Below are 55,691 nucleotides of genomic sequence, written 5' to 3'. Positions count from 1 at the left end.
CCGGCATCGAGCTGCTTGCGCAGTGCCAGCATCTGCGTGCTGGACTGGGTGACATCCAGATAGATCGGGTCCAACCGCTGAATGGTCGCCAGCGCCGCATCCTGGCCAGCAGCGACCAGCGCACCAGCGGTGACGCTGGAGGTACCGATGCGGCCCTCGATCGGTGCGGTCACCCGGGTGTAGTCGAGGTTGATGCGCGCGGCCTGCAATGCGGCGCGCGCGGCGATCACATTGGCCTGCGCCTGCTTCAGCGCCGAGGTGGCATCGTCGGCGTCCTGTTTGCTGGCCGCGTCCATGCCCAGCAGCGTGCGGGTGCGCTCGGCTTTCGGCTGCGCCGACAGCACGGTGGCCTCGGCCTGCGCCAGCTGGCCACGCGCGGTATCGAAGGCGGCCTGGTACGGTGCCGGATCGACCTGGTACAGCAGCTGTCCAGCCTTGACCTGCTGGCCTTCGGTGAACAACCGCTGGCGGATCAGCCCACCGATCTGCGGCCGCACCTCGGACACCTCGAACGGCACCGCCCGGCCGGGCAGGGTCTGCTGCAGTGCCAGCGGCTGCGCGCTGGCGGTGATGACGCCCACTTCGGGGGTGGCCGGGGCTTCGGTCCTGCCCGCCGAGCAGGCGGCCAGGGCCAGCAGCAGGGGCAGCAACAGCGGACGGGAAGAACGGGACAGCGGGCGCACGAATGACATGGGGGCGTGGGGGGCCTTGCGTTGACCCGTGCACGCTGCCGTGAAACTGTGCAGAGAATATGGAGATTGTGCGACCGGCTCAGCCGGCGCTTGCTTTCGGCGCCACATGCGCCGCTAATGGCCCCCGCGATGGCGAAGATTCGACTCAAATTCGGCCTGACCGCGAAGACCTTCCTCGCGATCTTCACCGCCTGCCTGCTGGTGCTGGCAGTGAACGGCATTGCCAGCCGCGTGGCGTTCCAGACCGGCTTCCTGGACTACCTCAACGACCAGGGCGATCTGCGCATGCAGCGGCTGATGCCACACCTGCAGCGTGAGTACAGCGCGCACGGCGGCTGGGAGCATCTGCGCGGTGACAGTGACCGCTGGGCGCGACTGCTGCGCCCGGACCTGTCCCATGGCCACGAGGGGCCGGTGCCGCCGCTGTCCGACCAGACCGGCGTTCCCTCGCGGCTGGGCCTGTTCGATGCGCAGCACCGCTTCGTGGCCGGCAACCCCGATGCCACCAGCGATGACGAGCCGCATCCGGTGCAGCTGGACGGGCAGACCGTCGGTTGGCTGGGCATGGTGCCGTTCCAGACCGTCATCGCCACCAACGACCTGAACTTCTACAACACCCAGGTGCGCGCGTGGTGGGTGATCGGCATCTCGCTGCTGCTGGTGACGGTGTTGCTGGCCTGGCTGGTGTCGCGCGCGCTGCGCCAGCGCCTGGCCAAGCTGGCCGCGGCCACCCACCGGCTCGCCGCCGGCGACTATGCCACCCGCATCGAACGCACCAGCGATGACGAGCTGGATGCACTGGTCAATGACTTCAACCGGATGGCGCAGGCGCTGGACGACACCGAGCGAAACCGCCGCGCCTTCATCGCCGACATCTCGCATGAGCTGCGCACGCCGCTGGCGGTGGTGCGCGCCGAGTTGGAGGCAATCGAGGACGGCATCCGCCCGCTGGACCGCGCCAACCTCGGTGCACTGCAGGGCGAGATACGCCAGCTGGGCAAACTCATCGACGATCTGCACGACCTGTCGATGACCCAGTCCGGTGGCCTGGCCTACCGCTTCGCACCGCTGGACCTGGCGGCGCTGCTGCGCAGCGAGCTCACTGGCATGCGCGTGCGCTTCGCCACGGCGGGGCTGGCATTGGAAGAAAACCTGCCCACTACTCCGCTGCAGGTTTCCGGTGACGAGCGGCGCCTGCAGCAGGTGCTGGCCAACCTGCTGGAGAATGCGCTGCGCTATACCCATACCGGCGGCCGTGTACGCGTGCAGGCAGCGCGTGTATCTGCCGGGGTGCAGCTGATCGTGGAAGACACCGCACCGGGCGTGCCGGCCGACAAATGCGCATTGCTGTTCGAGCGCTTCTACCGGGTGGAGAGCTCGCGCAACCGGGCCAGCGGTGGCAGCGGGCTGGGTCTGGCCATCAGCCACAACATCATCCTCGCCCACCACGGCCACATCCACGCCGAGCCTTCGGTGCTGGGCGGCCTGCGCGTGGTCATCACCCTGCCGGAGCCTGCATGAGCACGTCCCCCGCCACGTCCGCGAAGATCCTGATCGTCGAGGACGAGCCACGCCTGGCCTCGGTACTGCGCGACTACCTGGCCGCCGCCGGCATGGCCAGCGAATGGGTGGACGATGGTGGTCTGGTGATCGACGCGTTCGCGCGCTACCAGCCCGATCTGGTGCTGCTGGACCTGATGCTGCCGCAGCGCGATGGCGTCGACCTGTGCCGCGAACTGCGTGCCAGCAGTGACGTGCCGGTGATCATGGTCACCGCGCGGGTGGAAGAGATCGATCGCCTGCTCGGTCTGGAGATCGGTGCCGACGACTACATCTGCAAGCCGTTCAGTCCGCGCGAGGTGGTCGCGCGGGTGGTCGCAGTGCTGCGCCGCTACCGCCCGGACCCATCGGCGCGTGCCAACGACGGCCTGCACATCGACGAGCCGGCCGCGCGCGCTACCTGGAACGGCAGGGGCCTGGATCTGACGCCGGTGGAATACCGCCTGCTGCGCACCCTGCTGGCTACGCCAGGCCGGATCTGGGCGCGCGATGAACTGCTCGACCGGCTGTACCTGGACCATCGCGTGGTGGTCGACCGCACCGTCGACAGCCATGTGCGGAACCTGCGCCGCAAGCTGGCCGACGCCGGCATGGAAGGCGAGCCGATCCGTTCGGTCTACGGCATGGGTTACAGCTACGAGCCCTGAGCTCCCTGTAGAGCCGAGCCCATGCTCGGCTGCGCAGGGAGCCAAGCATGGGCTCGGCTCTACAACGCACCACGCAGGTATCATCGTCGCGAACGCCCTGATTTCCGGAGACATCGATGAACCCGCTGCGCCCCTTCCGCGACAAGATGCCCGTCCTCGGCGAGCGCGTGTACATCGATCCGGCCTGCACCCTCATCGGTGATGTGGAACTGGCCGACGACGTGTCGGTGTGGCCGGGCACGATCATCCGCGGTGACGTCAACCATGTGCGCATCGGCGCACGCACCAACCTGCAGGACGGCACCATCATTCACGTCAGCCACCACAGCCCGTACAACAAGGCCGGCTACCCGACCCTGATCGGCGAAGGCGTGACCGTTGGTCATGGCTGCATCATCCATGCCTGCACCATCGGCGATTACAGCCTGATCGGCATGGGTGCCTGCATCCTCGACGGCGCGCGGGTCGAGCGCCATGGCTTCGTCGGCGCCGGTGCGGTGGTCGGCCCGGGCAAGGTGGTCGGCGAAGGCGAGCTGTGGGTGGGCAACCCGGCCCGCCCGGCGCGCACGCTGAGCGACAAGGAGGTCGAGTCGCTGCACTACTCGGCCGACCACTACGTGCGGCTGAAGGACGAGTACCTGGGCTGAACGGCCAACGCCGCCATGCGGCTCTGCTAAAGTCTGGGCCCGACCAGGACCTGTCGAGACCCCCATGCCTGTGGCTGCCTGCCGGAGAGGACTCCGCCGCCCACAACCAAGGCCATCGCACTGATGGCCGCGCCGATGCTCGATACCTACCGCGAGGTGGTGACGCCGGAGGGTGTGCTGCTGCAGTTGCCGGCCGCCGGCCCGCTGCCGCGGGCGATGGCCTGGCTGGTGGATCTCGGTGTGCGCATCGCGGTGCTGGTGCTGATGTCGATCCCGCTGGCACTGCTGGACAAGTTCGGCTCCGGCCTCTACCTGGTGCTGATGTTCCTGGTCTACTGGGCCTACCCGATCATCTGCGAGGCACTGTGGGGCCGTACCCTCGGCAAGCGCGCACTGGGCCTGCGCGTGCTGTCGCGCGATGGCGCACCGGTGGGCTGGATGGCGTCGGTCACCCGTAACCTGCTGCGTACCGTGGACATGCTGCCGTTCGGCTATGCATTGGGCCTGATCAGCAGCCTGTTCGACCCGCATGGCCGCCGCCTGGGTGACCTGGTGGCCGGCACGGTGGTGGTGCACGCGCCTGCGCTGTACCTGCCGCCGCCACCCACCATCGACAGCGTGCTGGCCCCGCCGCAGCCGCTGCGCCCGGATGAACAGGCGGCGCTGATGGCCTTTGCCGAGCGCGCGCCCCGCTTGTCGGCGGCGCGCCAGCAGGAGCTGGCCGGCATTGCCGAGCCCCTCACCGGCACCCACGGCCAGGTCGCCGTGCTGCGCCTGTATGCCATGGCCAACTGGCTGCTGGGGCGGCGATGAAGCAGGAACAGTTCGTCGCCCGGTACCAGCAGGAATGGCAGGACCTGGAGCACTGGCTGCTGCTGCGCGCCGGTGCTTCGCGCCGCACGCGGCGCAAGGCCAGCGGGCTGGCACTGGACGACACCGCCGTTCCACAGCGCTACCGCCGCCTGTGCCAGCAGCTGGCGCTGGCCCGTGAGCGCGGCTACAGCCCACAGCTGGTGCAGCGCCTGCAGCAGCTGATGCAGCAGGGCCACAGTGTGCTGTACCGCACGCGGCCAACGCGCTGGCGCGCGACACTGGAATTCCTGGTGGCCGACTTCCCGCTGCTGGTGCGCAGCCAGGCACGCAGCATGTGGGTGGCACTGCTGATGTTCGCGTTGCCAGCAGTGGCCTGCTTCGTGCTGGTGCAGGTCTATCCGGATCTGATCCACATGCTGATGGACAACCGCCAGATCGCCGAGATGGAGCGCATGTACGACCCCGCGGCCGAGCGCCTGGGACGCGACAGCGGCACCGACTGGATGATGTTCGGCCACTACGTCATGAACAACATCAGCATCGCCCTGCGCACCTTCGCCAGCGGCCTGCTGGCCGGGCTGGGCACGCTGCTGGTACTGCTGTTCAACGGCGTGACCATCGGTGCGGTGGCCGGCCACCTGCAGCACATCGGCCACGGTAGCCCGTTCTGGCGCTTCGTGGTCGGCCATGGCGCTTTCGAGCTGACTGCGATCGTGATCGCCGGCGGTGCCGGCCTGCAGCTGGGCATGAAGCTGCTGGCCCCCGGCCGGCGCAGCCGCCTGGATGCACTGGTCGACGGTGGCCGCATCGGCGCGCGGCTGTGCCTCGGGGTCGCCTTCATGCTGTTGGTCGCCGCCTTCATCGAAGCCTTCTGGTCATCAATCGCCGAAGTACCCGCATGGGGCAAGTTCAGCGTGGCCGGCGTGCTCTGGGCCGGCGTGCTGTTGTGGCTGTGGCGCGGCGGACGCGGAGGCGGCGATGCGCATTGACCGTCTGGACGTGGTGCTGCGCGCGCGCAGCGGCTGGGAAGCGATGGAGCTGGGCAGTGCCCTCACCCGCCGCCATGCGCGCGCAGTGTGGGGCAGCTGGCTGCTGGCCAGCGCTCCGCTGTTCGTGATCTTCAATGCACTGGGCTGGTGGCTGGATGCCTTCGGCTGGGCGTGGCTGGCGATGTGGTGGTGCAAGCCACTGTTCGAGCGTGCGCCGCTGTACGTGCTGTCGCGCGGCATCTTCGGCGAACCGGTCGGCACGCTGGCGGCGCTGCGCGCGCAGGGTCACTGGGGCAACAGCGGCTTCTGGGGCTACCTGGGCTGGCGCCGCTTCAGCGTGCTGCGCAGCCTGTGCCTGCCGGTGAACCTGCTGGAAGGCAACACGCCTGGCCAGCGCGGTCCACGCCGACGCGCGGTGGCGGCCGGCGCCGCAGGTGCGGCAATGGTGCTGACACTGACCTGCATGGCGTTCGAAGCGGTGCTGGTGTCAGGCGGGATCGGTGCGGTGTTCATGTTCATGCCGCTGGAGCTGATGTCCGAATCCTGGCGCGCCGCATGGGACATGATCGGCCAGGACACACCCGCATGGGCGCGGGCGGGCTTCAACCTGGCGTGCTGGCTGGCCTCGGTGCTGATCGGACCGTTCTACGTCGGCGCCGGCTTCGGCCTGTACTTGAACCGGCGTACGCAGATGGAAGCGTGGGACGTGGAGATCGCCCTGCGCCGCCTGCGCGATCGCCTGCTGCCGGCGGCGTCGACGCTGGCGCTGCTGCTGTGCCTTGCCCTGCCGCTGGCCTCCGCGCCGGTTCATGCGCAGGCGCAGACGGTCGCTGAGCAGGCCGACGATGCCGACGATGCTGAGGTGGACGAGGACAGCGCGGAAGAACCGGCCACTGCAGCCAACGACCCGGCCAATACCCCGGCCATGATCTTCGGCGGTACGCCGGTGGACACCGCCGGTTTCCGTCAGGCAGTGAACCGCGCCTATGAAGACCCGCTGCAGCGCCCGACCCGCCAGGTCACGCGCTGGAAGCCGATCGAGCGGGCCGAGGAAAAGAAGAAGGAAGACAAGCAGCTGCAGCGTGACACCAACAGCAAAGGTGAACGCAAAGCGCGCAAGGATGGCATCGCCTGGCTGGCGCGGCTGGCCGAATGGGGCCTGTGGGGCCTGCTCGGCATCCTGCTGCTGGTGTTGTTGCTGACCGCGCGGCTGTGGCTGCCGTGGCTGCGGGGCAGTGGCCGGCGCAAGGCCGAGGCAGCACCGCAGGTGCTGGAGGAGCAGGTGGAACTGCCGGTGGTGCTGCCGCCGGACGTGGCCACCCAGGCCGGCCTGCTGTGGGACCAGGGCCGGCCGCGGCAGGCACTGGCCCTGCTGTACCGCGCCAGCGTGCGCACGGTGGGCGAGCGCAGCGGTATCGCGCTTCCACCCGGTGCCACCGAAGCGCAATGCCTGCGCGCTTCGCGGCGCATGCCCGAGGCCAGTGACCGCGACCTGTTCGCACGCGTCGTGCGCATGTGGCAGTACGCCGCCTACGGTGGCCGCCTGCCCAGTCGTGCCGATTTCGATGCATTGGCCGATACCCTGCGCCAGCAGTTCGGGTGGCAGGCATGAGTCCGCGCCTGTTCTGGTCGCTGCTGCTCGGTGCACTGGTGCTGTTCGGCGTACCGCTGACCATCCTCTACCTGCGCACGCACGAGCGGGTGACCGAGACGATCCGGCTGCCGCCACAGGGCGAGGCCGCCTACAACCCGCTGTATGTACTTGGCCAGGCCCTGCGCGCCGATGGCATCCAGGTGCACTCACGGCCGCGTCTGGAAGTGCGGCAGATGACGCCGGGGCGCCATGACACGGTGGTGCTGCTGCAGGACAGCAGCGAACTGCCGGTGCCGGCGGTGAAACAGCTGCTGGACTGGGTGGACCAGGGCGGCCACTTGCTGGTGCGTACACCGCCACCGGCCGAGGACGATGCCAGCAGCACGCAGGGCCCCCTGCTGGACCAGTTGGGCGTGGACAGCCTGTTCCAGCGCAGCGACTGCCAGGCCTTCCATGTCGACGACGATCCGGGCCACGTCGAATTCTGTGGTGGCCGCCGCTTCACCCTGGGGTTTGCGGCCAGTGCGCAGGCCGAACGCCGCTGGGGCACGGATCGCGACCTGGTGTTCGCGCGCCTGCGCCATGGCCAGGGCAGAGTGAGCGTGCTGGCCGACATGGAGTTCATGCGCGGCGAAGTGGACTCACCGGCGGCGCGCCTGGCCTCTGCCGCAGGCAAGGCCAGCGACGGCCTGCACGATCCTGCCCATCGCGACCTGACCCGCTACCTGCTCGATCCGAACTACGGCAAGGGTGCGGTCTGGCTGGTCTATGCCAGCCGCCCGCCGTCGCTATGGTCGCGCATGTTCTATCAGGGCTGGCCGCTATGGGCACCGCTGCTGCTGGCCCTGCTGGGTTGGCTGTGGAGCCGCTCGCAGCGCTTCGGCAGCCGGCTGCCGTCACCGGTGCTGGAACGCCGTTCGCTGCTGGAGCACGTGCGCGCCAGTGGCGAACTGCTGCTGCGCTTCGGTCACGGCATACGCCTGTACGAGGCCGTGCTCGCCCTGTTCCTGCACCGCCTGCGCCTGCGCGCACCGATTGCCGCCGCACTGGAGGGTGCGCCACGCGATCAGGCCATCGCCGAGCTGCTGAAATGGCCGCAGGCCCGCGTCGCCAGCGCGCTCACGCCCCCTCCGCCACACGATTCCTCCGCCCTGCGCGAGCGCATCCGCTTGCTGCTCCAGATGAGATCCCTGCTATGACCGAAGTCCCCGAGCTGCCGGCGGCCGCCAACGCCCGCCTGATTGAACGCGTCGATGCCATCCGCGATGCCATCGGCCACGCCTTCATCGGCCAGGCCGAAGTGCTGGACCAGATCCTGGTGGCCCTGCTGGCCGGTGGTCACGTACTGATCGAGGGCGTGCCCGGGCTGGGCAAGACCCTGCTGGTGCGCGCACTCGCACAGGCCCTGGAGCTGGACTATGGCCGCGTACAGTTCACCCCCGACCTGATGCCCAGCGACGTCAGTGGCCACGCGGTGTACGACCCGAAAAGCGAGAGCTTCAAGATCCGCCGCGGCCCGGTGTTCACCAACCTGCTGCTGGCCGACGAAATCAATCGTGCACCGGCCAAGACCCAGTCGGCACTGCTGGAAGTGATGCAGGAAGGCCAGGTGACCATCGAAGGCAAGGCCTTCACCCTGGCGCCGCCCTTCATGGCGCTGGCCACGCAGAACCCGCTGGAGCAGGAAGGTACCTACCCGCTGCCGGAAGCACAGCTGGACCGCTTCCTGCTGAAGGTGCTGATCGACTACCCGCAGCTGGAGGACGAGAAGCGCATGGTGACCGCGATCACCAGTGGTCGTGCCGCCAGCGATTTCGACCTGAGCCAGGTGCCACGCGTGCTCGGTGCCGGCGAACTGCTGGAGTTGCAGCGTGCCACTGCGGCGATCACCGTCGATGACGAAGTGATCGACTACGCTGTACGGATTGTGGCCGCTACCCGGCAGTGGCCGGGCATCGCGGTCGGTGCTGGCCCGCGCGGCAGCATCGCGCTGGTACGTGCCTCGCGCGCGCAGGCGGTGCTGGCCGGCCGCGACTTTGTCACGCCGGACGACGTGCGCGACATCGCGCGCCCCGCGCTGCGCCACCGCATTGCACTGGCCCCGGAACTGCAGATCGAAGGCCAGGACGCCGACGACGTGCTGGGCGCGCTGCTGGCCAAGGTGGAAGCGCCGCGCCGATGAGTCCGGCCCCGCTGCTGCTGGCGCTGCTGCTGACCTGGGCTGCCCTGGGCGGCCTGGTGCTGGGCGGGTTGCTGCCGCGCTGGAGCTGGGCGCTGGCGGCGCTGGCGATTGCCGTGCCGGCGTTGATGGATCTGTGGCGGCAGTCGCGGCGTCCGTCACCGCAGGTGCAGCGAGAACTGCCCGAAGCGCTGGCACTGGGCGTGCGCCGCGAGGCTGCACTGCGGTTGCAGGCAGACGCGTCGATGACGGTGCAGGTGTTCGACCTGGTGCCCGGCGGTTGGCCGCTGGAATCGCTGCCACAGCGCGTGCACCTGCAGGCGGGCACAGCTGCCACCCTGCACTACCTTCTGCAGCCGCTGCAGCGCGGGCATTTCCGCTTCGAAGGCGTGCACCTGCGCATACGCTCGCCGTGGCGCCTGTGGTGGCAGCAACGCACGCTGCCCCCCGCGCTGGACGTGCGTGTCTATCCGAACTTCGTGCCGCTCACCCGCTTTGCGTTGTTCAGTGCCGACCAGGCCTCGCGGCTGGTCGGTGCGCACGTGAAGCGCCGCCGGGGTGAAGGCACCGACTTCCACCAGATGCGCGAGTACCGCATCGGCGACAGCCTGCGCCAGCTCGACTGGAAGGCCACCGCGCGTGCGCGCAAGCTGATCTCGCGCGAGTACCAGGACGAGAAGAACCAGCAGCTGCTGCTGATGCTCGACAGTGGCCGGCGCATGCTGGCCAGCGAAGGCGGGCTTTCGCACTTCGACCATGCCTTGAACGCTTCGCTGGTGGTGGCCTACCTGGCGCTGCGCCAGGGCGATGCCGCCGGCCTGTTCGCTGCCGGCGGCGAACGCCGCTGGGTGGCGCCGCAGCGCGGCATGGGCACCGTCGAGCACCTGCTGCGCGCCAGCTACGACCTGCAGCCGCGCGCGGTGGCCACCGATTATCTGGCCGCCGCCACCGAGGTATCGCTGCGCCAGCGCCGGCGTGCGCTGGTGATGCTGGTCAGCAACGTGCGCGACGAGGACATCGAGGACCTGCTGGCCGCGGTGCGCCTGCTGCAGCGGCGCCACCTGGTATGCGTGGCCAGCCTGCGCGAGCGCGAGCTGGACGGCGTGCTGGAGGGCGAAGTGCAGACGCTGGAGGATGCCACCCAGGCCGGTGCAGCGGCGCTGTACCTGCAGCAGCGCGCGAAGGCGCACGACGCGCTGCGCAGCGAAAAGGTCATGGTGCTCGACGTGACCGCCGATGCCCTGCCGGGCGCACTGGTGGAGCGCTACCTGGCGGTGAAGCGCGAAGGGCTGCTCTGATACCAGTGATCGCTCTGGTGGGTGCCAACCTTGGTTGGCACGAAACCCACAGCGCCGACCAAGGTCGGCATCCACCAACACCGGTTGCCGGCCAGCGGCCGGCATTACCCCTGCAACAACCGCCGCTGCAACCGCTCCACCGCACGCTGCAGCAGCACCCGGTTGCGGGCCAGCTTCATCCACTGCGGCAGGCGCGAAAACATGGATCCATTGGTGACGCCCGCGCGCTCGCGCAGAGGCGCGGCAGCGTAATCGTGCAGTGCCTGCAGATGGGCCTCGTTGTAGGCCCACAGCACGCCAGCCGCGGTCTTTTCGATCAACCGCAGCGGCAGGCCGAAGTGCGGGTCGATCGCCTCATTGCCACGCCACCGCGACAGCGTGACCTCCACCTCGCTGCTGCGTCCGCACTGACTGCAGTCCGCCGCCAGCGTCCGCAACGGCGACGTTGCACGCGCGCGGTGCAGCTCGACGCGGACCCATTTGTGCCCACAGTATCCGCAGGGACGATAGCCGCTGTAGCGCACCGGTCCGACCCAGTCGCCCGCAACACAGCAACCGCAGCCGCATCCACTGTCGAGGGCTGCGCTACAGCCCAGGCAGCGGAAACGTCGCGATTCCGACGTCCCCACCACCCAGCCGGGCGTATCGCAGCGATGGCAGCGCACCGCGATCCGGTCCGAATAGCGCCACAGGGCGTGGCCGTCATCCAGATGCCGACCCGGCAGTGGCGCAGGCCGCATGTCGCGATTGCGCCGCACCGCCATCAGACGTAGATCCGCGTCGGCGCCTCATCGACGATCGCGTGCGGCACGAAGCGCGCACTGTCACGGGTGATCGCGCTGTCGTCCTCACGGATGCCGATGCCGCAGGCGTGGTCACCGATCACCCAGCTGCCGATCAGCGGGTAGCCGCCTTCGAAGCGGGTGAGCGGATGCGCGCGCTGGATGATCGCCGGGCCGTCGTAGGGACCGTCACTGCGCTGGGTGCTGCCATCGGCCAGGTGCATCTCGATGTTGGCACCTTCGCGCGAGAACAGCGGCTTGCGCACCCACCCCGACGCCAGCGTGCTGCCGTCGTCGAAATGCGCTTCCAGCAGGTTCGGGTGACCGACGTTGCGCTGCCACAGCAGCGGCAGGATGCCCTTGTTGCTCAGCACCGCCTTCCAGGCCGGCTCCAGCAGCTGCACGCCCGAACCGGGCAGCGCGCGGCCGAATTCCTCGGCCATCAGGTCTTCCAGCGGGTACAGCTTGAACAGCGTGCCGATCACCGAATCATCCAGCGCGGTGAAGCGTCCGTCGTCGGACAGACCAATGTCCTCGATGGCGATGGCCTGGCCATGCAGGCCGGCCTGCGAGGCGCAGTCGCGCAGGTAGTCGACCGTGCCGCGGTCTTCTTCGGAACTGCCCACCGCGCTGAAATACAGCGGCGGTGGCAGCTGCGTGGCCAGTTCGCCGAAACGCTCGACCAACGCCTCGTGGATGGCGTTGAACTGGTCGGCATGCTGCGGCAGGCGACCGGCGTTGCGCTGGTCTTCCAGCCACTGCCACTGGAAGAAACTGGCCTCGAACAGCGAGGTCGGCGTGTCGTAGTTCAGTTCGTACAGCTTGGCCGGGCCGGTGCCGTCATAGGCCAGGTCCAGGCGGCCGTAGAGGTGTGGCTGGCGCTGGCGCCAGCTGTCGGCGATCCAGTCGCGGTAGTGCGACGGAATCGCCAGCTGGTCCATCAAGCGTTCGCTGGCGATGACATCGCCAACCAGGTCCAGCGCCATCTGGTGCAGCTCGGCGCTGGGGTCTTCGATGTCCTGTTCGATCTGGCGCAGGGTGAAGGCGTAGTACGCGCTTTCATCCCAGTATGGCTGGCCGTCGATGGTGTGGAAGCGGAAACCCGCCTCTTCCGCGCGTGCCCGCCACTGGGCACGCTCGGCAATACGGATACGTTGCATGGGTCGATCAGCCGCCGTAGCTGCCGCTGGTGCTGCGGCGCGCGCTGGTGTTGCCGAAGCCACCACGGCTGGCAGTGACCGCACGGTTCGGCTCGCTGGTGACCGGGGCCAGGCCGGCCTTGCCGGCGCCGATGCCGCTGGCGGTGTTCAGGCCGCCGCTGCCGCCCGGAGCCGGGCGCGCCCAGCCGGCGCTCTTGTCCTGGTAGGCCGGCGACGCCGCCGGCGCCTGCGGGGCCAGGCCACCGCGGTTGCTCAGCATCTGCGACATGAAGAAGCCCATCATCATCGGGCCGATGAACGAGGTACCGGCCGAGGTGTGCTGCTGCACGCACTGTTCCGGCTTGTAGTCCTTCTCGCAGGCTTCCTTGCTGGCGTACTTCGGCGCGGCATCGGCGGCCTGCTTCTGCGCTTCGGCAAAGGCATTGCGGCACGACGACGGATCGCCGGTGGCCTCGGTGCAGGCCTCCACCGAGGTGTACAGGCCTTCCTGCACCTTCACCTCCGGCTCCTTCTGGCAGGCGGTGAACAGCAGCGGCGCGGCGCTCATCAGCAGCAGCGCGGTGGTGCGGGAACGTTTCATGGCCTCATGCCCTGTCGACGGATCAATGCCCCAATGATGCCAAATCCGGACCAGCAACCGGAATCGGCAAAGTCCGAAAGATGAACGGACTTTCATTTTCGTCATTCCCCATAATCCACGCATGGCGTGGATCTACCGTGTCGACCAAGGTCGACACCTACCAGGAGCAGAGCGCCGGCCCCGACAGATCGCAGGAAACTGTCGAAGGCGGGGTGGGTCCGGTTGCGGGGGCGTGATCCAGTGGTTGCAGCAGCAACCGAAAAAATTGGCCATGATCATGCGACCCCCACGTCGTACGGCCCGCCCGTTCCGCCAGCCATGCCCGAATACCGTTCCCGCACCTCCACCGCCGGCCGCAACATGGCCGGCGCCCGCGCCCTGTGGCGTGCCACCGGCATGAAGGATGGCGACTTCCACAAGCCGATCATCGCCATCGCCAACTCCTTCACCCAGTTCGTGCCTGGCCACGTGCACCTGAAGGACCTCGGCCAGCTGGTGGCACGCGAGATCGAACAGGTCGGCGGCGTTGCCAAGGAATTCAACACCATCGCCGTGGACGACGGCATCGCGATGGGCCACGACGGCATGCTGTACTCGCTGCCCAGCCGCGAGATCATCGCCGACGCCGTGGAGTACATGGTCAACGCGCACTGTGCCGACGCACTGGTGTGCATCAGCAACTGCGACAAGATCACCCCCGGCATGCTGATGGCCGCGCTGCGCCTCAACATCCCGGTGGTGTTCGTCTCCGGCGGGCCGATGGAAGCAGGCAAGACCAAGCTGTCCGAGCACAAGCTGGATCTGGTTGATGCGATGGTGGTGGCCGCCGATGACAGCGCCTCCGACGAGAAGGTCGCGGCGTTCGAGCGCAGCGCCTGCCCCACCTGCGGTTCCTGCTCGGGCATGTTCACCGCCAACTCGATGAACTGCCTGACCGAAGCGCTGGGCCTGTCGCTGCCCGGTAACGGCACCACGCTGGCCACCCATGCCGACCGCGAAGCGCTGTTCCGCCGCGCCGGCCGCCTGATCGTCGAACTCTGCCACCGCTGGTATGGCGGCGAAGACCCCAGCGCGCTGCCGCGCGGCATCGCCACCCAGGCCGCATTTGCCAATGCGATGACCCTGGACATCGCCATGGGCGGCTCCACCAACACCATCCTGCACCTGCTGGCCGCGGCGCAGGAAGCGGAGGTCGACTTCGACCTGACCCACATCGACGCGCTGTCGCGGCGCGTACCGCAGCTCTGCAAGGTGGCACCGAACACGCCGAAGTACCACATCGAGGACGTGCACCGCGCCGGTGGTGTGTTCGGCATCCTGGGTGAACTGGACCGTGCCGGCCTGCTCGATACCACGGTGCCGACCGTGCACAGCGCCAGCCTGGCCGACGCACTGGAACGCTGGGACGTGGTGCGCAGTGACAACGACACCCTGCATACCTTCTTCAAGGCCGGCCCAGCCGGCATTCCCACCCAGGAGGCCTTCAGCCAGGCCACGCGCTGGCCGACGCTGGACGTGGACCGCGCCGAAGGCTGCATCCGCTCGCTGCAGCATGCGTACTCACTGGAAGGCGGCCTCGCCGTGTTGCGCGGCAATCTGGCCGTGGATGGCTGCGTGGTGAAGACCGCCGGCGTGGACGAGTCGATCCACGTGTTCGAAGGCCCCGCGCGCGTCTACGAAAGCCAGGACGCCGCCGTCGCCGGCATCCTCGCCGACGAGGTGCAGCCGGGCGAGGTGGTGGTGATCCGCTACGAAGGTCCGAAGGGCGGCCCCGGCATGCAGGAAATGCTCTATCCGACCAGCTACCTGAAGTCGAAGGGACTGGGCAAGCAGTGCGCGCTGCTCACCGACGGCCGCTTCTCCGGCGGCACCTCGGGCCTGTCGATCGGCCACGTCTCACCGGAAGCGGCCAGTGGCGGTGTCATCGGCCTGGTGGAAGATGGCGACCGCATCCGCATCGACATCCCCGCCCGCCGCATCGATCTGCTGCTGGACGAGGCCACGCTGGCCCAACGCCGCGCCGACGCTGATGCACGCGGCTGGAAACCGCGTGCGCCGCGCCCGCGCAAGGTCACCAGCGCGTTGAAGGCCTACGCCCTGCTCGCCACCAGCGCCGACAAGGGCGCGGTGCGCAACACCGCCCTGCTCGGCGATTGATGCCGATCCGGTAGCGCCGGCCGCTGGCCGGCATCTGGAAAAGGGGACGGAGGGGATTAAGTCGTTTGAGGCACAAACGACTTAATCCCCTCCGTCCCCTTTTCTCAGCCGATCACGCGCTTGAACGGGGGCAGCGCGTCGATGATGCGCTTGCCGTAGCGGCGGGTCAGCAGCCGCGAATCGAGGATCACCACGCGGCCGGTGTCGGTGGAGGTGCGGATCAGGCGGCCGGCGAACTGGGTCAGCGTGCGCAGCGCATGCGGAATGGCGATCAGGTTGAAGGCATTCAACCCGCGCCCTTCGAACCACTCGCTGAGGGTGGCGGTCTGCGGGTCGGTCGGCACTGCGAACGGCACCTGGGTGATCACCACCGTGGTGCAGGCTTCGCCGGGCAGGTCGAGGCCTTCGCCGAACGAGTTCAGCCCGAACAGCACCGAGCCCTCACCTGCGGCCACGCGGCGCAGATGCTCGTCGATCAGCCGGGTCTTGGACATCTCGCCCTGCACCAGCACCTGCTTGCGGCGCGCGGCCGACATCAGCCCAGCCACCTTCTCCATCTTCCAGCGCGAGGTGAACAGCACCATCGAGCCTTTGGCCCAGTCCAGCTCGGTGTCGAGGTAGCGCGCCACTTCGCGCGGGTGGCCTTCGCGGTCGTCCGGGGTGACCGGGAACTTCGGCACGATCAGCTCGGCCTGGTTGGGCAGGTCGAACGGCGACGACAGCGAGACCATCTCGGCCTCTTCGGGGATGCCGTTGTCGATCGCCAGCGACTGGAAGTCGCCACCGCCGGTCAGCGTCGCCGAGGTCATCACCACCGAGTCCACTTCATCCCACAGCAGCTTGCGCAGCACGTGCGCGGCCGATACCGGCGAGCCGTGCAGCACCAGGTCGCCATCGCGGGTAGCGGTGACCCAGCGCGCCATCGGCGGCGCGCCGTCCTTGTCCTCACGGCGCCAGGCCTGCCACAGGTTGTACTGCTGCTCGATCATTTCCAGCGCCATGCCCAGGTTGCGCTGCAGGCGCTCGCGCGCGGCATCGTCCGGCTTGCCCTTGGCCACCTGCGCGGTGGCGGCGTGCGCCCAGTTGTAGAGGCTGCGGGTATCGTCGGCGAGGGCCTCGATCGGCTCGCGCCAGGCCTCGGGCAGGCGCCCGTTGGCCGCGCGCCACATCGGCTCTTCGTCCGCCGGTGCCGGCATCCACACCCGCTCGATGTGATCGCGGAACGCGCGCAGCTGCTTGGCCACGTTGCTGGCGACTTCGATCGCTTCGTTCGGCAACAGGTTGCCGAGGCGATCCTTGTCGACCGCGCGGTAGGCACCGGCGATCAGGATCTGCAGGCGGCCGGTGCGCTTGGCCATCTCGTCCAGTGCCAGGCTGGCCGCGCCCTGGTCGATCGCCACGTTGCCGATGTGATGGCCTTCGTCCAGCACCAGCAGCATGTCCGACGGCGGCGCGATCAACGGTTGGCCATTGTCGCTGTCGCCGATCGACAGCGCCGACAGCAGCAGCGCGTGGTTGGTGACCACGATCTGTGCGTCGCGCACCGTGTTGCGTGAGCGCAGCACCGCGCACTGCGCCGAATAGGCACAACGGCGCCCGGCGCAGCCCGAAGCCGGCGTGGTGATGCGGCTGCGCAGGCCGGGGCTGATGGTCTCCGGTGCGTTGTCGATGTCGCCGTCCCAGCTGCCGCCGGTGAAGGCGTCGGTCAGGCGCTTGGCGATGTCCATCTCGATCGGCGCCAGCGGCCGGTCGAACAGTGGCGCGTCATCCTCGAACATGCCGCCCTGCGAGCCCTCGCCCTGCGCCTCGGCGGCATTGCGCGTGCACAGGTAGCGGGTACGGCCCTTGGCCAGCGCCACGGTCGCTTCCAGGCCGGTGGCTTTGAGAAAATTCGGGATATCGCGCTCGACCAGCTGCGACTGCAGGGCCACGGTGCCGGTGCTGATCACCAGCTTCTTCTTGGTGGCCAGCGCGATCGGTACACCTGCGGTGAGGTAGCCCAGGCTCTTGCCGACACCGGTGGGCGCCTCAACCACGCCGACGCCGCCGCTTTTCGACAGCGCGCGCGACACCACACCGATCATCTGGCTCTGCGAGCGGCGGGTGGAGAAGCCGGGTGTATTGGCCTGCAGCGTCGTGTACGCCTTGCGGATCGCGTCCTTCAAGGCGTCATCAAGCGTGCGCGGAGCGGCGACGGTTTCGGTCACGCCGGGAATTACCGTGGCTGGATCAGGCCGGTCATTGTCGCATGGCCGGCCACGTTCACTGCTGCTGGCACCCTGAACGGGCCAGCGACGACGCCCGCTGGCGGTCCCGGTCCAGTGGCCGGACCATCCCAGGGGCAGATACGCCGGGCATGGCCCGGCGCTGCCGCTCAGGTGGCCGGGATCGTACGGCTACGCAGCAGGCGCACCAGTGCCCAGACCAGCAGCACCACGCCGATGGCCTCGACCATTGCCAGGGCGAAATGCAGCACGCCGAGGATGGTGCCCATGCCTGAGATGGCGCTGAAGTTGCCACTGCTGACCAGCCACATCGGCAGGACACCCGCCGCCAGGCCGCCCAGGCTGGACAGCAGCAACAGCACCAGGCCGACCAGGGCGCCGGTGCGGGTGGCATCGCGCGGTGCGCCGACCACCCAGACCAGCCCGATGCACAGCGCGATCAGCACCGGCAGGCGCACGCCGACCATGCTCAGCACGGTCACCATCAACGTTGTGCTGTCCATCGATCAGTCCTCGCCGGCCAGCACCGCCGCGCCCTGGCGCAGCGACTGGTAGATCTCGTCGGTCTGAGGACGCACGCCATGCCACTGCAGGAAGCTCTCGGCCGCCTGTTCGACCAGCATGCCCAGGCCATCCACGGTATTGCGGCAGTTCGCCGCGCGCGCCCAGGCCAGGAAAGCGATGGCGGCCTCGCCGTAGTTCAGGTCGACCGCGGTGGTCATTGAATTGACCAGCGACAACGGCAGCTTGAACTCAACGGCGCGGTCGCGGCCGGCCGAGGTGGCATTGACGATCAGCTCGAAGTCGCCCAGGTCACGCAGGTCTTCCCAGTAGCGGCTGATCGCGCGGCCCGGTTCGCCCATCGCGTCGATCAGTTCATCGGCGCGTTCCGGCGTGCGGTTGACCACCACCAGTTCGGTGATGCCGGCATCAAGGAAGGCCGGGGCAACGCTGCGCGCGGAGCCACCGGCACCGATCAGCAGCATGCGGCGGCCGCGCAGGTCCAGGCCATGGCGGTCGGTCAGGTCACGCACCAGGCCGATGCCATCGGTGGTATCGCCATGCCAGCGTTCGCCCTTGCGCAGCAGCGTGTTGACCGAGCCGGCACGGCGCGCACGTGCGGTCAGGGTGGTGCACACCGAGAACGCGGCTTCCTTGTGCGGCGAGGTGATGTTGGCGCCGACACCGCCGTCGGCGGCGAAGGCTTCCAGGCCGGCCAGGAACGCATCCGGGGCCAGGTCGATCGCACGGTAGTCGATGCTGATGCCTTCCTGGCGACCGAACGTCGCGTGGATCTGCGGCGACTTCGAGTGAGCAACGGGGTGTCCGAAGACGGCGTAACGGTCGGTCATGGAATCCTCAAGCTGGCTAGACTGATGCTCTTTCGTGCACGGACCCGGATGATGCGCATCACCCCGCCCCTGCTGGTGCTTGCCGCCAGTCTACTCTCTGCCCCCGTGGCGATGGCGTTGAACGAGTACGGCATCGAAGGCATGGGCGTGGTCTCGACCCGTGCCGACGAGGGCCGCGCCACGATCAGCGCCGATGGCCAGCGCATCGTTTTCGCCCGCCGCGGCGAAGATGATTGGGGCCTGTGGGAGGCGCGCGTGGTCGACGGCCGATGGCAGCAGGCGCAGGCACTGCCGGTAGGCGTGGCCGGGGAAGCCCGCGATCCCTACTTCAGCCGTGACGGCCGCTGGCTGCTGTTCGCGGCCGGCCGCGAGGGCAAGCTGGCGCTGTACCGGGCCGCAGTGGAAGCCGATGGTCGGCTGGGCCCGGCGCAGCCGATGGCGGGGGACGGCGGTCGCCGGGAAGAGCGCGGGCCGGCCCTGAGCACGGATGGCCAGCGGCTGTTGTTTGCGCGCCAGCAGGGCCGCGGCGCCGGCTGGGACCTGTTCGTGGCGCCGCTGGACGCGCAGGGCGTGCGTGGCCCGGCCACCGCACTGACCGCGTTGAACAGCGCCGACGATGAGACCGACGGCGACTGGCTGGGCAACGACGGCGCGGTGGTGTTCAGCCGCGGCAGCGGCGCGAGCGCACAGGTGTGGAGCAGCGGTTGTGCGTGGACTGGCGCGTCGCTGCAGCCATTGGGGCTGTCGTTCAACCAGACCGGCGGCTGGACCGGCGCGCCGGTGATCGACAACGCCAAGCCGGGCGAGATGATGGTCGCCAGCAGCGCAGCAAAGGCGCCGCGTGCCGGTGGCGTGGACGTGTACCGGTTGGCCGTGCCGAAGGTGGCGGCGGCGGCCGGGTGCGTGCCGGGCGCGCGGTAACGGCAGGTGCCAACCAAGGTTGGCGACTACCAGGGCGATGGATGCGCCGGATGCGTGCGGTAGATCCACGCCATGCGTGGATGATCGTTGGTAGATGCCAACCTTGGTTGGCATGCAGGAAAGTGCCAACCTTGGCTGGCACCCACCCGTCAGCGCGACAATACCTTGGCGCGCAACTGCTCGTACTCCACTTCGCTCAACTGGCCGTTGTCCTTGCGCTGGTTCAGCGCGGCCAGTTCGGCCTGCACGCTGTCCGGCAGGGCCTGCTCACGGGCCACGTGGCGGGCGGCGGAGAGCTGCTCCGGCGGGCGCTTGCCAGCCCGCCAGGCGGCGATGAAGACACCGACGATGATGGCGCCGAACACCAGCGTGCCGGTGCCCCAGATCAGCCATTGCATCCATCCCAGTTCGGGTCCCATCGCGCAGTCCTCCGTCTATCGTGGCGCTATTGTCAGCGCTCGCGCAGCCATCGCGCCACCTGCGGCGCGAAATAGGTCAGCACGCCATCGGCACCGGCCCGCTTGAAGCCCAGCAGCGACTCCAGCACGCAGGCGCGCTCGTCCAGCCAGCCATTGGCGAAGGCGGCCTTCATCATCGCGTACTCGCCACTCACCTGATACGCGAAGGTCGGCACGCCGAATTTTTCCTTCACCCGGCGCACCAGGTCCAGGTAAGGCATGCCCGGCTTGACCATCACCATGTCGGCGCCCTCTTCCAGGTCCAGCGCGATCTCGCGCAGGGCCTCGTCGCCGTTGGCCGGGTCCATCTGGTAGGTCTTCTTGTCGGCCTTGCCGAGGCTGGCGGCGCTGCCCACCGCATCACGGAATGGGCCGTAGAACGCCGAGGCGTACTTGGCCGAGTACGCCATGATACGCACGTTTATGTGGTTGTCGGCATCCAGCGCACGGCGGATCGCGCCGATGCGGCCGTCCATCATGTCCGACGGCGAGACGATGTCGACACCGGCCTCGGCATGCGACACCGACTGCTTGACCAGTGCGTCGACGGTGATGTCGTTCAGCACATAGCCCTTGTCGTCGATGATGCCGTCCTGGCCGTGGGTGGTGTACGGGTCCAGCGCCACGTCGGTCATCACCCCCAGTTCCGGGAAGCGCGACTTCAGCGCGCGGATCGCACGCTGCGCCAGGCCGTCCTCGGCCCACGCCGCCGATGCATCCAGCGACTTCAGCGACGGGTCGATCACCGGGAACAGGTCGATTACCGGAATGCCCAGCTCCAGCGCCTCTTCGGCCACCTTCAGCAGTTCTTCGATCGACAGCCGCTCCACGCCCGGCATCGACGGTACTGCGGTGCGGCCAGCCAGTTCGTGCACGAACACCGGGTAGATCAGATCGTCGGTGGTCAGCGTGTTCTCGCGCATCAGGCGACGCGAGAACTCGTCGTGGCGCATGCGGCGCGGGCGGTAAAGCGGATGAGACATGGCAGGCTCCGAGGAGTGGCTATTGCAACAGGTAACCCTGCGGCAGCAGGGGTTCGGGCAAGGGGCGTTCGCCGAGCGCGTCGAGCTGGTCGATCTCGATCGTGCGCACCAGCGCGTCCAGCGGCAGGTCGTTCGGCTCCAGGCCGAACGGGTCTTCCATTTCTTCGCCCAGCTGGTCCAGGCCGAAGAAGGCATAGGCCAGCACCGCCGACAGCACCGGCGTGCCCCAACCCAGCGAACTGGCCAGGCCGAACGGCAGCAGCACGCAGAACATCCACGCGCAGCGGTGCAGCAGCAGGGTGTAGGCGAACGGCAGCGGCGTGGTGAGGATGCGCTCACAGCCGGCCTGGATCGACGACATCGCGTGCAGGCGCTCTTCCAGCTGGGTGTAGAGGATCGGGTCGAGCTCACCGGCGCGCAGCGCCTGGGCCAGCTCGGCGGCGATCATCGAGAGCAGCGCGTCGGGCACGTTCTCGCGCTGGCCCAGCTGTTCGCGCTGGCGCTTGTCCAGCCACGGCAGGGCCATCAGCGCCACGATGCGCCCGCGCAGGCGCCCGGCCAGCGCGTGGGCGAACGCGGTGGTGAGGTAGGCGATGCGGCGACGGCGGCCGGTGTCATCGGCCAGCAGCAGGTTCACCTGGCGGGCCAGCGAACGCGATTCGTAGACCAGCTGGCCCCACAGCTTGCGGCCTTCCCACCAGCGCTCGTAGCAGGCGCTGTTGCGGAAGCTGAGGAAGATCGACAGCACCAGGCCGAGCAGGGTGAACGGCGTGACCGACACGCGTTCAATGCCGGTCGGCGGCGCCAGTTCCACCACCGCAGCCACGGCGATGGACAGGATCAGGATGGCCAGCACCTTGGGTGCGATCGCTTTGACGATCGAACCGCGCAGGATGTACAGCAGTTGCCAGCCGTGGGGACGGGGTCGGATGATCATGGGGCAGCCGCGCCGGGCGCGGATTCACAGGCACGCGGGGGGCTCGCGCAGCCATTCATTGTACGCCCCTGCCCGGCCATGGACCGTGCGCCTGCGACGCCCTGTCGCACCCGGGCGTGGGCTCAGATGACGCCACCACCCAGGCCGAGGCGGAGGATGCCCACCACCACCACGATGCCGTTCAGGACCAGACCGGCCCAGGCCCGGCCACGCTTGCTCGGGTGGGTGAACAGGATGCCCAGCGCGGCGATGACCGCGCCCACCGCAGCGAACGGGATCAGGAACCAGTTGCCCCAGCCGAGCAGTGGAATCAGCGCCAGGATCATCCACAACAGCGCCAGTACGCCCCACAACAGACTGATCACACCCATGCCGCTCTCCCGCAGTTGGTTCCTGCCCCAACCATAGACGTTCCCGCTGCCGCCGCCTACTGCCATTGGCGGGGCTGTCACCCGCACCGTGCTAGCGTGCTGCCGTGCGAGCCCTGGCCCGGGTGTTGGCGCCGATTCAGAGTGGCCCGCCGATGATCGCAACCAGTCCTACAGGGGTCGTGCCATGAACATCCGTTGGGCCGCGTTGGCGGCCATCCTGCTGGTCGCCGCTGGCTGTGCCAGCACCTCCAAGGTGATGCTGGGCCACGCCCGCGCACCGATCGATCCGGCGCTGGTGCAGATCTATTCGACTCCGCCGGCCGGTTCCCAGGAAATCGCCCAGCTGGAATCGGCGTCCGCCGTCGGCTTCGGCACCCAGGGCCAGACCGATGCCGCCGTGGCACGCCTGAAGCGTGAGGCCGCCGCGCTCGGCGCCAATGGCGTGGTGTTGATGGGCGTGGGCAGCAGTGGCTCGCCGGTGGGCATGTCGGTCGGCGCCGGTTCGTTCGGGTCGCACGTCGGTGGCGGCGTCGGCATCGGTATTCCGACCACGCAGAAGCGCGCCGCCGGCGTCGCGATCTGGGTGCCGAATCCGGCACCGCCGGCGCGGTTGCCGACACAGGTGATCACCCCGCAGCGGTGACGCAGCAGCGTCACCGCGGGTAGTGCCGGCCGCTGGCCGGCACATCCCTGCAACGGCCAACACATCGCTCTGGTGGGTGCCAACCTTGGTTGGCACGAACCCACAGCGCCGACCAAGGTCGGCATCTACCAACACCGGTTGCCGGCCAGCGGCCGGCACTACCGGAGGGTGTTCAGCGCTTGTACTTCGGCACGAACACCTTGTTCACCGCGTCGGCCAGCTGGTCCGGCGGCAGCAGGCCCTGGTCGAGCAGGAAGTTGTTGAAGGCCAGGCGGTCGAACTTCGCACCCAGCGCCAGCTCGGTCTGCATGCGCAGTTCGAGGATGCGGGTGTAGCCATAGAAGTAGCTGCCCGCCTGGCCGGGCATGCGCACCATGTAGCGGTCCAGTTCCTGGGTGGCCATCGCCTTGGACAGGCCGACCTGCTCCATCAGCACGCGCTCGCCATTGGCGCGGTCGGTGAGGCCGAGGTTGAGCATCGGGTCCAGCATCGCGCGCGCGGCCCGCAGCAGGCGGAACTGCAGGGCGATCATCTGCCCGTCCAGCGGCTCGTACGGCACCATCTCGGCCTCGGCATACAGCGCCCAGCCTTCCACGTTCACCGAATTGAACGCGAACATGGTGCGCGCCAGCGAGATGCCACGCTCGACCATCGCGGTGAACTGCAGCTCGTGGCCGGGGCGGCCTTCATGCGCGCTCAGCGTCCACGCCGCCGCACCGAAGTTGAAATCGTCGTACTGTGCGCCCGGGCCCGCCGCCGGATTGCCCAGCGGCAGCACGAAGGTGCCCTGCTGCCCGGTGTTGTTGACCAGCGGCGCCGGCAGGAAATGCGGAGCCGGGCTGGCCGCGCTCTCGGCAGCCGAACCCAGGCGCATCTGCATGGCGCGCTTGGGCACGTCGACGATGGCGTGCTCGCGGATCAGCGGGTCGATCGCATCGATCACCTTGCGGTAGTGGCCTTCCAGATGATCGTCGGCAATCTTGTCGGCCTTCAGTGCGCGGATCACCGCCACCGGGTCGCTCGGGTCGGCCACTTTCAGGCCCTTGTCCTTCACCACCAGCGGCGCCAGCTGCTGCATCGCCGAGCGGGTTTCCATGAACTCCAGCTGCGCGCGCTGCATCAGCAGCTTCGGGTCGATGTCGATCCCGACCTGCTTGAGCTGGTAGGCGTACAGCGGCGCCGGCAGGCGTGCGTCGGCGCGCGCCTTCGGCAGCACGGTGGTGCGCGTCCAGCTGGCGTAGTCCTTCATCTGCCCGGCCAGTGCCTTCATCGCCTCATCGGCGCCGGCGATCTGGTACTTCTTCAGCAGCGACTCGATGCCGGTGATGTAGGTCTCGACGTTGTCCAGCGACTGCTGCACTTCGATCTTCGTCGGCTGCAGCAGGCTGCTGTCCTTCAGGCGTTCTTCGTAGCGCTGGCGGGCCAGCGTGGTGAAGGCGGTGCCGCCCTGCTGCAGGCCCGCATAGGCCTTGAGGCGGTCGAGCGCCTTGGCCCGGCGCTCGGCCGGCACCTGGTCGGACAGCAGCAGGTTGAGGCCGCTGAACACGGTCTGCGGCGCATCGCTCCACGGCAGCAGGTACTTCTCGTTGAGCTCGCTGCCTTCGATGTTCTGGCTGGCGGCGTGAATCATGATCTCAAGGTCCTGGCGGACATTGGGATCCTTCTCGGTGGCCAGCTTCGCCTTCAGTTCGTCGCGGGCCTTGGCCATCGCAGCGCGGTAGCGCTTGCCGTTGTCCGGACCGAGGTCAGCCACCTTGTCGTCGTAGCCGGGCACGCCGAAGAAGCCGGTCTCTTCCGGCTGGAACGGCCCCTGCGCATCCAGCAGGATCTGCGCCAGCGCATTGCTGCGGGCGACCCAGGCCGGGCTGGCCGGTGTGGCAGCCTTCGCAGCCGGCGCGGCCAGGGCCGGCGGGGCGGACAGCAGCGGGGCGGCAGTCAGGGCCAGGGCAACGGCGAGCGCAATCGGCTTCATGGGACACTCCAGCAAAGGGTTGCCCGCACCCTACGCGCTCACGGCGATGGCGACAATCGGCGGGAAGTCATGGCGGGCTGGTTGTGCAGCCGGCGCTCCGCGGAAGCCTGCCGGCGTAGGGTCGACTGTCAGTCGACTATCGCGCGCAGCGCGGAGGTTTCGCTATCTGATCGAAGAGCAGTCAACTGACAGTCGACTCTACCCAGCCGACGTCCCGCAGTCGCCTGCCCGCGGAGGTCACAACGCGGCGGTCAGCGGGCATTCGCCGCGTTCGCGGCAGGCCTGCAGCTCGCACTCCTGCGCGGCTTCATCATCATCCAGCGCCGTCAGGTCGAAGGTCTGCTTGTTCTCGCCCAGCACGTACATCACCGGGTAATCCCAAACGTCGTCACTGCGGGTGCCCTTCACGAACAGCCGACCGTGCGCGTGCGGACCCTCCAGGGCCACGGTCAGGCCGACATCGCGCTGGCCGTTGATCGCGGTCTGCATGCTGCCCAGTGGCATCGATTCAATATGCAGCGGCTCGCCGAAGGCTTCCACCAGTTCGATGCTGCAGCCCGCGCGACGCAGCGCTTCGCGCATCGGCGGGCTCTCGCGTGCCGCCTCGCTCCAGCGCAACACGCTCCAGGTCACCACGCCACCTGCACCGCCCAGCACCAGCACCACCGTCAACGGCATCGCCCAGCGCCAATGACGGCACCACCAACCGGCTGGCGTCTGTCGGTGGGCGGGAATCGGGGGTGGCAGGGTCATCGGCGGGCTCCTTCCCGGCTGCGGATCAGGGTTTCAGGCAACGTCCCAGGAAGGCTTCGGCCACGCGGTAGCGATGCAGGGCATCGGCACCGGACAGGCCATGCTTGGCACCCGGGTAGGTCATCAACTCGAACGGCTGCGCACGCTTCTGCAACGCGCTCATCAGGCTGGTTGAATTGGTGAACAGCACGTTGTCGTCGGCCATGCCGTGGATCAGCAGCAACGGCGAGCGCAGGCCGTCGATATGGGTCAGCACGCGCGCTTCGCGGTAACCCGCTTCATTGCGCGCCGGCAGATCCATGTAGCGTTCGGTGTAGTGGCTGTCGTACAGGCCCCAGTCGGTGACCGGCGCACCGGCCACGCCACAGGCGTACTGGTTCGAGGCCTTGGCCAGCAGCATCAGGGTCATGTAGCCACCGTTGGACCAGCCCTGCACACCGATGCGCGCCGGGTCCACCCACGGTTGCTGCTTCAGCCAGGTCACGCCGCGCAGCTGGTCGGTCACTTCCACCGTGCCCTGCTTGCCGTACAACGCGCCACCGAAGTCGCGGCCACGTCGCGGGGTGCCACGGTTGTCCAGCGAGAACACCACGTAGCCCTGCTGGGCCAGGTACTGGTTGAACAGGTGGTCGCCACGGCCGGGCCAGCTGTTGGTAACGGTCTGGCTGGCCGGACCGCCGTAGACGTACACGGCCACCGGGTAGCGCTTGGACGGATCGAAGCCGGCCGGCTTGATCAGGCTGTAGTTCAGCGGAGTCTTGCCATCGGCAGCCATCAACGTGCCGAACTCGACCGGGCGCTGCGCATCGCGGTAGCGCGCATACGGATGCTTGGGATCGGCCAGGTCGTTCTCGAGCAGGGTGGCGATCTTCTCGCCATTGGCGCGGAACAGTTCGATCTGCGGCGGCGTGGTGCTGTTGGACCAGCTGTCCACATAGACGCTTGCATTGCGGGCGAAGCTGGCGCTGTGCATGCCCGGTGCCTTCGACAGGCGCTGCGGCTCACCGCCCTGCAGCGATACCGCGTAGATCTGGCTTTCGCGCGAGGTCTCGATGCCAGCGCGGAAGTAGGCCTTGCCGGCCTTTTCATCGACCGCCAGCAGCTCGTCCACCGGCCAGTTGCCATGGGTCAACGCGGTGGTCTTGCCCTTGCTGTCGATGCGGTACAGGTGCTGGAAGCCGGTGCGCTCGGATGACCACAGCACGCTGCCGTCTTCAAGGAAGCGCAGGCTGTTGTGCAGCGGCACCCAGGTCGGGCTGGTCTCGTGGGCGAGCACGCGCTGGCGGTTGGAATCGAGCGCCACTTCCACCAGGTCCAGCTGCCTCTGGTCGCGCGACTGGCGCTGGAAGCTCAGGTGCTGCGCATCGCGCCAATCGACGCGGGCCAGATAGATGTCCTGTTCCTTGCCGAGGTCGACCCAACGCGGCTGCGCATCGGCGGCCGGTGCGATCACGCCCAGCTGCACGCGCACGTTGGCATCGCCGGCGGCCGGGTAACGCTGTTCGATCACGTCGGTGCAGTCTGCATAGACCTCGTAGCGCTTCTGCACCGGTACCGGGGATTCGTCGATGCGGGCAAAGGCAATCGCCGAATCGTCCGGCGCCCACCAGTAACCGGTGTGGCGATCCATTTCCTCGTCGGCGACGAACTCGGCCACGCCGTTGCCGATGGTGGTGCTGCCGTCGCGGGTCAGCTGCAGCTGCTGGCCACTGGCCAGGTCGATCACCCACAGGTTGCGGCCGCGGATGAAGCTGACGAAGCCGCCCTTGGGCGACAGCTTGGCGTCGGTGGCGAAGCCTTCACCGTGGGTCAGCTGGCGTACTGCGGCCTGGCCCTGCTGCTTGAGGTCGTACAGGTACAGCTCGCCGCCCAACGGGAACAGCAGGCGCTGCGCGTCCGGCGACCACTGGTAATCGACGATGCCGGTCATCGCGGCGATGCGCTGGCGTTCGCGGCGTGCCTTTTCCTCATCGCTGAGGGTCTCGGTGCCGGGCAGCACTACCTTGGAATCGACCAGCAGGCGGGTCTGACCGCTGCCGATGTCGTAGGTCCACAGGTCCAGCTGGTTGCGGTCGCTGTCCTTGCCGCGCAGGAAACTGACCTGCGAACCGTCCGGCGCCACCTTCGGCTTCATCAGGGTCGGGCCGGACAACGGCAGCGGGCCGGTGATGGCTTCCAGGGTCAGCTTTTCAGCGTGGGCGGCGGTTGTGGTGGCGAGCATGAGGGCGAGCGAAGCGAACAGGTGGCGCATGGAGGATCCCGGCAAACGGCAGGTCCACCCCGGCTCGGAGCACGGGGTGGTCGTTCCCCATCCTAACCAAGCCCGTGCAGGAAGGCAGCATGACCTTCTGCCCATACGCGGTGCCGACCGACGGTCGGCACCCATCTTCAGCTGCCCGGGTCAACGCTGGCCGAACAGGTGCCTGCGCTCTTCGTCGCTGAGCGGCTTGCCGGCGTTCGGGTTCACCTGCTGGCGCAGGGCATAGGCGCGCTGGGTGGCCGGGCGCGCGGCAATCGTCTCGTGCCAGCGCTTGAGGTTCGGGAAGGAAGCGAAGTCCACCGGCAGCTTGTCGTAGGCGCCGACCCACGGGTAGCTGGCCATGTCGGCGATGGTGTATTCGTCACCGGCCAGGAAGGCATGCTGGGTCAGACGCTTGTCCATCACGCCGTGCAGCCGGCGCACTTCGTTGTCGTAGCGCTCGATGGCATACGGGATCTTCTCCGGCGCGTAGACGTTGAAGTGGCCCATCTGGCCGCTCATGGGACCCAGACCGGCCATCTGCCAGAACAGCCATTCCAGGGTGGTGACGCGGCCGCGCGGGTCGCTGGGCAGGAACTGGCCGGTCTTTTCGGCCAGGTACAGCAGGATCGCGCCAGACTCGAACACGCTCTGCGGGGCGCCGCCATCGGCCGGGGCATGGTCGACGATGGCCGGCATCTTGTTGTTGGGGGAGATGGCGAGGAATTCCGGCTTGAACTGGTCGCCCGAGCCGATGTTGACCGGGTGGATGCGGTAGTCCAGGCCGGTCTCCTCCAGCAGCAGGGTCACTTTGTGGCCGTTCGGGGTGGGCCAGTAATACAGGTCGATCATGGCGTCGGCTCGGGGTGCGGAAAGGAACCTGAAGTCTAGTGCGTGAGTTGGGTTGGCACCGTCATGGCAGGCCGGTAACCTCGCCTCTCCCCCGCAACGCAGCATCCCTCGCATGAGTGCAAACCGCCCGCCGCTCTCCCCCTTGTCCACGCTGATCTTCGCCTCGCGCTGGCTGCAGCTGCCGCTGTACCTGGGCCTGATCGTGGCGCAGTGCGTCTATGTGTTCCTGTTCGGCAAGGAACTGTGGCACCTGATCTCGCATTCGGTGTCGATGGGCGAGCAGCAGATCATGCTGATCGTGCTGGGCCTGATCGACGTGGTGATGATCTCCAACCTGCTGGTGATGGTGATCGTCGGTGGCTACGAAACCTTCGTCTCGCGCCTGCGCCTGGAAGGCCACCCGGACCAGCCGGAGTGGCTGAGCCACGTCAATGCCAGCGTGCTGAAGGTGAAGCTGGCGATGGCGATCATCGGCATCTCCTCGATCCACCTGCTGAAGACTTTCATCGCCAGCGGTGCGCTGGGCGGTATTCCGCTGTGCACGCCGGAGCAGATGAGCGTGGCCGCGGCCAACATCGGTGTCGCCCGCTGCTCGATGCTGACCCAGGACGGCGTGCTGTGGCAGACCATCATCCACTGCGTGTTCATCCTGTCGGCGATCGGCATTGCCTGGACCGACAAGCTGATGTCCAACAGCCACAGCAGGTCGCACGACAAGGCGCACGACCACTGAGGTCGGCGCCACCAGCGGCTTGACCGCCGCTGCCCCGTCCCGGCCCCTGCCCCTTGTACGCGGCGGTGGCCGGGATGCTAGATTGCACCCTCGCCGTTGCCGGCGGTGGCGTCGGGAAACGTCACCCTGCCGCGCCCGGACCGCAGGTCCCGGCCATGCGTATCAATGATTTACGTCACGTCGTCTTCTAGAGGGGAGCAGGATGTCGCACGTCTCAACGATCACCGCCGCGCGCCGGTGGCTGCCGGTTGCCCTGGCACTGGCACTGGCCGCCTGCTCGGGCAAGGAAGAAACCGCAGCACCGGCCCCGGCCGCCGCACCCACCGCCGCTGCACCGGCCGCACCGGTGGTCGCCGCCAAGGTGCAGTCGATGGGCACCGAGCAGCTGCGTGAGTCGGCCAGCCAGGCCCTGCGCGAGAACCGCATGTACGCGCCGGCCGGCGACAACGCCATCGAGTACTACCTCGCCCTGCGCGACAAGACCCCGGACGACGCCTCGGTGAAGAGCGCGCTGACCGACCTGCTGCCCTACACCCTGATCGCCGCCGAACAGCACCTGGGCCGCGAGGACTACACCGAAGCGCAGCGCCTGGTGGCACTGATCGAGAAGGTGGATGCCTCCGCGCCGGCGCTGCCGCGCCTGAAGGATGGCCTGGCCAAGGGCGTGCAGAACGCGGCCAAGCGCACCGAAGCCGAAGCCGAGAAGGCGAAGAAGGACGCCGAGGACCGCAGCAAGCAGCAGACCGAGCAGCAGCGCCTGACCGAGCAGCGCGCCAAGGAAGCCGACGCCGCCAAGCAGATTGCCGCGCAGCAGGATGCCGCGCGCCGCGACAACGAGCGCCAGGAGGCCGAGCGCCAGGCCGCCGCCCGTCGTGAGGCCGAGCAGAAGCAGCAGCAGGCCGCCGCGCAGCAGGCCAGCGCCGCACGCCAGGCCGCCGCACCCGCAGCGCCCACCCTGCGCCCGGTCAGCACACCGGCGCCGCGCTATCCGGGCGAAGCCCTGCGTTCGGGAACCTCCGGCGAAGTACTGGTGGAGATCACCGTCGGCACTGACGGCTCGGTGGTGAACGCTCGCGTGCTGCGCGCGACGCCGGGACGCGTGTTCGACCGTGAAGCCCTGAACGCGGTCAAGCGCTGGCGCTTCGAGCCGGTCAGCGCGCCGGTGACCACCCGCCGTACGCTGGTGTTCGCGCCGGGCAACAACTGAACGAAAAAGGGGACGGAGGGGATTAAGTCGTTTCTGCCCCTGCAATGACGCCAAGGCCCGGCATGTCCGGGCCTTGTCCGTTTCAGGCCGCTCCATCGATCAGGCGTTGCAGTGCCGGATCACGCGCTGTCAGCACCTGGAACAGACCCAACGCATGCAGGCCCGGCAGCAGCGCACGCAGGTCGGCTTCGGCAGTGACACGGGTGGCGGGATCGCTGGCCGGATCCTGCCAGTCACGAACGCTGGCGAGGAAAGCACCCACACTGCCCTTGCGCACGGTGAGGCCGTTCACCTGCACGTCGTTCTGATGGTCGGGAAGAATGTCCTGTGGCTGCATGGGGAAGCGCTCCGTTAAGTGGGCTCCAGTGTCGGGGCACGGACGCGACGCTTCTGCCGTATAACTGCCAATGGATATGGCAGATCAGACAACTCCTCCATTGCTCGACCCCACGTTGGCCGATGCCGCCGATGGGCCGATGGTGCTGGCGGCCCGGCTGCACCAGCTCGGCAAGCGTCGCACGGCCCGCCACCGGCATGCCCGTGGGCAGCTGCTGGGTGCGCATCAGGGGCTGCTGCGGATCGCCGCCGACGACCTGCACTGGCTGCTGCCCGCAGGTCACGTCGCCTGGATACCGCCATTGCTACCCCACGCACTGCTGGGCGCAGACGGGTTCGATGGCTGGAGCCTGTACTTCAACGCCGAGGCCTGCCTGGGTCTGCCCACCACACCGCGCATTTTCCAGCCCGATGCACTGCTGCAGGCGGCAACAACACGTGCGCTGCGGTGGCCCCACCCGCCACTGGATGCTGCGCAGGCACGACTGGCCGGTGTGATCGCCGATGAGATTGCCGCCAGCACGCCCCTGCCGCTTGCCCTGCCACAACCGCGTGACCGGCGACTGCAGAAGATCGCTTCGGTGCTGGCGCGTTGGCCGGACGACCTGCGCAATGTCGAGGCGTGGGCGGCCACCAGCGGGCTGTCCAGCCGCAGTCTCGCCCGCCGTTGGCAGGCCGAAACAGGCATGACCTTGAGCCAGTGGCGGCAGCGCCTGCGCGTACTGCTGGCGCTGCCACGCCTGCTGGCGGGCGAGCCGGTGATCAGCGTCGCCCTGTCGATGGGCTACGAGACGCCCAGTTCCTTCATCAACGTGTTCAAGCGTGAGATGGGGGTGACGCCTGCGCGGTATGGAAAAGGGCTGACGCATTCGGCACTTCCGCCGCCTTTCCGCACCTCCTAAGCTCGCTGTCGATCTCAAGGGAAGAACAGATGAAGTACGACGACGCCAGCTGGCATTCCGGCGGTGATTTCCCCACGGATCTTCCTGCAGAGGCTGGGGCTACTCACATTGGCATGTACCTGGCGTGGCTGCTGCTACAGGGAATGGCAAGCGCGGAACTGGCAGAAGACGCAGTAGAAGACCTGCAAGCGCTGCTGGAACGCAGAACGACGCCAGGCCTGTTCCTGCTGGAGTGCAGCGACGGCAAATTCGTCGACGATCTGATCAGTGATGAAGCCGACACGTTCACCGCTGCGTACTACGACCTCGAGAATGGCCAGTACCTGGATGACTATGAGGAACAGCTGGGCGCCAATGTCCCGGATCTGTACCACGTCGCTGATACCTGGGAGAACTTCGACCGGCTGGCACCGGTGGTCGCCCAGCGCTTCGCCGCTTGGCAGGCAACGCAGTCCTGAAATCAATGAGGCCCGGAGTAACCGGGCCTCGTTCGAAATCCGCCGGGTATGGCCCGGTGCCACCACCCGCGCTCAGCCAGAGATGGCCAGACGCTCGTTGTGATAACGGCGCACGGCGGCGAACCACAGCACGGCGGCCAGGCCGAGGCTGGCGCCGAGGTAGATGGCCCAGACCGCCGGTGTGATGGTCTCGTGGCGGATCACCTTCAGCAGCATCTGGTTCTGCGACAGGAACGGCACGGCGTACTGCCACAGCTGGCTCTTCACCGGGTAGGCAATCAGCGCATAGCCCGGCAGCATCGGCAGCAGCATCAACCAGGTCATGTGGCTCTGCGCTTCCTTCATGCTCTTGGCGGCTGCGGCCAGGAAGGTCAGCAGCGAGGTGCCGATCAGCAGCATCGGCAGCATCACCAGCAGCATCTGCACCATCGCCATGATGTTCATGTTGAGCTGGCGGCCGATGTTGCCGGGGGCGATCTGCGCGCTCACCTTGAACGCGGCCAGGGTCAACAGCAGCGACGCAAAGCCGACCATGCAGGCGGCGGCGATCTTGCCGCTGACAATGGCGCTGCGCGACCCCGGCGTGGCCAGCAGCGGCTCCAGCGACTGCCGCTCACGCTCGCCGGCGGTGGTGTCCATCACCAGGTAGGCACCCCCGAGGAACGAGGTGAGGGTCAGCAGGATCGGCAACAACGCTGACAGCATCAGGCCACGCTTGGCTTCGGCACTGGCCATGTCCTGGCTGGCCACGTCCAGTGGCCGTGCGACCTGGGCGTCGATGCCCCGCGCCATCAGCCGCAGCGCCCCCACCTGCCCGTTGTATGTGGCCAACGCCGCCTGCAGGCGCGCAGTGGGCACCTCGGCGGCGCGTCGTGTGCTGTCACTGATCACCTCCACCAGCGCCGGCTTGCCATCGGCCCAGTCCCTGCCGAAGTCCGGGCTGATACGCAGCGCCACGTCGATGTCCTGCGAACGGATGGCCTCGGCCAGGTCCTTCGGCGCAGCAGCGGCATTCAGGCCCTGGGCAGCCAGGAAGCGCACCAGGTTCGGCGCATGTTCGGCGCCGATGGTGGGAATCTGCAGGGGCTGCTCGATCTGCGTGCGCACGCGGCTTTCGGACAGCTTGCCCATGCCCAGGATCAGCAGCGGGTACAGCAGCGGCCCGAACAGCAGGGTCAGCGCCAGCGTACGGCGGTCGCGCGACAGGTCACGCAGCTCCTTGCGCATCACCGTCATAAGGGTCGACATCATGCTCATGCGTGCAGGCCCTCTTCGCTGCCGATCAGTTTCACGAACGCATCCTCCAGGTTGGATTCGCCGGACTGCGTGCGCAGTTCATCGGCGCTGCCGGCGGCCATCACCGTGCCTTTGGCGATGATCACGATGTGATCGCACAGCGCGGCCACCTCCTGCATGATGTGGCTGGACAGGATCACGCAGCGGCCCTCTTCGCGCAGACCCAGCAGGAAGCGGCGCAGTGCGCGCGTGGTCATCACGTCCAGGCCGTTGGTCGGTTCATCGAGAATGACGTTGCGCGGGTCGTGCACCAGCGCGCGGGCAATCGCGGTCTTGGTGCGCTGGCCCTGCGAGAAGCCATCGGTCTGGCGGTCGAGGATGTCACCCATGTCCAGCGCGTGCGACAGCACCTCGATGCGCTCGCGGATGCGCTCGGCCGAAAGTCCATGCAGTTCGCCGAAGTAAGCGATGTTCTCGCGCGCGGTCAGGCGCTTGTAGACGCCACGCGCATCGGGCAGCACGCCGAGATGGCGACGCACTTCCACCGGATTGCGCGCAGCGTCCACACCATCGACGCTGATGCTGCCCTGGTCGGGCGTCATCAGCGTGTACAGCATGCGCATGGTGGTGGTCTTGCCGGCGCCATTGGGCCCCAGCAGGCCGGTGATGCGACCATCCTCGGCGCGGAAGCCAACGTTGGCGACCGCCTGGATGCGGCCCGTGCGGGTGTCGAAGGCCTTGTGCAGGTTGTCGGCGACGATCATGGTTCCCATCCGTTGAACGAGGTGAACGCCGGCACGTAGCTCAGCGTGTCCAGGCAGCCGGCATCCAGCGCCCTGGCATCGGTCGTGTCGATGAACTGGCCGAGCAGGCGCGGCATGCAACCGGCGGTCAGTGTGCCGTGGCCCTGGCCGCGGGCGACCAGCGCGCGTCCATTGGGCAGGCCCTTGAGGACCTGCTCGGCATAGCGCGGCGGGGTCACCGGGTCCAGTTCACCAGACAACAGCAGCGCCGGTACGTCACTGCGCAGCGGCACGGCATTGGCTGCCGGTGCCGGCCGGTGCGGCCATGCCGGGCAGGCGGCAAAGAAGGAACTTGCCACGTCGTTGCCGAACAGGCGCCCGGGATCCTCGGCCGGCGCCTGGTAGCGCGGCGCATCTTCGCTGCAGATCACCGACCAATGCATGCCACGGTTGATCTGGAAATCCATGCTGCGGTTCGCACCGCGCGCCAGCGAGGCGAGCGGTGCGTAGCGGCCGTGCGCGGCTTCATCAAGAACCAGCGGCAGCAATGAGGCGTATTGGGGTACATAGGAAAACGCAAAAGCCAGGCCCACAACGCTGTCCGGTGTCAGCACATCCTTCCGGGTGTCGTAGGTGCCGGGATCGCGATACTCGACCGGAACCGGTGCACGGCGCAGGGTCTCGACCACGCTGCGCAGCTGCGCACGGGTATCGGTCGGGAAGCGCTTGCTGCAGGCAGCGTCCTTGCGGCACTGCGCCGACTGCAGGGCGATCGCATCTTCGAACGTCCTGGCGAAATCGCCGCCCACCACCAGCTCATTCGGCACCACGCCATCGATGACGATGCTGCGGGTGTGCTGTGGATAGGTACCCGCATAGCGCTGGGCCACGCGGGTACCGTAGGACGCACCGATCAGATTGACCCGATCCACGCCCAAGGCCTGGCGGACCGCGTCCAGGTCGGCAATGGCTTCGGTGGTGGTGTAGAAACGTGCGTCCGCACGTCCCTGCAGGGAAGCCGCGCATCGCTGGGCATAGTCGCGCAGCAAGGCTTCGGAGGGCGCCGCGTCCTCGTCCATCGGCAGTTCCTTTCCGTCCGCGCCGAGGCAGCTGAGCGGGTTGGAGCCGCCGGTGCCGCGCTGGTCGACCAGGAAGATGTCCCGCTGCTTGCGCACCTGGCGCAGCGCGGTATCGACAATGACGGCCACTTCGCTGGCGGCCTGGCCGGGGCCACCGGCCAGGAAGAACACCGGGTCGGGCTGGCTGGAGCCGCTGCTGCCCGACTCCAGCCAGGCGATGCGCAGGCCGATGCGCCGGCCAGCGGGCTGGGCCCGGTCCTCCGGCACCTGCAGGGTGGCGCACTGCGCTTCCACGTTGGCACTGGCACCTACCGTGGACAGCGTGCAGGGCTGGAAGTCGATCGTGCCGAAACGGCGGCTGGGTGCATCGCTGGCGCCTTCGGCGCCGGGTGACGGTGACTGGCTGCAACCGGCAAGCATCAGGCTGGCCAACACTGCGGCCAACGCGAGGTGGTGTCTTTGCATCGTGCTCGTTTCCCCTGGAGGACGTTCCTGGCAACCACGACGGGCTGCCGCGGAAGATGTGACTCAACTTACACGGGCACGGCGTCGTCGGCGATGGGCAGACGCGAAATCTCCGCCGGCGTAGCGCAGGTCAGGCGATCGCGGCCCGCGGCCTTGGCCCGGTACAGCGCCGTGTCCGCCGCTGCCAGCAGCGTGGACAGCTCGCCCTGGCCGTCGTCCATCGCCAGGCCGATGCTGGCAGTGAACGTCACCGGCCCGGTGGCCAGCCGCGCCGGCTTCTGCTGCAGGGCGGTACGGATCGTCGCAGCCCGCGCCATCGCTTCAGCCTGTGTGCTTCCGGCCAGAACCAGCACGAACTCCTCGCCACCATAGCGGCCCAGCAACGTGTCACGGCCCTGCAAACCGTGCTGCAGCAACGCAGCGAAGTGGCGCAGTACCTCGTCTCCGGCCAGATGGCCCCAGCGGTCGTTGATCTGCTTGAAGTGATCGACGTCGATCAGCAGCAGGGCCAGTGGCCGGCCCTGCCGGCGCAGCCGCTGCAACTGCACCTGGCCATCGGCCAGCACCGCGCTGCGGTTGAGCAGCCCGGTCAGGCCGTCTGTGCGCGCCGCACGCCGCAGATCGACCAGCATGCGTTCGACCAGCAGCAGCACCATCGCAAAGCATCGCGCCAGTTCCAGCATCACACCGGCAATGTAGGTGACGAACATCGGCGTGCCGGTGCGCATGATGTCCTCACCGGCATCGGGTGCCACCGGCAGGAACAGGCGCACCGCGTACAGAGCCGCCTCCGCCAGGAACACCACCGCCGCCAGACGGCAGCTGGTGCGCTGCTGCACGGGGGCATGCCGCAGCAGCAGCCACGCGATCCAGCCATCAACCAGCAGCGTGAACACACTGAACACCTGCAGGCGCACGCCCAGGTCCGGCCACAGCACCAGGAAGGCGAAGATGCAGGCCATGAACGCGGCCGCCATCAGCAACGGCCGCCACAGCGGCAGCGGTTGTTCCAGATGCAGCGCCACGCCGCGGAGCATCAGCAGCGCGCAGCCGGCCATCGCCGCATTCCCGGCCAGTATGGCCGGCGCCAACGGCAGGTAGGGTCGCAGCGCCAGCAGGGTCACGCCCAGGGTCAGCAGCCACAGGCTGGCGGTCCACAGGCGCAGCACCGGTTGCCCGCGCAACACCACCAGCAACAACGAGAACCCCACGGCAATGCCGATGCAGAGCAGGAAGCCAAGCACGGTGAGGGTGGGGAAATCCAGGGACATGCGACGCTCATCGGCTGGGGCGGCGCGCGCATCTTAGCGCCTTGTGCTGCGATCCCCGTGGCGCTGCCTGGCCCGATGGAGATGCAGGGTCCGAAAACGGCGAGCACGGCGGCCGCCGCATGCGCAGAATCCTCGGAAAACCAAGGAGACGCCCATGCATGCGTGGTACCTCGGTGGCATCGACCACCGCCCGTTCCTGCACCTGTTCGAGAAGAGCGACACCGCGCTGGCCGCGCTGGGCATCCAGCGTCGCTGGGCCGGCGAAACAGGAGGACACCCCTGCCGGGTCAGCCTGAGCGACCCACCCAGTGGCAGCGAGCTGCTGCTGTTGTCCCATGTGCACCTGCCCCTGCACTCGCCGTATCACGCCTCGGGCCCGATCTTCGTACAGCGTGGCGTGACCCGTTGCGTGCTGCCGCCAGGCGAGGTGCCCCCGTATGTGCAGCGCCGGATGATCTCGTTGCGCGCCTATGACCAGGCTGCATTGATGCTGGCCGCCGAGATCAGTGCAGGCACGGATGTCGGCGCTCGGCTGGACGCGCTGTTTGCCGACCCTGCCGTGGCCTTCGTGCAGCTGCACAACGCGGCCCACGGCTGCTTCTCATGCCAAGCGGATCGCGTCGGCATGGCGCCGACATAGCCGGATCTCCACGACGTGATCGTTGCCACGCCGAACACGTGATCGCCAGCGCATCCGTTCAGTCCCACGTGAAGCCCGCGGGAAGGGCTTCACACCCACAGTCACGGATCAGCATTTCCATGGTTCCGCACCCGGCACCGCAACTCGATACTCGCCATGGTGCCGCCGAAAGTCCGCCGCGCAGCGCAACTCTGCGGTCACCGCTCTCTTTCGACGACCACAAGGAAGCGCCATGTCATTCCAATCCACACCGCTGCTGCTGGCTACTTCATTGGCCGCCGCTGGCCTGTTGCTGGCCGGCGATGCTTTTGCCCACGGCACCATGACCACGCCGGTCAGCCGCGTCTATGCCTGTTTCCAGGGCAATCCCGAGAACCCGACGAACCCGGCCTGTGCAGCCGCCAAGGCCGTCGGCGGATCGCAGGCGTTCTACGACTGGAACGGCATCAACCAGGCCAATGCCAACGGCAACCACCAGGCCGTGGTGCCCGACGGCAAGCTGTGCAGCGGCAACAACCCGACCTTCCGCGGCCTGGACGTGAACCGCAGTGACTGGCAGACCACGCCGATCCAGGCCGACGCCAATGGCAAGTTCACCTTCGTGTTCAAGGCGACCGCGCCGCACGCCACGCGCGACTGGCGCTTCTTCGTCACCCGCGACGGCTGGCAACCGGGCAGTCCGTTGCGTTGGGCCGACCTGCAGGAGTTCTGCACGCTGGGCAATACACCGCTCTCTGCCGATGGCACCTACAAGCTGCAGTGCACGCTGCCGCAGCGCACCGGCCAGCATGTGATCTACAACACCTGGCAGCGCTCGGATTCGACCGAAGCGTTCTACACCTGCATGGACGTACGCTTTGAAGGCGGCGGCGGTGGTACGACGCCGGCACCGCAATGGCAGGATGCCGGCCCGGTCACCGCCCGCGGTGAATTGCCGGTGGGTACGACGCTGGCACTGCGCGTGTTCAATGCCAACGGCAACGATGTCGAACGTGTGGAAGCGACGCTGGCCAGCGGCCAGACCTCGGCCGCGCAGTGGCCCTTGGCGCTGGCGCGCAAGGTCAATGCCAGTGCCCAGCATGCGCGCGTGGGCGTGCTTGCCAATGGCGTGATCACGCCGTCGGCGTCGGCCACCGACAATCGCGTGTACCTGAAGGACGGCAACCGCTTCCAGCTCGACACCAAGGTGCCGGACCCGGGTACGCCATCGCCGGGCGGTGATTTCGACCACGTGTACCCGACGGGCATCGGCAGCTATGTGCCGGGCCAGACCGTGGTGAAGAGCAGCGACGGCAAGCTGTATGCCTGCCGCCCGTTCCCGGAAGGTGCGTGGTGCAACGTCAATGCCGAGGCGTACCGCCCGGGTGTGGGTACGGCCTGGCGCGATGCGTGGGTGCCGTATTGAGATGCCATGCCGGGAACGGCGGAAGAACGCCGTTCCCGGCACAGTGTGAGTTTCATCTCAGCAAGGCAGACGCACTTTCCCCTTTCAAACTATTCCTATGGCGATGGGGGGGGCACGTTCCGAAACTCCGAGGGGTTCCATCACCCTCAGGAGATTCTCCATGCATTTGTCCCGGCGAGCCGTCCTCGCACTCTCCGTTGTCGCAGGCGTAGCCGTTTCTGGCGGTGCTTTCGCACACGGCACTCTGTCCAAGCCGTCCAGCCGCGTCTATGCCTGTTACCAGGGCAACCCCGAGAACCCGACCAATCCGGCGTGTGCCGCCGCCAAGGCCATCGGTGGCGCACAGCCGTTCTATGACTGGGCCGGCGTCAACCAGGCCAACGCCAACGGCAACCATCAAGCGGTGGTTCCAGATGGCGAGTTGTGCAGCGGCGGCAACAGCAAGTACCGCGGCCTCGATCTGAACCGCAGTGACTGGCCGACCTCGCCGATCCGCGCCGATTCGCGCGGGCGCTACACCTTCGAGTTCAAGGCGCCGGCCCCGCATGCCACGCGCGAGTGGAAGTTCTACGTCACCCGAGACGGTTGGCAGCCGGGCAGCCCGCTACGCTGGGCCGACCTGCAGGAATTCTGCACGCTGGGCAACGTGCCGGTCTCCGGCGACGTCTACAAGCTGGATTGCCCGCTGCCCAAGCGCAGTGGCCAGCACGTGATCTACAACACCTGGCAGCGCTCGGATTCCGGTGAGGCGTTCTACACCTGCGCGGACGTGCGCTTCGAAGGCGGTGGTGGCATCGAACCGCCGCCGCAGTGGCAGGATGCCGGCCCGGTCACCGCCCGGGGTGCATTGGAAGAAGGCACTACCCTGACGCTGCGCGTGTTCAACGCCCAGGGCAATGATCTGGAGCGCCCGGAGATCACCCTGGCCGCAGGTCAGACCGCTGCGAACCAGTGGCCGCTGGCGCTGGCCCGCAAGGTCAACGCCAGTGCACAGCAGGCGCGCGTGGGCGTGATGAAGAACGGCGTGATCACGCCGGTCGCCTCGGCCACCGAGAACCGTGTCTACCTGAAGCCGGGCAACCTGTTCCAGATCGATACCCGCCTGCCGGATCCGGTCGATCCGGTCGATCCGCCGCCGGGTGACGACTACGACTTCGTGTATCCGGCCGGTATCGGCAGCTACACGCCGGGCGAAACCGTGGTCAAGGGCACCGACGGCAAGCTCTACGCCTGCCGGCCGTTCCCGGAAGGTGCGTGGTGCAACATCAACGCCGAACCCTATCGCCCGGGCACCGGCTCCGCCTAGCGCGACGCCTGGATCGCGTACTGAGGCAGGCGACCGGGGGCGGCGTGATGCCGCCTCCGGTTCTTGGAGTTGCCGGCCAGCGGCCGGCACTACCCGGGCCTACTTGCTGCTGACGTACTTCTCGCGGCGGATCTGCGGGTTGCCCAGGCCGGCAGCCTTCAGCAGGTCGGCACAGGCATCGACCATGTCCGGGTTTCCGCACAGGTAGGCGATGTCGGTGGCCGGGTCCGGCGTGAAGCCGGCCAGCGCCTGCTGCACGTAGCCGTGCTGTACGTCCGGGTGCGGATCAGCCGGCAACTCGCGCGACAGGCACGGAACATAGCGGAAGTTCGGGTGCTTTTCGGCGAAGCTGTAGAAATCTTCGCTGTACAGCAGCTCGCCCGGGCTGCGCGCGCCCTGCAGCAGCACGATCTGCACACCGCGTTCGGCCATGGCCTTTTCCAGCAGCGGCAGCATCGAGCGGTACGGGGTAACGCCGGTGCCGGTGGCGATCAGCAGGTAACGGGCGTTGTGGTCGCCGGGGTTCAGGCAGAACCGGCCATAGGGGCCGGACGCACTGATCTGGCCGCCCTGCTCCAGCGCCTCGAACAGGGCAGTGGCGGCGCCACCGGGCACGAAACTGACCGCGATATCCACCGCCTCGCCCGGGCCCAGCGCATGGTCGTGGATGGTCGCCAGCGAGTAGCTGCGCTTGGTTTCGGTGCCGTCGGCGTAGCTGAAATGGACCTGGATGAACTGGCCGGGCTGGAAATCCAGCGGCTGTCCATCGTCACGCACGAACTGGTAGTGGCCGACGGTCGGGGCCAGCATGCGGCAGCCGACCAGCTTGAGGGGGAATTGAACAGGCACGACTTTTCGGGACAGTGTGTAGCCGGGGCAAGCCCTCGGGGTCTTCTATAATAGCCCCTCCCCGCCCCTCTCCAGCGCCAGCCCATGGGCGCGAAGGCTTCGAGCTTGGCATCCCAGAACGATACGGCGCCCGCCCTGCGCGTGCGCGACCTGCGCAAGACCTACGACAACGGCACCCAGGCCCTGAAGGGGGTTTCCCTGGAAGTGGCCCCGGGCGACTTCTTCGCCCTGCTCGGCCCCAACGGCGCCGGCAAGTCGACCCTGATCGGCATCATCAGCTCCCTGGTCAACCTCAGCGAGGGCCAGGTGGAAGTGTTCGGCAGCGACCTGGTGCGCAACCGCAGCGCAACCATGCGCCTGATCGGGCTGGTGCCTCAGGAAATCAACTTCAACCTGTTCGAGAAGCCCTTCGACATCCTGGTGAACTACGCCGGCTTCTATGGCGTACCGCGCGAGGAAGCCGAGCAGCGCGCCGAAGAGGAGCTGAAGCGCGCGCACCTGTGGGAAAAGGCACAGGTGATGAGCCGCACGCTGTCCGGCGGCATGAAGCGCCGGCTGATGATCGCCCGCGCGATGATGACCCGCCCGCGCCTGCTGATCCTGGACGAGCCGACCGCCGGCGTGGACATCGAAATCCGCCGCGACATGTGGCGCGTGCTGAAGGAGATCAATGCCGCAGGCACCACGATCATCCTTACCACGCACTACCTGGAAGAAGCCGAGTACCTGTGCCGCCACCTGGCGATCATCAACCATGGCCAGATCGTCGAGCAGGGGCCGATGCGCACCCTGCTGGCCAAGCTGGACGTGGAGGGCTTCCTGCTGGACATCGACGGTGACCTGCCGGCACAGCTGCCGGTGATCGAAGGTGCGACGCTGACCGCGCCGGACCCGCACACGCTGGACATCGACATGCCGCGCGCAATGGACCTCAACCGCGTGTTCGCCACGCTCAACGAGGCCGGTATCCGCGTGCGTTCGATGCGTACCAAGAGCAACCGCCTGGAGGAGCTGTTCGTGCGCCTCACCGGCAACCTGGAGAAGCCTGCATGAGCACCACCGAGCTGACCGACGGCCAGCGCAACCGCGTCGCACTGATGACCATCGTGCGCCGCGAAGTCGCCCGCATCATGCGCATCTGGGGCCAGACCCTGGTGCCGCCAGCGATCACCATGACCCTGTACTTCCTGATCTTCGGTAACCTGATCGGGTCGCGCGTGGGTGACATGGGCGGCTACACCTACATGCAGTTCATCGTGCCGGGCCTGGTGATGATGAGCGTGATCCAGAACAGCTACGGCAACATCAGTTCCTCGTTCTTTGGCGCCAAGTTCGGCCGTCACGTGGAAGAACTGCTGGTCAGTCCGATGCCGAACTGGGTGATCCTGTGGGGCTACGTGGCCGGCGCCGTGCTGCGCGGCCTGATGGTGGGCGTGATCGTGCTGATCATCGCGATGTTCTTCACCCCGGTGCGCATTCCGCACCCGCTGGTGATGCTGACCACGGTGATCCTGGGTGCGACGATCTTCTCGCTGGCCGGCTTCATCAACGCGGTGTATGCGAAGAAGTTCGACGACGTGGCGATCGTGCCGACCTTCATCCTGACCCCGCTGACCTACCTCGGTGGCGTGTTCTATTCGGTGAAACTGCTGCCGGGCTGGGCCGAAGCGGCCACGCATGCGAATCCGATCTTCTACATGGTCAATGCGTTCCGCTATGGCCTGCTGGGCAGCAGTGACGTACCGCTGCCGGTGGCCTACGGCCTGATGATCGGATTCGTGGTGGTGCTGACGGCGCTGGCGCTGTGGCTGCTGCGTCGCGGCGTAGGCATGCGCAGCTGAGGGGTACCTGCAGGGCCTGCGGCCCTGCACCCGCCGAATCAACGTCAACGTCAACTTCAACGGCAAAAGCTGACTATCCGGGGGATGGCGGGGTGGGTCCGGTTGCGGGGGCCGCGGCAAGTACGTCCATGTAAGCTCGGTCGCCGCATCCATGCGGCTCACGCCCCCGCAACCGGACCCACCCCGCCTTCGACAGATTGCCGCTGCTGTTGGTGGGTGTCGACCTTGGTCGACACGGTAGATCCACGCCATGCGTGGATGGAGCATTCACGGTAAGGCCGATGCTCGGCTCTTTTCGTTCGGGATTGCGGCTAGGCTGTGGTCATGAAGATCACTTCCCTTCCGTTGGACAAGGCCGTGTCGGATGGCCCCGTCGATGCATTCAGCCATGTCCTGCTGGGCGATTCGCCCACGTTGGATGAGGTGCTGGATTGCCTGGCCTCGCTGCACGTGGCCAATCCCCGCCATCGCTACCTGTGCACGCTCGATGATGCCGGCCAGTGCCGCTACACCAGCATGCACGCGTCAGACGACGCGCGCATCGCGCTGTACGAGGAAGAAGACCCGGAAACCCCCGAAGATGCGTTGGCGGCACGCGGGCGGTTGCTGGCGCATGTGGTCGCGCAGCTCGAGCATTCCTCTCATCGGCTGGAATGGAGTGCACTGGCGGGCACGCTGATGTGCAGCGACGAGGACATCGAGGCGCTGGTCGCCGCCAATGCAACGCCGGACCTCATCGTCGATGAGGTGGTCTGCGTGCAGCAGGTGCCGGTGGACCGCGATGACCTGCTGATTGCCGCACTGCCCAACGGTTACTTCAGCGCGGACTGGGACATCTTCCAGAACCATGCCCTGATACGGCATCTGCAGGAGCGCCACGACTACCGCCTGTTCGGACTTGGCGCATCGTGGCTGGGCTTCCAGCGCGACAGCGCGCCGTCGCCTGCACAGGCAAATGCGTTGGTCGCTGACCTGCAGCGCGTCTACGCTGCCGGAATACACGACACCTGGTCACAATTGGCTGCAACGCTGGCCACCCGCACCACACTGCTATTGGGCTATACCGAAGGCTTCAGCGAACAACTGACCTGAGCACCGCTCTGCACGAGCGAGCGCAGCGAGCGACCCGCTTCCGCTCCTGATCTGTTTTCCGTGGTGGCGGCACCCGGAAACTGTCAGGGGTCATGTGCGATGGGCTCGCGGGGGTATCCGCGCCATGGACGGCGCGGCTAAGCCCCCAGGGGTGAGGGCGCTTTGCTTGCGAAGCATTGCTTCGCAAGCGCCCGAACGCACAGCCGCCAGCGGCTGGGCCGGACCGCGGAGCGGGGTTCACGGCGTCCCCCGCGAGCCCATCGCACACGACCCAGCTCATGAAACCAACTGCGCGAACCACCACGAGGGGCTCCGCCGTTGGCCGCAATCTCCGGCACAATCGCACTCCTGATTCCCCCAGAAAACGGTGAACGTGCAATGCGCATCCTGATCCTTGGCGCCGGCGGTACCGGCGGTTACTTCGGTGGTCGCCTGGCCCAGGCCGGCGTGGACGTAACCTTCCTCGTACGCCCCGCGCGCGCCGCACAGCTGGACCGCGATGGCCTGGTCATCCGCAGCCCGATCGGCGATGCCAGCTTCCCGGTGCAGCACGTCACCGCCGATGCGCTGCCCGCATTGGCCGCGCAGAAGCCGTTCGACCTGGTCATCCTCAGCTGCAAGGCCTACGACCTCGACAGCTCGATCGACGCCATTGCTCCAGCGGTGGGCGCGAACACTGCCGTGCTGCCCATCCTCAATGGCCTGCATCACTACAATGCGCTGGACCTGCGCTTCGGCCGCGAGGCGGTGCTGGGCGGCCTGTGCTTCATCAGCGCTACCAAGGCACCTGATGGCGCCGTGCTGCATCTGGGCAAGCCGGCCAAGCTCACCTTCGGCGAACGCGATGGCGGCGCGGCGTCCGCACGCGTACGTGCCTTCGCCGCCGCCTGCGCGCAGGCCAATCTTGATCACCTGGCCAGCGAACACATCGGCCAGGAACAGTGGATCAAGTACACCTTCCTGACCGCGCTGGCCGCCGCGACCTGCCTGCTGCGTGCGGATATCGGCACCATCGTCGCCACCGATGATGGCGAGGCGATCGTACGTGGCCTGTACGACGAGTGCCTGGCCGTGGCCGAAGCTGCCGGTGAGCCGATTCCCGATGCCGCGCAGGACACCGCGCGCGGCACCCTCACCCAGGCCGGCTCTGCATTGAAGGCATCGATGCTGCGGGACCTGGAGGCTGGCCAGCAGGTCGAGGCCGAGCAGATCGTCGGCGACATGCTGGCGCGTGCACGCAAGGCCGATCAGGAAGCCCTGTTGCTGCAGGTCGCCTACAGCAGCCTGCAGGCCTACCAGGCACTGCGCGGCGCGTGAGCATCCCGTTGCAGGCCAGCGCGCTGCCTACGCGGGTGCTGATCCTCGGTATGGGCTGGAGCGGATGCGTGCTGGCCACGCAGCTGCAGGCACGGGGAGTGCACGTCGTCGGCACGGTGCGTGACCCCTCATCGGCGCCGGACGATGGCCTGCTGCGGCATCAGCTGCACGCTGACACTCCACCGTCGCCAGCCCTGCTCGATGAGATCACGCAGACCGAGGCCTTGCTGTGCAGCGTGCCACCCGATGCCGAGGGCGACCCGGCACTGCGTCCGCTGCTTCCGGCTCTGCACGAAAGTCCGGCGCTGCGCTGGGTGGGCTATCTGTCGTCCACGTCGGTATATGCCGATCGGGCCGGCGGCTGGATCAACGAAACCAGCGTGGCCGATGCCACTGAAACGACGGGCGTACGGCGCCTGCTCGCGGAAGCACAGTGGCGTGCACTGGCTGAACAACGCGGCATCGCCTCGGCGGTGTTCCGCCTGCCAGGGCTGTATGGTCCTGGCCGCAATGCCCTGCTGCAGTTGGCGGAGGGCCGTGCCCGCCATGTGATTCGGCCGGGCCTGGTGTTCAACCGCCTGCACGTGGAGGATCTTGCGGCAGTGATCATCGCGGCGATGCAGCGACCGGCGCACCGGGGCCTGTACCTGCCCAGCGACGACGAACCGGCACCACCACAGGATGTGCTGACCTTCGCCGCGAAGCTGGGCGGGTTTGCGATGCCGCCTGCCGTGGCCTGGGACGACCCGACACTGAGCCCGACGCTGCGGCGCTTCTATGAGAGCAACAAGCGCATCGACAGCCGTGGCACGCGCCAAGCCCTGGGCTGGAAGCCGAGGTTCCCGACGTACCGGGAAGGACTGCGGGCTGCTGGAATCACTCTGACCCGCTTGTAGAGTCGAGCTTGCTCGACTGCTTCTGCACGGCAGTCGAGCAAGCTCGACTCTACGACACACGGTCGCCGCGTTCGACGCGACGAAGGGAATCAACCCGCGTCGGGCAGGCGGAAGAACGTACGCGTCGCGGCAGTTGCATTGGCCGCCGTCACCGCCACGTCCTCGCCACGGTCACGCGCCAGCTCTTCCACGATGTGCGAGAGGAACATCGGTTCGTTGCGTCGGTCCTTCGGCAGCGGCTTCAGCGTGCGCGGCAGCAGGTACGGTGCATCGGTCTCGATCATCAGGCGGTTGGCCGGGATGTTCTTCACCAGTTCGCGCAGGTGCGCGCCACGACGCTCGTCGCACAGCCAGCCGGTGATGCCGATGTACCAGTCCTGGTCCAGGTAGTCGAACAGCTCATCGCGCTCGCCGGTGAAGCAATGCACCACCGCCGGGCCGATGCGACCTTCGAAGTTCTTCATCTGCGCCATGAAATCGGCATGCGCATCACGCTGGTGCAGGAACAGCGGCTTGCCATTGTCTGCGGCCAGCTGCAGCTGGCGCTCGAAGGCACGGTGCTGGGCCGGGCGCGGCGAGAAGTCACGGAAGTAGTCCAGCCCGCACTCGCCCACCGCCACCACTTCCGGGTGGGCATGCAGCGCGCGCATCTCGGCATCGCATTCCTCGGTGTATTCCACCGCGTGATGCGGGTGCACGCCGGCCGTGGCATACAGGAAGCCGGGGTGCTGCTGGGCCAACTGCAGGGCCAGTGGCGAGTGCTCGCGGCTGGCACCGGTGATGACCATCTGCACCACGCCGGCCTGGCGCGCGCGGTCCAGCACGGCATCGCGGTCGCGGTCGAAGGAGTCGTGGGTCAGGTTGGCGCCGATATCGATCAGGTGCATGGGGGCTACTGGACAGTATTCGTGCACATTGTAGCCCCCGCCTCGGCGGTGATGCGGCGGGTCAATGCGTTTGGCGGTCGTGGCGCTCCCAGCGCTCCGGCAAGTTGAGCGCAGCGCAGGGCTCGCACACCAGGTCGCCATTTGGTTGGCGGATGAACCGCATCCCCGCGTCTGGGCGTGCTGCGCAGGACTGGCGCGATCCACCTCCGACCAACAGCCGGAAGCCGTCTGGATTGTGGCACACGGTCAAGGTATTGAAGGTCGGTTCCATCCTGCTGCGCGCGAACTGGGCGAAGAAGATGAAAGCCTGGTCGCCGGAGAGTTCCAGCGAAGGAAAGTCCGGCGAACGCAGAATGCCCTGTTCATAGGCACGCCGGATCGACAGTTCATCGCTCATGCCCTGCGGCAGGTAGCGCTGCTGAACGTCCGCACCCAGCAGGCGCGCCATCGGGTGGGCTCTGTCGGACGGCGCGGCGCTGGCACTGTTGCACGTAGGCAGCAGCAGGAGTGAGGCAAACAGGAGGGTGGGACACATGGGCAGGCCGGAGGCAGGGCGCGTTACCAGAACACCCCGACCTTGAGGGGTCAAGCCACGTCGGTGCCGGGACGTTTATCCTTGGAACATGAAACCGCCTGTTTTCCCGATCTCCGCGCTGATTCCGCAGGTCCTGGACGTACTTCGACAGCACTCTCGATTGGTGCTGGAAGCGCCACCTGGCGCCGGCAAGACCACCCAGGTGCCGCTGGCGCTGCTGGATGCACCGTGGCTGCAGGGCCGCAAGATCATCCTGCTGGAACCGCGCCGGGTCGCCGCACGCAGCGCGGCGCTGTTCATGGCGCGGCAGCTGGGCGAAGAGGTGGGCGGTACGGTCGGCTACCGCATCCGCTTCGAGAACAAGGTCTCGGCGCGCACGCGCATTGAAGTCGTCACCGAAGGCATCCTGACCCGCATGCTGCAGGACGACCCGATGCTGGAAACCGTCGGCGCGATCCTGTTCGATGAATTCCACGAGCGCCATCTCAGTGGGGATCTGGGCCTGGCGCTGGCGCTGGACGTGCAGGCGCAGCTGCGCGACGACCTGCGCCTGGTGGTGATGTCGGCCACGCTGGATGGCGAGCGGCTGGCGCGCTTCCTCGATGCGCCGCGGCTGAGCAGCGAGGGCCGCAGCTACCCGGTGACGGTCAGCCATTTCCCGGCGCGCCGCGATGAGGCGCTGGAACTGCAGGTGCGCCGCGCGGTGCAGCAGGCGCTGGCCGAACACCCCGGCGACCTGCTGGTGTTCCTGCCCGGTCAACGCGAGATCGCGCGCGTGCAGGCGGGGCTGCAGGAATCACTCGACGGCAACGTCGAGGTACTGGCCCTGCATGGTGAGCTGCCGGTGGAACAGCAGGCGCGCGTGCTGCAGGCCGCCAGCGATGGTCGCCGCCGCGTGGTGCTGGCCACCAACGTGGCCGAGTCCTCGGTGACCCTGCCCGGCGTGCGTGTGGTGATCGACAGCGGCCAGGCGCGCGAACCGCGCTACGACCCCAACAGCGGCTTCACCCGGCTGGACGTGGTGGCCATCGCCCAGGCGTCGGCCGACCAGCGCGCCGGTCGCGCCGGTCGCGTGGCCGAAGGTGTGGCCTGGCGGCTGTGGCCGCAGTCGCAGCGGCTGGAGCCGCAGCGCCGCGCCGAGATCGATCAGGTGGAACTGGCCGGACTGGCACTGGAACTGGCCGCGTGGGGCAGCAGCGACCTGCGCTTCCTCGATCCGCCACCGGCCGGCCCAATGGGCGCCGCCCGCGAACTGCTGCAGCGGTTGGGCGCGTTGTCCAGCAGTGGTGCGATCACCGCACTCGGCCGGCGTGTGCTGGCGCTGGGCACGCATCCACGGATGGCAGCGATGCTGCTGGCGGCGCCCGATGCACGCGCACAGGCGCTGGCCGCCGATCTGGCCGCGCTGTTGGAAGCCCGCGACCCGCTGCGTCAGGGCGGCGACGCGCTGGCGAGCCGTTGGCGCGCGCTGGCCGCGTTCCGCAATGGCCGCGCACCGGGTGACGCCAACCGCAGCGGTCTGGCCGCCATTGATGCGGCTGCCAGGCAGTGGCGACGTCGCCTGCGCTGTGATGCCGCGCCGCCGGCCAGCATCGAGGCCCACGAGCTGGGCGACCTGCTCGCACATGCCTTCCCCGACCGTATCGGTTTCCAGCATCCCAGCGATCCACTGCGCTACCTGCTGGCCAATGGCCGCAGCGCGCGTCTGCACGAACTGAGCGACCTGCGTGGCGAACCGTGGCTGGTGGCCAGCGAGCTTCGCTTCGAGGCACGCGATGCGCTGCTGCTGCGTGCCGCACCGGTGGACGAAGGCCAGCTGCGCAAGGCGTGGCCGGAGCGCTTCGTCACCGAAGACGTGGTGCGCTGGGACAGCGAGCGCCGCGCCCTGGTGGCGCTGCGCGAGGCCCGTTTCGACCGCATCGTGCTGGACAGCCGCTCGGCCGGGCGGGTCGATCCGCAGCACGCCGCGCAGGCCCTGACCGACGCGGTCGCCGAACTCGGCCTGCAGGCCTTGCCGTGGACCGAAGGCCTGCGCCAGTGGCAGGCCCGTGTCGAATCGCTGCGACGCTGGATGCCGGAACTGGACCTGCCCGACTGCAGCGACGCGGCCCTGCTGGCAACGCGCGCGCAGTGGCTGCAGCCCGCGTTCGCCGGCAAGAGCCGTCTGGATGCGCTGGATGAATCCAGCTTCGGCGAAGCGTTGAAGTCGCCCCTGGAGTGGTCACAACGGCAGCTGGTCGAACGCCATGCACCGACCCGCATCACCGTGCCGTCCGGACTGGAGCGGTCGATCACCTATGCGCTGGACAGCGAGACTGGTGACCCGCTGCCGCCAGTGCTGGCGGTGAAGCTGCAGGAACTGTTCGGCCTGGCCGACACGCCGCGCATCGCCGATGGCCGCGTGCCGCTGACCCTGCACCTGCTCTCTCCCGGCGGCCGCCCGCTGCAGGTCACCCAGGACCTGCGCAACTTCTGGGAAAGCACCTACGCCGAAGTGAAAAAGGAGATGAAGGGCCGTTACCCGCGCCATCCGTGGCCGGATGATCCGTGGACGGCCACGGCCACGCACCGGGCCAAGCCGCGCGGAACCTGACCGGTCGTGCCGGCACGGCCGGTTGCGGAGCCTGCCTGATCCTGAATGGCTGCGGTAAAGTCACACCACGTGCGTCCCCGGCTGACATACCGTTTACGGGCAACACGCGACACTGGACTTCGACCCGAGGCAAAGGACCCCCGCATGAGCAAGCTGACCGTAATCACCGACCGCGCTCTGGAGCGCGCCCTGGAGCTGGCCCACACCGCCGGCGATGGCCTGAAGAGCGCCGGTGGCAGCCTGCGCAACGCGGACTGGATCAAGACCGGCGCCGCCCTCGGCGCAGTCAAGACCGGCGGCAAGGTCGCCACCAAGTTCGCCCGCCGCAACCCGGCCGTGACCATTGCCGCAGCTGCCGTCGGCGTCGGCCTGCTTGGCTATGCGCTGTACCGGAAGCAGCAGAAGAAGAAGGCTGCCAATGGCCACGTGGTGAATGGGCAGGCGCAGCGCATCAACGCACGCGACCGCCGCAACGACACCGTGGTGGACGAGCACAGCGATATCGGCAGCGACGCCTGAGTTTGCCGGGGTCGGATCCCATCCGCAGGAAGGGCTCTGACCCCACCAGCGACGACAGGGCCGGATACCGGAAGGTATCCGGCCCTTTCTGTTTCAGCCGATCTGCCGCCACTGCCCCGGCTGCAGGTCCTCCAGCCGGTACGGCCCCATCGACACCCGCACCAGCCGCAGCGTCGGCAGGTTCACCGCCGCGGTCATCCGCCGCACCTGGCGGTTGCGGCCCTCGCGGATCGTGATCGCCAGCCAGGCATCGGGCACGGTCTTGCGGAAGCGCACCGGCGGATCGCGTGTCCACAGCGACGGCGCTGGATCGAGGCGCTGGATCTTCGCCGGCAAGGTCGGCCCATCATTGAGTTCCACCCCGTCGCGCAGCTCCTGCAGCTGCTCATCGCTGGGCGTGCCTTCCACCTGCACCCAGTAGGTCTTGTCGGCCTTGTGCTTCGGGTCGGTCAACTTGTGCGCCAGCGTTCCGTTATCCGTCAGCAGCAGCAGGCCTTCGCTGTCATGGTCCAGGCGACCGGCGGCATACACGCGCGGCGGCAGGCCGAACCCGGCCAGCGTCGGCCGCGGCGGCACGCTGCGGTCGGTGAACTGGCAGAGCACGTTGAAGGGCTTGTTGAAGGCAATCAGCATTGCGGGCACGGCAGTCGGCGGGTGGGGCATTGTCCCATGCCGTGCCACGCGCCACGTCCCTGTAGAGCCGAGCCCATGCTCGGCTGCTGTTGTTCCCTGTCGCGCTGCGCGCGATGAGCCGAGCATGGGCTCGGCTCTACAGGGTCAGCGCATGCCCCCCCTTACGGCTTGATGAAGCGCAGGGTCATGCGGTCGCTTTCGCCGATCGCCTGGTACTTCGCATCATCGGCCTTGTCGTGCTGGTTGGTCGGCGGCAGCGTCCACACGCCGTTCGGGTGGTCCTTGGTGTCACGCGGGTTGGCGTTGACCTCGCTGCGCGCGTCCAGCTTGAAGCCGGCGGCCTCGGCCATCGCGATCACCTGCTGCTGGCCGACATAGCCGGTGTCATCCTCGTCGGCCACATCGGCCTTGGCGCGATGCTCGACCACGCCCAGCACGCCGCCCGGCTTGAGCACGTTGAAGAAGCCCTGGAACATACCCTGCGCCTGGCCGGCCTTGCGCCAGTTGTGCACGTTGCGGAAGGTCAGCACCACATCGGCTGAACTGGCCGGGCCGAACACCGGCTTGGCCGGATCGTAGGCGACCACGGCGGTCTTGCCGAACTGTGCCGGTGCACCGGCGTACTTCTTTTCCAGGCTGTCGCGGCTGCGCTGCTGGTAGTCACGGCCGCGGCCTTCGGGCACGGCCATCGGATCGACAACGGCGGCAACGTAGTGGCCCTTGTCATGCAGCAGCGGCGCCAGGATCTCCGAGTACCAGCCGTTACCGGGGGTGATTTCGATGACGGTCTTTTCCGGTGCCACCTTGAAGAACGACAGCGTCTGCGCCGGATGACGGAAGCCATCGCGCTTGACGTTGTTGGCATCACGGGTCGGCGCCTTCACTGCCGCGTCGATGGCCGGCGACACCTGGATCTGCGCCGGCGCCACCGTGGCCGGTGCGGCAAAGGCGGGAACAGCGGCAAGCAGGGCCGAGGCAAGCAGCAGGCGGCAGCCACGCAGGGACGAAGCAGGCATCATCGGGACGACTCCAGCGGAAGATGCGGCGAGACTAGCAGCCACGGCGCCCCAGGTGTTCACAAAACGTTAGCGGCGTGCGCGTTGCGGAACACTGTTTTGTGGCCATCGCCGCAGCACGGTCACACTACGCGTTTTATTCTGGAGCACTTCCCCCAAGGAGTCCGTGCCCATGACGGCAATCCGCGAACTGGGCCGTTCCGGCCTGCATGTACGTCCGCTCGCCTTCGGTGGCAACGTGTTCGGCTGGAGCGCCGATGAGAAGGCCAGCTTCGCCCTGCTCGATGCCTTCGTCGACGCCGGCTTCAACCTGGTCGACACCGCCGATGTGTATTCGGCCTGGGTACCGGGCAATGCCGGCGGCGAATCGGAAACGCTCATCGGCAAGTGGTTTGCCCGCAGCGGCAAGCGCGACAAGGTGGTGCTGGCGACCAAGGTGGCCAAGTGGGCCGAGCGCCCCGGCCTGACCCCGGACAACATCAATGCCGCGGTCGAGGATTCGCTGCGCCGCCTGCAGACCGACGTGATCGATCTGTACCAGGCCCACGAGGATGATGAGTCTACGCCACTGGAAGCAACCCTGGCCGCGTTCGGCCGGTTGATCGAAGCCGGCAAGGTACGTGCGATCGGTGCCTCCAACTACAGCGCCACGCGCCTGGCCGATGCGCTGAAGGTGTCCACCGACTACAAGCTGCCCCGTTACGAAACCCTGCAGCCGGAGTACAACCTGTACGACCGCGCCGGCTACGAAAAGGAACTGGAACCGCTGGTGCAGCGCGAACAGATCGGCGTGATCGGCTACTACGCGCTGGCCAGTGGCTTCCTCAGCGGCAAGTACCGCACGCCGGCCGATGCGGCCAAGAGCCCGGCGCGTGGCGAGAATGTGGTGAAGCGCTATCTGAATCCGCGTGGCCTGCGCATCCTGCAGGCACTGGATGACGTGGCCAGCAAGCACAACGCCAGTGCCGCGCAGATCGCACTGGCATGGCAGATCGCACGGCCGTCGATCACCGCGCCGATCGTCAGCGCCACCAGCGTCGAGCAGCTGCACGATCTGCTGGCAGCGGCCAACCTGTCGTTGAGCGTGCAGGATATCGCGCAACTCGACGCCGCCAGCGCGGAAGCCTGAGTTGTAGTGCCGGCCGCTGGCCGGCATTGCACAACAGCGAAGAAAATAATTGAACAAAATGGTTGCGCGCGAGTAAATCGTGGTTTATCGTGCGCACCTCGTTTCAACAACCACTGGAAACTTCCCTTGAACGCGCATTCCGTCGCCACCGCCAAACTGCTGCCATGCCTGCGCATGGACGTGCTGGCGCGCGCGTTCGGCAAGGAAGACCAGCTGACAACGGCCTGATATCCGCCCTGCGGAGATCGGCCACCCCGATCTCCGAGGCCTGACGACGCCCTCGGAACACAAGTCCCGGGGGCGTTTTCGTTTGCGTCGGCACAAGGAACCGCGATGCCAGAACTGCACCCCGCGCGGCAACCCGCCGCTCACTGACCAAGGCTTTTCCCGCCCCGCCGAAGGATTTACTTCGCGCGACCGGCAGCGCCTGGACATTATCTGCATCGCATCAAAACATTATCGCTCGCCGATAATGTCGGTGGCCTGCACCCTCGATTCTCCAACGGTCCCGTTTCAACCACGGGCTGGTGCGCGCGGCGTTGCCGTGGCGTATGCCGGAGGTCGCGGACATGCCATCGCCTGGATCGCCTGCTGGAGGCAGGCGCCGGTTCGCCGGTACGCGGTTCGATTCCGCGCGGTCCCCAACTGGATAGCTCAGTAGGGTAGAGCAACGGATCCTGATTCCGTCTGTCGTGGGTTCGACTCCCACTCCAAACCACATGACCTGTCACGTCATGACTTGAAGCAACACCCGGGGCGCAAGCCCCAGCGGCCATCGTCGCCGTCCACCGCCATCGCCTTCGGGCGGGGCGTGGAAGGCAACGGACCGCACGCCGGGCCCCGGTCCGCCGCCACTGCCAGCCACGTTCCGCCCCGGTGCTTCCTGCCGGCAACGACGATGGCAGCAGTGCCGGTGCACCGAAGGCTCCGCGCGCGGACCGTCCGCCGATGGCCGCCCTCTTCCGCTGCCTGCACGTGGTGTGCAGGCGGCCTCGCCACGACCTGATCGACCCGGGTCATGGCGGTTCATCCGCAACGGGTCGAACCACCAGAGCCATACAAGGAGAGACTCCCATGTTCTGGACCATCAAGGTCGTGATCGGCGACGGCGAGCGCGGCCTGGTGTATCGCAACCGTCGTTTCCAGCAGATCCTGCTGCCGGGCGTGCACCGCCTGTCGCCGTTCGGCGGCCGGCCGCACGTGGACATCCACACTGCATCGAAGGGCGCGGCCTATACCGGCAGCGACCAGGACAGCCTGATCGAAGCGCTGGGCACACAGTTGGACTCGCACTTCGTGCTGGCCAACGTCGGTGCCGGCGAGGTCGGCCTGGTGCTGCGCAACGGTCGCATCGATGAAGTTCTGCCGCCGGGCAGCCGCCGTCTGTACTGGCGTGGTTCGGTCGATACCCAGGTGCAGGTAATGGCGTTGGGTGACGAGCCGCGCATTCCGGCGGACGTGCAGCAGCGCCTGGGCCAGTTGGGCGTGCTGCCGCGTGTGGCGGTGATCAGCACGGTGCCGAGCGAGTCGGTCGGCCTGCTGTTCATCGATGGCACGCTGCGGCAGACGCTGGACGCCGGCCTGCACGCGTTCTGGAACTTCAACGGCAACGTGTCGGTGGAGCGTGTGGAACTGCGTGCACGTTCACTGGACGTGTCCGGCCAGGAGCTGCTCAGCCGCGACAAGGTGACCCTGCGGGTGAACCTGGCCGCGACCGTGCAGGTGGTCGACCCGCTGCGTGCACACCGCACGCTCAGCAATGCCGATGAGTTCGTCTACCGGCAGCTGCAGTTCGGCCT

Annotated in this window: 53 protein-coding genes and 1 tRNA gene (2 of these 54 cut by a window edge); 29 read left to right on the top strand and 25 right to left on the bottom strand. The window is 67.6% G+C overall.

Annotated features, from left to right (window positions below; genetic code table 11):
- Window positions 1–692 carry the 5' portion of a multidrug efflux RND transporter periplasmic adaptor subunit SmeA gene (gene smeA / locus HLA98_RS05055; RefSeq protein WP_057500992.1) on the bottom strand. The gene continues 505 nt to the left of window position 1, outside the view, so 692 of the gene's 1,197 nt are visible here — the first part of the coding sequence; it begins with the start codon at window positions 690–692; its stop codon lies off the left edge, out of view.
- Window positions 693–809: 117 nt separating this feature from the next.
- Between smeA and baeS the strand changes: the two genes are divergently transcribed.
- From baeS to HLA98_RS05010, 9 genes are all read left to right on the top strand, one after another.
- The gene (gene baeS, locus HLA98_RS05050; RefSeq protein WP_057500993.1) at window positions 810–2,213 is read left to right on the top strand and encodes a sensor histidine kinase efflux regulator BaeS; all 1,404 of its coding nucleotides are present in this window, start codon (window positions 810–812) and stop codon (window positions 2,211–2,213) included.
- Entirely contained in the window at window positions 2,210–2,899 is a 690-nt protein-coding gene (locus tag HLA98_RS05045; RefSeq protein WP_057500994.1) for a response regulator, read from the top strand. The genes baeS and HLA98_RS05045 overlap by 4 nt, the downstream gene beginning before the upstream one ends.
- A 116-nt stretch (window positions 2,900–3,015) precedes the next feature.
- A complete protein-coding gene (locus HLA98_RS05040; RefSeq protein WP_057500995.1) occupies window positions 3,016–3,546 on the top strand; it encodes a gamma carbonic anhydrase family protein in 531 nt (176 codons plus the stop codon).
- A gap of 123 nt (window positions 3,547–3,669) precedes the next feature.
- Entirely contained in the window at window positions 3,670–4,359 is a 690-nt protein-coding gene (locus tag HLA98_RS05035) for an RDD family protein (RefSeq protein WP_057500996.1), read from the top strand.
- On the top strand, window positions 4,356–5,348 hold the full coding sequence (locus tag HLA98_RS05030) for a stage II sporulation protein M (protein ID WP_057500997.1): 993 nt from the start codon (window positions 4,356–4,358) through the stop codon (window positions 5,346–5,348). The genes HLA98_RS05035 and HLA98_RS05030 overlap by 4 nt, the downstream gene beginning before the upstream one ends.
- Window positions 5,338–6,960 carry a DUF4129 domain-containing protein gene (locus HLA98_RS05025; protein ID WP_057500998.1) on the top strand — a complete coding sequence of 541 codons (1,623 nt, stop codon included), beginning with the start codon at window positions 5,338–5,340 and terminating at the stop codon, window positions 6,958–6,960. The genes HLA98_RS05030 and HLA98_RS05025 overlap by 11 nt, the downstream gene beginning before the upstream one ends.
- Window positions 6,957–8,141, top strand: coding sequence for a DUF4350 domain-containing protein (locus HLA98_RS05020; RefSeq protein ID WP_057500999.1), 1,185 nt, complete (start codon window positions 6,957–6,959; stop codon window positions 8,139–8,141). The genes HLA98_RS05025 and HLA98_RS05020 overlap by 4 nt, the downstream gene beginning before the upstream one ends.
- Window positions 8,138–9,124: an AAA family ATPase gene (locus HLA98_RS05015; protein WP_012512415.1), complete on the top strand. Its 987-nt coding sequence runs from the start codon at window positions 8,138–8,140 to the stop codon at window positions 9,122–9,124. Before HLA98_RS05020 ends, HLA98_RS05015 begins: the two co-directional genes overlap by 4 nt.
- Window positions 9,121–10,419 (top strand): DUF58 domain-containing protein, encoded by a 1,299-nt coding sequence (locus HLA98_RS05010; protein WP_057501000.1) that lies wholly within the window; start codon window positions 9,121–9,123, stop codon window positions 10,417–10,419. Before HLA98_RS05015 ends, HLA98_RS05010 begins: the two co-directional genes overlap by 4 nt.
- Before the next feature lie 104 nt (window positions 10,420–10,523).
- On the opposite strand, the gene HLA98_RS05005 is transcribed toward HLA98_RS05010, so the two are convergent.
- Genes HLA98_RS05005 through HLA98_RS04995 form a run of 3 tightly spaced genes read right to left on the bottom strand, consistent with a single transcriptional unit; the run spans window position 10,524 to window position 12,941 of the window.
- A complete protein-coding gene (locus tag HLA98_RS05005; RefSeq protein ID WP_057501001.1) occupies window positions 10,524–11,183 on the bottom strand; it encodes a hypothetical protein in 660 nt (219 codons plus the stop codon).
- Window positions 11,183–12,361, bottom strand: a complete 1,179-nt coding sequence (locus HLA98_RS05000) for a glutathionylspermidine synthase family protein (protein WP_057501002.1) — start codon at window positions 12,359–12,361, stop codon at window positions 11,183–11,185. Before HLA98_RS05000 ends, HLA98_RS05005 begins: the two co-directional genes overlap by 1 nt.
- 7 nt (window positions 12,362–12,368) lie before the next feature.
- Window positions 12,369–12,941 (bottom strand): DUF1190 domain-containing protein, encoded by a 573-nt coding sequence (locus HLA98_RS04995; protein ID WP_014038869.1) that lies wholly within the window; start codon window positions 12,939–12,941, stop codon window positions 12,369–12,371.
- Between the two features lie 318 nt (window positions 12,942–13,259).
- Here HLA98_RS04995 and ilvD point away from each other — a divergent pair, with 318 nt between their 5' ends.
- Window positions 13,260–15,098: a dihydroxy-acid dehydratase gene (gene ilvD / locus HLA98_RS04990; protein WP_057501003.1), complete on the top strand. Its 1,839-nt coding sequence runs from the start codon at window positions 13,260–13,262 to the stop codon at window positions 15,096–15,098.
- A gap of 104 nt (window positions 15,099–15,202) precedes the next feature.
- On the opposite strand, the gene dinG is transcribed toward ilvD, so the two are convergent.
- The 3 genes from dinG to aroE all read right to left on the bottom strand — a co-directional run bounded on the left by dinG (window position 15,203) and on the right by aroE (window position 18,675).
- The gene (dinG, locus tag HLA98_RS04985) at window positions 15,203–17,305 is read right to left on the bottom strand and encodes an ATP-dependent DNA helicase DinG (protein ID WP_057501004.1); all 2,103 of its coding nucleotides are present in this window, start codon (window positions 17,303–17,305) and stop codon (window positions 15,203–15,205) included.
- Between the two features lie 167 nt (window positions 17,306–17,472).
- Entirely contained in the window at window positions 17,473–17,826 is a 354-nt protein-coding gene (locus HLA98_RS04980; RefSeq protein ID WP_049445074.1) for a hypothetical protein, read from the bottom strand.
- A gap of 3 nt (window positions 17,827–17,829) precedes the next feature.
- On the bottom strand, window positions 17,830–18,675 hold the full coding sequence (aroE, locus tag HLA98_RS04975; protein WP_057501005.1) for a shikimate dehydrogenase: 846 nt from the start codon (window positions 18,673–18,675) through the stop codon (window positions 17,830–17,832).
- Window positions 18,676–18,723: 48 nt separating this feature from the next.
- Between aroE and HLA98_RS04970 the strand changes: the two genes are divergently transcribed.
- On the top strand, window positions 18,724–19,596 hold the full coding sequence (locus tag HLA98_RS04970) for a TolB family protein (protein WP_057501006.1): 873 nt from the start codon (window positions 18,724–18,726) through the stop codon (window positions 19,594–19,596).
- A 149-nt stretch (window positions 19,597–19,745) separates the two neighbouring features.
- On the opposite strand, the gene HLA98_RS04965 is transcribed toward HLA98_RS04970, so the two are convergent.
- The 4 genes from HLA98_RS04965 to HLA98_RS04950 form a co-directional block, all read right to left on the bottom strand.
- Entirely contained in the window at window positions 19,746–20,015 is a 270-nt protein-coding gene (locus tag HLA98_RS04965) for an SHOCT domain-containing protein (RefSeq protein ID WP_049445080.1), read from the bottom strand.
- Window positions 20,016–20,047: 32 nt separating this feature from the next.
- Window positions 20,048–21,037 carry a porphobilinogen synthase gene (hemB, locus tag HLA98_RS04960; protein WP_057501007.1) on the bottom strand — a complete coding sequence of 330 codons (990 nt, stop codon included), beginning with the start codon at window positions 21,035–21,037 and terminating at the stop codon, window positions 20,048–20,050.
- A gap of 19 nt (window positions 21,038–21,056) precedes the next feature.
- Window positions 21,057–21,974, bottom strand: coding sequence for a bestrophin family protein (locus HLA98_RS04955; RefSeq protein WP_049445081.1), 918 nt, complete (start codon window positions 21,972–21,974; stop codon window positions 21,057–21,059).
- Between the two features lie 122 nt (window positions 21,975–22,096).
- Entirely contained in the window at window positions 22,097–22,345 is a 249-nt protein-coding gene (locus HLA98_RS04950) for a hypothetical protein (protein WP_006475755.1), read from the bottom strand.
- Window positions 22,346–22,529: 184 nt separating this feature from the next.
- Here HLA98_RS04950 and HLA98_RS04945 point away from each other — a divergent pair, with 184 nt between their 5' ends.
- Window positions 22,530–22,988 carry a hypothetical protein gene (locus HLA98_RS04945; protein WP_049445084.1) on the top strand — a complete coding sequence of 153 codons (459 nt, stop codon included), beginning with the start codon at window positions 22,530–22,532 and terminating at the stop codon, window positions 22,986–22,988.
- Between the two features lie 172 nt (window positions 22,989–23,160).
- Here the strand turns inward: HLA98_RS04945 and HLA98_RS04940 are convergent, their stop codons facing one another.
- The 4 genes from HLA98_RS04940 to HLA98_RS04925 all read right to left on the bottom strand — a co-directional run bounded on the left by HLA98_RS04940 (window position 23,161) and on the right by HLA98_RS04925 (window position 28,804).
- Window positions 23,161–24,960, bottom strand: coding sequence for a DUF885 domain-containing protein (locus HLA98_RS04940; RefSeq protein ID WP_057501008.1), 1,800 nt, complete (start codon window positions 24,958–24,960; stop codon window positions 23,161–23,163).
- Window positions 24,961–25,197: 237 nt separating this feature from the next.
- Window positions 25,198–25,713: a cytochrome c oxidase assembly factor Coa1 family protein gene (locus tag HLA98_RS04935; RefSeq protein WP_049445087.1), complete on the bottom strand. Its 516-nt coding sequence runs from the start codon at window positions 25,711–25,713 to the stop codon at window positions 25,198–25,200.
- Between the two features lie 25 nt (window positions 25,714–25,738).
- The gene (locus HLA98_RS04930; RefSeq protein WP_057501009.1) at window positions 25,739–27,964 is read right to left on the bottom strand and encodes a dipeptidyl aminopeptidase 4; all 2,226 of its coding nucleotides are present in this window, start codon (window positions 27,962–27,964) and stop codon (window positions 25,739–25,741) included.
- Window positions 27,965–28,114: 150 nt separating this feature from the next.
- On the bottom strand, window positions 28,115–28,804 hold the full coding sequence (locus HLA98_RS04925) for a glutathione binding-like protein (RefSeq protein ID WP_057501010.1): 690 nt from the start codon (window positions 28,802–28,804) through the stop codon (window positions 28,115–28,117).
- A 112-nt stretch (window positions 28,805–28,916) separates the two neighbouring features.
- Between HLA98_RS04925 and HLA98_RS04920 the strand changes: the two genes are divergently transcribed.
- Together HLA98_RS04920 and HLA98_RS04915 are read left to right on the top strand one after the other, a co-directional pair.
- Window positions 28,917–29,537 carry a TIGR00645 family protein gene (locus tag HLA98_RS04920; protein WP_012481561.1) on the top strand — a complete coding sequence of 207 codons (621 nt, stop codon included), beginning with the start codon at window positions 28,917–28,919 and terminating at the stop codon, window positions 29,535–29,537.
- Window positions 29,538–29,739: 202 nt separating this feature from the next.
- Complete coding sequence (locus tag HLA98_RS04915; protein ID WP_049445093.1) at window positions 29,740–30,744, top strand: energy transducer TonB; 1,005 nt, start codon at window positions 29,740–29,742, stop codon at window positions 30,742–30,744.
- 82 nt (window positions 30,745–30,826) lie between these two features.
- Here the strand turns inward: HLA98_RS04915 and HLA98_RS04910 are convergent, their stop codons facing one another.
- Window positions 30,827–31,081: a hypothetical protein gene (locus tag HLA98_RS04910; RefSeq protein WP_057501011.1), complete on the bottom strand. Its 255-nt coding sequence runs from the start codon at window positions 31,079–31,081 to the stop codon at window positions 30,827–30,829.
- A gap of 76 nt (window positions 31,082–31,157) precedes the next feature.
- On the opposite strand from HLA98_RS04910, the gene HLA98_RS04905 reads away from it, so the two are divergent.
- Complete coding sequence (locus HLA98_RS04905; protein ID WP_057501012.1) at window positions 31,158–31,982, top strand: helix-turn-helix domain-containing protein; 825 nt, start codon at window positions 31,158–31,160, stop codon at window positions 31,980–31,982.
- A 29-nt stretch (window positions 31,983–32,011) separates the two neighbouring features.
- Window positions 32,012–32,440 carry a DUF7832 domain-containing protein gene (locus tag HLA98_RS04900; RefSeq protein ID WP_057501013.1) on the top strand — a complete coding sequence of 143 codons (429 nt, stop codon included), beginning with the start codon at window positions 32,012–32,014 and terminating at the stop codon, window positions 32,438–32,440.
- A gap of 72 nt (window positions 32,441–32,512) precedes the next feature.
- Here the strand turns inward: HLA98_RS04900 and HLA98_RS04895 are convergent, their stop codons facing one another.
- The 4 genes from HLA98_RS04895 to HLA98_RS04880 form a co-directional block, all read right to left on the bottom strand.
- The gene (locus HLA98_RS04895) at window positions 32,513–33,697 is read right to left on the bottom strand and encodes an ABC transporter permease (protein ID WP_032967061.1); all 1,185 of its coding nucleotides are present in this window, start codon (window positions 33,695–33,697) and stop codon (window positions 32,513–32,515) included.
- Window positions 33,694–34,440: an ABC transporter ATP-binding protein gene (locus HLA98_RS04890; RefSeq protein ID WP_049445108.1), complete on the bottom strand. Its 747-nt coding sequence runs from the start codon at window positions 34,438–34,440 to the stop codon at window positions 33,694–33,696. The genes HLA98_RS04895 and HLA98_RS04890 overlap by 4 nt, the downstream gene beginning before the upstream one ends.
- Window positions 34,437–35,963, bottom strand: a complete 1,527-nt coding sequence (locus HLA98_RS04885) for an alpha/beta hydrolase (RefSeq protein WP_057501014.1) — start codon at window positions 35,961–35,963, stop codon at window positions 34,437–34,439. The genes HLA98_RS04890 and HLA98_RS04885 overlap by 4 nt, the downstream gene beginning before the upstream one ends.
- 68 nt (window positions 35,964–36,031) lie before the next feature.
- The gene (locus HLA98_RS04880; protein ID WP_057501015.1) at window positions 36,032–37,234 is read right to left on the bottom strand and encodes a GGDEF domain-containing protein; all 1,203 of its coding nucleotides are present in this window, start codon (window positions 37,232–37,234) and stop codon (window positions 36,032–36,034) included.
- 154 nt (window positions 37,235–37,388) lie between these two features.
- On the opposite strand from HLA98_RS04880, the gene HLA98_RS04875 reads away from it, so the two are divergent.
- The 3 genes from HLA98_RS04875 (at window position 37,389) to HLA98_RS04865 (ending at window position 40,585) form a co-directional block, all read left to right on the top strand.
- Entirely contained in the window at window positions 37,389–37,874 is a 486-nt protein-coding gene (locus HLA98_RS04875; protein WP_049445117.1) for a DUF1203 domain-containing protein, read from the top strand.
- Window positions 37,875–38,106: 232 nt separating this feature from the next.
- The gene (locus HLA98_RS04870) at window positions 38,107–39,279 is read left to right on the top strand and encodes a lytic polysaccharide monooxygenase (protein ID WP_057501016.1); all 1,173 of its coding nucleotides are present in this window, start codon (window positions 38,107–38,109) and stop codon (window positions 39,277–39,279) included.
- Between the two features lie 160 nt (window positions 39,280–39,439).
- Window positions 39,440–40,585, top strand: a complete 1,146-nt coding sequence (locus tag HLA98_RS04865; protein ID WP_057501017.1) for a lytic polysaccharide monooxygenase — start codon at window positions 39,440–39,442, stop codon at window positions 40,583–40,585.
- Between the two features lie 99 nt (window positions 40,586–40,684).
- Here the strand turns inward: HLA98_RS04865 and HLA98_RS04860 are convergent, their stop codons facing one another.
- A complete protein-coding gene (locus HLA98_RS04860) occupies window positions 40,685–41,434 on the bottom strand; it encodes a ferredoxin--NADP reductase (protein ID WP_080354817.1) in 750 nt (249 codons plus the stop codon).
- An 84-nt stretch (window positions 41,435–41,518) separates the two neighbouring features.
- Between HLA98_RS04860 and HLA98_RS04855 the strand changes: the two genes are divergently transcribed.
- The 5 genes from HLA98_RS04855 (at window position 41,519) to HLA98_RS04835 (ending at window position 46,580) form a co-directional block, all read left to right on the top strand.
- Window positions 41,519–42,487 (top strand): ABC transporter ATP-binding protein, encoded by a 969-nt coding sequence (locus HLA98_RS04855; RefSeq protein ID WP_005411567.1) that lies wholly within the window; start codon window positions 41,519–41,521, stop codon window positions 42,485–42,487.
- On the top strand, window positions 42,484–43,275 hold the full coding sequence (locus tag HLA98_RS04850) for an ABC transporter permease (RefSeq protein ID WP_010482250.1): 792 nt from the start codon (window positions 42,484–42,486) through the stop codon (window positions 43,273–43,275). The genes HLA98_RS04855 and HLA98_RS04850 overlap by 4 nt, the downstream gene beginning before the upstream one ends.
- Before the next feature lie 324 nt (window positions 43,276–43,599).
- Complete coding sequence (locus tag HLA98_RS04845; protein WP_057500848.1) at window positions 43,600–44,367, top strand: hypothetical protein; 768 nt, start codon at window positions 43,600–43,602, stop codon at window positions 44,365–44,367.
- Window positions 44,368–44,745: 378 nt separating this feature from the next.
- Complete coding sequence (gene panE / locus HLA98_RS04840) at window positions 44,746–45,684, top strand: 2-dehydropantoate 2-reductase (protein ID WP_057500849.1); 939 nt, start codon at window positions 44,746–44,748, stop codon at window positions 45,682–45,684.
- Complete coding sequence (locus HLA98_RS04835; RefSeq protein WP_057500850.1) at window positions 45,681–46,580, top strand: NAD-dependent epimerase/dehydratase family protein; 900 nt, start codon at window positions 45,681–45,683, stop codon at window positions 46,578–46,580. The genes panE and HLA98_RS04835 overlap by 4 nt, the downstream gene beginning before the upstream one ends.
- Window positions 46,581–46,669: 89 nt before the next feature.
- Here the strand turns inward: HLA98_RS04835 and HLA98_RS04830 are convergent, their stop codons facing one another.
- Both HLA98_RS04830 and HLA98_RS04825 read right to left on the bottom strand, forming a co-directional pair.
- Complete coding sequence (locus HLA98_RS04830) at window positions 46,670–47,467, bottom strand: TatD family hydrolase (protein WP_057500851.1); 798 nt, start codon at window positions 47,465–47,467, stop codon at window positions 46,670–46,672.
- 61 nt (window positions 47,468–47,528) lie between these two features.
- Complete coding sequence (locus HLA98_RS04825; protein ID WP_057500852.1) at window positions 47,529–47,915, bottom strand: hypothetical protein; 387 nt, start codon at window positions 47,913–47,915, stop codon at window positions 47,529–47,531.
- 175 nt (window positions 47,916–48,090) lie between these two features.
- On the opposite strand from HLA98_RS04825, the gene hrpB reads away from it, so the two are divergent.
- Together hrpB and HLA98_RS04815 are read left to right on the top strand one after the other, a co-directional pair.
- A complete protein-coding gene (gene hrpB, locus HLA98_RS04820) occupies window positions 48,091–50,595 on the top strand; it encodes an ATP-dependent helicase HrpB (RefSeq protein WP_057500853.1) in 2,505 nt (834 codons plus the stop codon).
- A gap of 144 nt (window positions 50,596–50,739) precedes the next feature.
- Complete coding sequence (locus HLA98_RS04815; RefSeq protein ID WP_005411574.1) at window positions 50,740–51,114, top strand: hypothetical protein; 375 nt, start codon at window positions 50,740–50,742, stop codon at window positions 51,112–51,114.
- A gap of 93 nt (window positions 51,115–51,207) precedes the next feature.
- Here the strand turns inward: HLA98_RS04815 and HLA98_RS04810 are convergent, their stop codons facing one another.
- Window positions 51,208–51,747 carry a pseudouridine synthase gene (locus tag HLA98_RS04810; RefSeq protein WP_049443565.1) on the bottom strand — a complete coding sequence of 180 codons (540 nt, stop codon included), beginning with the start codon at window positions 51,745–51,747 and terminating at the stop codon, window positions 51,208–51,210.
- A 161-nt stretch (window positions 51,748–51,908) separates the two neighbouring features.
- A complete protein-coding gene (locus HLA98_RS04805) occupies window positions 51,909–52,766 on the bottom strand; it encodes a class I SAM-dependent methyltransferase (protein WP_057500854.1) in 858 nt (285 codons plus the stop codon).
- A gap of 169 nt (window positions 52,767–52,935) precedes the next feature.
- On the opposite strand from HLA98_RS04805, the gene HLA98_RS04800 reads away from it, so the two are divergent.
- The 3 genes from HLA98_RS04800 to HLA98_RS04790 form a co-directional block, all read left to right on the top strand.
- Window positions 52,936–53,892, top strand: a complete 957-nt coding sequence (locus HLA98_RS04800) for an aldo/keto reductase (RefSeq protein WP_057500855.1) — start codon at window positions 52,936–52,938, stop codon at window positions 53,890–53,892.
- A gap of 645 nt (window positions 53,893–54,537) precedes the next feature.
- Window positions 54,538–54,610 (top strand) — tRNA-Gln (locus HLA98_RS04795).
- Window positions 54,611–54,966: 356 nt separating this feature from the next.
- A protein-coding gene (locus HLA98_RS04790) for a slipin family protein (RefSeq protein ID WP_057500856.1) crosses the window boundary here: on the top strand, window positions 54,967–55,691 show its 5' portion. Its footprint extends 400 nt past the window's final position; only the first 725 of its 1,125 coding nucleotides appear in the window; the start codon lies at window positions 54,967–54,969; the stop codon falls past the right edge of the window.

Origin of the sequence: Stenotrophomonas africana (assembly GCF_013004645.1) — a bacterium.
GTDB lineage: Bacteria > Pseudomonadota > Gammaproteobacteria > Xanthomonadales > Xanthomonadaceae > Stenotrophomonas > Stenotrophomonas africana.
This window is presented reverse-complemented; position numbering and strand designations above follow the sequence as displayed.

Bases quoted from the DNA above. Each gene is read 5' to 3' on its own strand.
- baeS (WP_057500993.1), top strand. From the start codon at position 810: ATGGCCCCCGCGATGGCGAAGATTCGACTCAAATTCGGCCTGACCGCG.
- HLA98_RS05045 (WP_057500994.1), top strand. From the start codon at position 2,210: ATGAGCACGTCCCCCGCCACGTCCGCGAAGATCCTGATCGTCGAGGAC.
- HLA98_RS05040 (WP_057500995.1), top strand. From the start codon at position 3,016: ATGAACCCGCTGCGCCCCTTCCGCGACAAGATGCCCGTCCTCGGCGAG.
- HLA98_RS05035 (WP_057500996.1), top strand. From the start codon at position 3,670: ATGGCCGCGCCGATGCTCGATACCTACCGCGAGGTGGTGACGCCGGAG.
- HLA98_RS05030 (WP_057500997.1), top strand. From the start codon at position 4,356: ATGAAGCAGGAACAGTTCGTCGCCCGGTACCAGCAGGAATGGCAGGAC.
- HLA98_RS05025 (WP_057500998.1), top strand. From the start codon at position 5,338: ATGCGCATTGACCGTCTGGACGTGGTGCTGCGCGCGCGCAGCGGCTGG.
- HLA98_RS05020 (WP_057500999.1), top strand. From the start codon at position 6,957: ATGAGTCCGCGCCTGTTCTGGTCGCTGCTGCTCGGTGCACTGGTGCTG.
- HLA98_RS05015 (WP_012512415.1), top strand. From the start codon at position 8,138: ATGACCGAAGTCCCCGAGCTGCCGGCGGCCGCCAACGCCCGCCTGATT.
- HLA98_RS05010 (WP_057501000.1), top strand. From the start codon at position 9,121: ATGAGTCCGGCCCCGCTGCTGCTGGCGCTGCTGCTGACCTGGGCTGCC.
- HLA98_RS05005 (WP_057501001.1), bottom strand. From the start codon at position 11,183: ATGGCGGTGCGGCGCAATCGCGACATGCGGCCTGCGCCACTGCCGGGT.
- HLA98_RS05000 (WP_057501002.1), bottom strand. From the start codon at position 12,361: ATGCAACGTATCCGTATTGCCGAGCGTGCCCAGTGGCGGGCACGCGCG.
- HLA98_RS04995 (WP_014038869.1), bottom strand. From the start codon at position 12,941: ATGAAACGTTCCCGCACCACCGCGCTGCTGCTGATGAGCGCCGCGCCG.
- ilvD (WP_057501003.1), top strand. From the start codon at position 13,260: ATGCCCGAATACCGTTCCCGCACCTCCACCGCCGGCCGCAACATGGCC.
- HLA98_RS04980 (WP_049445074.1), bottom strand. From the start codon at position 17,826: ATGGACAGCACAACGTTGATGGTGACCGTGCTGAGCATGGTCGGCGTG.
- aroE (WP_057501005.1), bottom strand. From the start codon at position 18,675: ATGACCGACCGTTACGCCGTCTTCGGACACCCCGTTGCTCACTCGAAG.
- HLA98_RS04970 (WP_057501006.1), top strand. From the start codon at position 18,724: ATGATGCGCATCACCCCGCCCCTGCTGGTGCTTGCCGCCAGTCTACTC.
- HLA98_RS04965 (WP_049445080.1), bottom strand. From the start codon at position 20,015: ATGGGACCCGAACTGGGATGGATGCAATGGCTGATCTGGGGCACCGGC.
- hemB (WP_057501007.1), bottom strand. From the start codon at position 21,037: ATGTCTCATCCGCTTTACCGCCCGCGCCGCATGCGCCACGACGAGTTC.
- HLA98_RS04955 (WP_049445081.1), bottom strand. From the start codon at position 21,974: ATGATCATCCGACCCCGTCCCCACGGCTGGCAACTGCTGTACATCCTG.
- HLA98_RS04950 (WP_006475755.1), bottom strand. From the start codon at position 22,345: ATGGGTGTGATCAGTCTGTTGTGGGGCGTACTGGCGCTGTTGTGGATG.
- HLA98_RS04945 (WP_049445084.1), top strand. From the start codon at position 22,530: ATGAACATCCGTTGGGCCGCGTTGGCGGCCATCCTGCTGGTCGCCGCT.
- HLA98_RS04940 (WP_057501008.1), bottom strand. From the start codon at position 24,960: ATGAAGCCGATTGCGCTCGCCGTTGCCCTGGCCCTGACTGCCGCCCCG.
- HLA98_RS04935 (WP_049445087.1), bottom strand. From the start codon at position 25,713: ATGACCCTGCCACCCCCGATTCCCGCCCACCGACAGACGCCAGCCGGT.
- HLA98_RS04930 (WP_057501009.1), bottom strand. From the start codon at position 27,964: ATGCGCCACCTGTTCGCTTCGCTCGCCCTCATGCTCGCCACCACAACC.
- HLA98_RS04925 (WP_057501010.1), bottom strand. From the start codon at position 28,804: ATGATCGACCTGTATTACTGGCCCACCCCGAACGGCCACAAAGTGACC.
- HLA98_RS04920 (WP_012481561.1), top strand. From the start codon at position 28,917: ATGAGTGCAAACCGCCCGCCGCTCTCCCCCTTGTCCACGCTGATCTTC.
- HLA98_RS04915 (WP_049445093.1), top strand. From the start codon at position 29,740: ATGTCGCACGTCTCAACGATCACCGCCGCGCGCCGGTGGCTGCCGGTT.
- HLA98_RS04910 (WP_057501011.1), bottom strand. From the start codon at position 31,081: ATGCAGCCACAGGACATTCTTCCCGACCATCAGAACGACGTGCAGGTG.
- HLA98_RS04905 (WP_057501012.1), top strand. From the start codon at position 31,158: ATGGCAGATCAGACAACTCCTCCATTGCTCGACCCCACGTTGGCCGAT.
- HLA98_RS04900 (WP_057501013.1), top strand. From the start codon at position 32,012: ATGAAGTACGACGACGCCAGCTGGCATTCCGGCGGTGATTTCCCCACG.
- HLA98_RS04895 (WP_032967061.1), bottom strand. From the start codon at position 33,697: ATGAGCATGATGTCGACCCTTATGACGGTGATGCGCAAGGAGCTGCGT.
- HLA98_RS04890 (WP_049445108.1), bottom strand. From the start codon at position 34,440: ATGATCGTCGCCGACAACCTGCACAAGGCCTTCGACACCCGCACGGGC.
- HLA98_RS04885 (WP_057501014.1), bottom strand. From the start codon at position 35,963: ATGCAAAGACACCACCTCGCGTTGGCCGCAGTGTTGGCCAGCCTGATG.
- HLA98_RS04880 (WP_057501015.1), bottom strand. From the start codon at position 37,234: ATGTCCCTGGATTTCCCCACCCTCACCGTGCTTGGCTTCCTGCTCTGC.
- HLA98_RS04875 (WP_049445117.1), top strand. From the start codon at position 37,389: ATGCATGCGTGGTACCTCGGTGGCATCGACCACCGCCCGTTCCTGCAC.
- HLA98_RS04870 (WP_057501016.1), top strand. From the start codon at position 38,107: ATGTCATTCCAATCCACACCGCTGCTGCTGGCTACTTCATTGGCCGCC.
- HLA98_RS04865 (WP_057501017.1), top strand. From the start codon at position 39,440: ATGCATTTGTCCCGGCGAGCCGTCCTCGCACTCTCCGTTGTCGCAGGC.
- HLA98_RS04855 (WP_005411567.1), top strand. From the start codon at position 41,519: ATGGGCGCGAAGGCTTCGAGCTTGGCATCCCAGAACGATACGGCGCCC.
- HLA98_RS04850 (WP_010482250.1), top strand. From the start codon at position 42,484: ATGAGCACCACCGAGCTGACCGACGGCCAGCGCAACCGCGTCGCACTG.
- HLA98_RS04845 (WP_057500848.1), top strand. From the start codon at position 43,600: ATGAAGATCACTTCCCTTCCGTTGGACAAGGCCGTGTCGGATGGCCCC.
- panE (WP_057500849.1), top strand. From the start codon at position 44,746: ATGCGCATCCTGATCCTTGGCGCCGGCGGTACCGGCGGTTACTTCGGT.
- HLA98_RS04830 (WP_057500851.1), bottom strand. From the start codon at position 47,467: ATGCACCTGATCGATATCGGCGCCAACCTGACCCACGACTCCTTCGAC.
- HLA98_RS04825 (WP_057500852.1), bottom strand. From the start codon at position 47,915: ATGGCGCGCCTGCTGGGTGCGGACGTTCAGCAGCGCTACCTGCCGCAG.
- hrpB (WP_057500853.1), top strand. From the start codon at position 48,091: ATGAAACCGCCTGTTTTCCCGATCTCCGCGCTGATTCCGCAGGTCCTG.
- HLA98_RS04815 (WP_005411574.1), top strand. From the start codon at position 50,740: ATGAGCAAGCTGACCGTAATCACCGACCGCGCTCTGGAGCGCGCCCTG.
- HLA98_RS04810 (WP_049443565.1), bottom strand. From the start codon at position 51,747: ATGCTGATTGCCTTCAACAAGCCCTTCAACGTGCTCTGCCAGTTCACC.
- HLA98_RS04805 (WP_057500854.1), bottom strand. From the start codon at position 52,766: ATGATGCCTGCTTCGTCCCTGCGTGGCTGCCGCCTGCTGCTTGCCTCG.
- HLA98_RS04800 (WP_057500855.1), top strand. From the start codon at position 52,936: ATGACGGCAATCCGCGAACTGGGCCGTTCCGGCCTGCATGTACGTCCG.